This window comes from Actinokineospora sp. NBRC 105648 (genome assembly GCF_030269645.1).
GTDB lineage: Bacteria > Actinomycetota > Actinomycetes > Mycobacteriales > Pseudonocardiaceae > Actinokineospora.
This window is the reverse complement of record NZ_BSTR01000051.1, coordinates 1-56,745: the sequence shown is the minus strand read 5'-3', so window position 1 is coordinate 56,745 and position 56,745 is coordinate 1. Positions and strand designations below refer to the sequence as shown.

Sequence of the window (56,745 nt, the reverse complement as noted above, 5' to 3'; positions counted from 1 at the left end):
CGTCGTCGAGGTTGAGCTCGCGCAGCGGGCGGTCGACCTTCTCCACCGGGACGGCGTCGCCGGTGGGGACCATGCGCTCGGGGTCCAGCGGCAGGTGGGTGGTGGCGGCGAGGGTCAGCACGCAGTCGTCCACGTCGATGCCCGCCGGGCGCGGGTACGGGTGCGCGCCGACGCCGAAGGGCATTCGGCGTTCGCCGAGGTTCTCGACACCGTGGGTGACCGTCAGGCCGGTCTCGTCGAGCGCGTAGGTCATGGTGGCGCGAAACGGGAACGGCCACCCGGGGCGACCGTCGACGACCACCGCGAGCGTCACCGAGGACTCGGCGTGCTCGACGACCTCCCAGGTCTCGCGGCGGACCAGGCCGTGGCTGGCGTTGCCGCGCGCGGCCTCGGTGACCTCGAGGTGCAGCTGCTCGCCCTCGTGGGTCCACACCGCGCCCGCGACCCGGTTCGGCCAGGGCACCAGGACCGCGCCCGCGCCCATCGGGGCCTTCTCCCCCGGCGGGAAGGTCTCCAGGTAGGGCACACCGCCGACCTCGAACAGGCGCAGGGTGGCCCCGGTGGTGGTCACGACGGCTCGGGCACCGGCGCGGCGGATCTCGGTCTCGTCCATCTGACCGAGGGTAATACCGCTGGCATTTACTAGACCGGTCTGTATATTAGCCGTCGTGGCACGTCGAAGCGATACCCGGGACCGCACGCTGCGCACGGCGGCCGAGCTGTTCAGCAGGCAGGGCTACCACGGCACCGGGCTCAACCAGGTGCTCGCCGAGGGCGGCCTCCCCAAGGGCTCGCTCTACTTCCACTTCCCCGGCGGCAAGGAGCAACTGGCCGCCGAGGCGATCGAGCTGTCGAGCGCGGAGCTGTGCGCCTGGATCGCCGACGCACTGGCCGAGGCCGAAGACGGCGCGAGCGCGCTCACCGCGATCGTCGAGGGGCTCGCCGCCCAGCTGGTCGCCTCCGACTACCGCACCGGCTGTCCTATTGGGACAGTGGCGCAGGACATCGGCGACACCGAGTCGGTGCGGGCCGCGTGCGCGGAAGCCTTCGCCCGCTGGCACGCCCTGCTCAGCGATTACCTAGTCCGGCAAGGGTTCTCCAGCCAAGCCGACACCTTGGCCAGCACCCTCCTCGCCGCCATCCAGGGCGCCCAGCTGCTCGCCCGGAACTGCCGTGACACCGCGCCGCTGCTCGCGGTGGGTAAGACCCTCGCCCCGCTGTTGAGAGGACACTGATGCGCGTACGACACCTGGACTGCGGCAGCATGCACCCGTTGGGCGGCAAGCTCGTCGACGGCGCGCCCGGCCTGTTCCGGACGGCCCACCTGGTCTGCCACGTGCTCCTCGTGGAGGGCGACGACGGCCTGGTCCTGGTCGACACCGGCTTCGGCGTGGCCGACCTGGCCAACCCGCGCGACACCCTGCCCGGTCCGTTCGTCGCCCTGGTCCGGCCGGTGCGCGACCCGGCCCAGGCGGCGCTGCGCCAGCTGGAAGCCTTAGGCTACAACCGTTCCGATGTCCGGCACATCGTGCTCACCCACCTCGACCTCGACCACGCGGGCGGCATCGCCGACTTCCCCGACGCCCGCGTGCACGTCTTCGGCCCCGAGCACCGCGCGGCGATGACCCCGGCGACGGCGAGCGAGAAGGCCCGCTACCGGCGCGCGCACTGGGCGCACAACCCGAAGTGGGAGATCCACGAACCCTCGGCGGGCGAACGGTGGATGGGTCTGGAAGCCGTCCGCCCGCTGCCCGGCCTGTCCGACGACTTCCTCCTGGTGCCGCTGCAGGGCCACACCCGAGGGCACTGCGGCGTCGCGGTCAACTCCGACACCGGCTGGCTGCTGCACGCGGGCGACACGTACTTCAACCGGGCCGAGATGGACCCGGTGCCGTCCTGCCCGCCGGGGCTGCGCGTGTTCCAGAGCGTGGCGCAGATCGATGGGAAAGCACGGCACGCCAACCAGAAGCGGCTGCACGAGATGGTGCAGGGGCATCGGGGTGAGGTGACGGTGTTCTCGGCGCATGACGCTGCCGAGCTTCAGCGGCTGTCGGGTTGACGCGTCTCCGCGTCCGGCTCGGGGGGCGTGGGTGATCAGTCAATCGCAACGTGCCCCGCGATGCCCACCGCAACGGAACCGACCTCGATGGACGGTGCTCGATGGAGTGGATTGGCTTTGTTTGGGGAGAAAAGAGGCGCTAGCCTGACCCAGGCGTGGGTGATCCCTTCCCCACCCGCTTCACCCCGGCGCCTCTTTTCTTAGGGGCCCCGAACAAAGCCAATTCACCCCATTGAGCACCACGACGTCACCCAAGCCGCGTGTCATCGCTCCTACTTCACACTTCGTCGTCTCAGGGTAACTAGTCATGGGCTTACACTGGTTAGCATGACCCTTGCCCTGTTGGACGCGCCCACCAACCTCGGTCTTCGGCCGCCGGTGCCGGGTACGGTGCCCGGCGCCGCCAAGGCGCCCGGTGCGTTGCGTGATCGTGGTTTGCTGAGCCGTCTTGGGGCCCGTGACCTGGGGCATCTTGTCGCGCCGCGCTATGACCGGGGTGGGTGGAGCGAGGGCGGTGGTGTCTTCCACGCCCGCGAGATCGACGCGTACGCGCGTGCTCTTGCCGACCGGTTGGCTCCGGCGATTGCCGCAGGTGACTTCCCGGTGGTGCTCGGCGGTGATTGCAGCCTGCTCCTCGGTCCCGGGCTGGTCGCGCACGAGAGCGATCGTCGGATTGGGCTCGTCTACCTCGACGGCAGTTCCGACCTGCGCCATCCCGGCAACTCGGACACCGTCGGTGCTGCCGCGGGTGAGGTGTTGGCCCACGTCACCGGTCGTGGGCAGATCGGTGGCCGGTACTTCGCGGACTCTGACGTCACCGTCCTGGGGATCCGCGACTACGACGACTACCTCGCCGAGATGACCGAGGCGGGCATCGCTTTCCGGACCGCGCCGGACATCCGGGGGCACGGGGCCGCCGAGACCGCGGCGTGGGTGCTCGGCCGGCACGGCGCGTTCTGGTTGCACCTCGACGTGGACGTGCTCGACCCGTCGGTTCTGTCCGCTGTGGACTCACCCGATCCGGGCGGCTTGTCGGCGCGGGAGTTCGTGGAGCTGGTCACCCCGCTGGCGGGGCACCCGTCGTGCGTTGGGCTGGACCTGGCCATCTACGACCCGGATCTCGACCAGGACGGCAGCCAGGGCGACCTCGTGGCCGAGCTGCTGGTACAGGTGCTCGCGGGCCGCACGACCGGGTGACTCTTGGTTCTGCCTGCCGCGGTTGTGAAATTCTCCCTGTGTCCAAACGCAACCGCACGGAATGGATGCAGCCATGCGATTCCCCAGGGGACTGGCCGGTGCGGCCGTCCTGGCAGCGACAGCACTCGCGCTCTCGGCGGCGCCGGCCTTCGCCGCCGACGGCGTCTTCAGCTACGGCGAGGGCCAGCAGCTGGAGAACCCGGCCGACGGCGAGTGCCTCGAGCTCGCGGAACCGGCCTTCACCTACTCGAACAACACCTCGTCAGGGGCGGTGCTGTTCGAGAACTTGAGCTGTGAGGGGGCTACGGAGTTCGTCCCGCCGGGCAGCTCCGGCAACTCCAGCGAGAGCTCCGCCTCGTCGGTGCTGTTCATCGCACCCGACAACGGCAACTGACAGCTCAGGTGGTGTGGGCCCGGGGCGTGACCCGGGCCCATACCGACGTCACTTGACCGGCTCGGGTTCCGGGGTGAAGCGGAAGCGCCAGAAGGACGGGACGGCGGCGACGGTCACCGCGGTCAGCACGATCACCAGCACGCCGCCCACCGTCGCGGCGACCGCCGTGCCCACGGCCGCGGCGCCCCAACCGTGCACCAGGTCCGCGATCCGGGGACCACCCGCGACAACCACGGTGAACACGCCCTGCATCCGGCCGCGCATCTCGTCGGTGGCCTCGGTTTGCAGCATCGAACTGCGGTGCACCGCGCTCACCAGGTCGGCGCCGCCGCCGAGGGCGAGGAACGCCGCGGCCAGCCAGATCGAGGTCGACAGGCCGAAGCCCACCATCGCCACGCCCCACACCCCGATGGAGATCGCGATCACCGCGCCCTGCCTGGTGATCCGGGCGAACGCCCCGGAGAACAGGCCGAACAGCGCCGAGCCGATCGGGATCGCCGCGTACAGCCAGCCCAGCGCGGGGCCGCCGCCGGGCGGGTCGCCGAAGGTGCGCTCGGCCATCTCCGGGAACAGCGCCCGGGGCATGCCGAAGACCATCGCGATGATGTCGACCAGGAACGACACCAGCAGCAGCTTCTTGACCGACAGGTACCTGAAGCCGTCCGCGATGTCGCGCAGCCCGGCGGTGCGCGAGGAGCCCTCCCCCGGCGGCATCGCGGGCAGCAGCGACACCAGCCCCAGCGCGACCACCAGGGCCACCGTGTCGATCAGGTACAGGGTGGACAGACCGAGCAGCGGGATCAGCGCGCCCGCGGCCAGCGGGCCGAACACCATGCCGAAGGTGAACGTGGTGAAGTTGAGCGCGTTCGCCGGGGCCAGCAGCTCCGGCGGCACCAGCCGGGGGATCGCGGCGCTGCGGGCGGGCATGTTCACCGCCACGAACGCCTGTTGCAGGCCCAGCAGGACGAGCACGACGGCCACCGAGTCCAACCCGGTGAACGCCTGCAGCCACAGCAGGCCCGAGGTGGTGGCCACGCCCAGGTTGCTGATGAACATGACCTTGCGCCGGTCGATCGCGTCGGCGATCGCACCGCCCCACAGGCCGAAGACGAGCAGCGGCACGAGACCGACCGCCCCGGTCAGGCCGACCCAGCCGGACGAGCCGGTCAGGTCGTAGACCTGCTTGGGCACGGCGACGGCGGTGAGCTGGCTGCCGACCGCGGTGACCACGGTGGACAGCCACATGCGGCGGTAGTCGCGGATGCGCAACGGCCGGGTGTCGATGACGACCTTGCCCAGGATCCCCCGGGCTCGGCTAGCGCGTGCGCGGCGCTCCGTTGGGGTACTCACAACTCGTTAGCTTAGGCATACTAACGAGTTGTGAGCCTGTGATTTAGCCCGGTCCTACGGGCCGAGCCGCTCGACCTTCCACCCGTCGCGGGCCAGCTTGAAGCGCAGCCGGTCGTGCATCCGGTCGCGGCGTCCCTGCCAGAACTCCACCAGCTCGGGCTGGATCCGCCAGCCACCCCAGTGCGGCGGCACCGGCACGGTCTCCGAGTCGGCGAACCGGCGCTCCACATTGGCCAGCGCGGTCTCCAGCGTCCCGCGCCCGCTCACCACGATCGACTGCGGCGAGGCCCACGCGCCCAGCTGCGACCCGCGCGGGCGCTTTGCCCAGTAGGCGGCGGTCTCGGCCTGGCTCACCTTCTCGACGGTCCCCCGCACGGTGGCCTGCCGGTGCAGGCCGTACCAGGGGAAGGTCGCCGAGGCGTAGCGGGTGGCGCTCAGGTCGTGGCTCTTGGCGGAGGTGTAGTTGGTGAAGAAGACCAGACCGCGCGCGTCGAGCCCCTTGGCCAGCACGGTCCGCGAGGACGGCATGCCGTCGGCGCCCGCGGTGGCCAGCACCATGGCGTTCGGCTCGGACAGACCGGCCTGCTTGGCCTCGTCCAGCCAGGCCTGCAGCTGCTGGTGCCAGGTCTCGGCGAGGTCGCTCAGCTGCAGGTCGCCCTTTTCGTAGGACACGCGCATGGTGGGAAGGTCCAGGGCGATCTCGCCGTCAGCCATACCGCATCTCTCCTCGCAGCCCGAGCGGGGGTCAACCGCAGGACTTGGACGGTACGGGGAATCGAGGTGAACGGGAACCGCCCGCACGGTGACAGCGGACACGGGAACAGCCGTACTGGAGACCATCGACAATCTGGATCGTTTCACTGGATCGTGACCGAAGACACCAGAGTGAACGATTGCTAACCGCCCGCACCAGGAGCATGGTTGCTGGACAGCCGTGCAGTGGTGCCCGGCGTGGGCGATCTGCCTCGAAGTGCCGCTGCCGATACGCGTAACCCGTCGTGGACATGGCGTGTGAAAGGCGAGGCGAATGCACAACGCGGTGCGGGACATCCAGCAGACACCCTCCGCTGCCACCGCGGCGGCAGAACCCGACGACGGCTTCCGACCGGGTCTGGAAGGGGTCGTCGCCTTCCGCACGGAGATCGCCGAACCCGACCGCGACGGCGGTGCCCTGCGCTACCGCGGCGTCGACATCGAGGACCTCGTCGGCAAGACGACCTTCGGCAACGTGTGGGCCCTGCTGGTCGACGGCCGCTTCGGCCCCGGCCTGCCGCCCGCCGAACCGTTCCCGCTCCCGGTGCACTCCGGTGACGTCCGGGTGGACGTGCAGGCGGGCCTGGCCATGCTCGCCCCGATCTGGGGCTACCGCCCGCTGCTCGACATCTCCGACGACGAGGCCCGCGAACAGCTGGCCCGCGCCTCGGTCATGGCGCTGTCCTATGTGGCCCAGTCCGCCCGCGGCATCCACCAGCCCGCCATCCCGCAGCGCCGCATCGACGAGTGCGACACCATCACCGAACGCTTCATGACCCGCTGGCGCGGCGACCCGGACCCGGCCCACGTCGCCGCCATCGACGCCTACTGGGTCTCGGCGGCCGAGCACGGCCTGAACGCCTCCACCTTCACCGCCCGCGTCATCGCCTCCACCGGCGCCGACGTCGCCGCCTCCCTCTCCGGCGCCATCGGCGCCATGTCCGGCCCCCTGCACGGCGGCGCCCCCGCCCGAGTACTCCCGATGATCGCCGAGGTAGAGCGCACCGGAGACGCACGCGGCTTCGTCAAGGGCTTGCTGGACCGCAAGGAACGACTCATGGGCTTCGGCCACCGGGTCTACCGAGCGGAAGACCCACGCGCCCGCGTCCTACGCCGCACCTGCAAGGAACTCGGCGCAGAGCGGTACGAGGTAGCAGCGGCACTGGAACAGGCCGCACTGGCCGAACTCCGCGAACGCCGCCCCGACCGCGCCATCGAGACCAACGTCGAATTCTGGGCAGCGGTAATCCTCGACTTCGCCCAGGTGCCCCCGCACATGATGCCCGCCATGTTCACCTGCGCCCGGACAGCGGGCTGGTGCGCACACATCATGGAGCAGAAGCGCACCGGCAGGCTGGTACGCCCCGCGGCCAAGTACATCGGCCCGGACCCCCGCCGCCCCGAGGACGTCGAAGGCTGGGACGCGATCGCCCACTAGCCCAGCGGCACAAGAACGAACAGCAGCACCAGCACCACCAAGCAGCCCACCCCCACAGGTGGGCTGCTTCTTTTCTTACCCAGCCCCCTCCCTTCTTCAATCCCGCTCTTCGCTTTTACTCTTCGCTCTCAATCCCTAATTCCCAAGCCCTACGGAACGCAACACCCGTTACGGATGTGCTCGATTCAGTGGACTCGCTTCGTGTGGGGGGAGAGTACCGCTAAACTTGCCGTGTGGTGGGGATGCCCTTCACCCGCCCTTTTTTCACCACCGCGGTGCTCTAGGGGCCCCGCACGAAGTGAGTTCACTGAATCGAGCCCGCTCTTAAGTCGGGCAACCCGTATGGGCTACGTTTCGTGAACTGGGCGTAGCTCATACAGGTTGCCCGACTAAGACGCAGGCTCGATCTGGCGAACTCCCTTTGCGCGGGGCCCCTAGAGCACCGCTGTGGGGAAAAAGCGTGGGGTGAAGGGCATCCCCACCACCAGGTCAAGGTTAGCGGCACTCTCCCCCCACACAAAGGGAGTCCGCCAGATCGAGCACATCCGTACCGGGTGTTGCGTGGCGTGGGGCTTAGGTTTTAGAGATGGAAAGGACAGAGATAGGCATAGGGATTGTGTCGGCCTGAGCCGGGTGGGGCTTGGGCCTGGAGGGTCAGGGGTCTGGGGGTGTGGGGCTTACGTCGGTGTCCACCGATCGGTTGACAGCCAGGTTCAACCGCTCGCTCGTCCCCCCGCCCCCTCCCAACGACCAGCATTAGTCCCATGAACGCGATCGAAGTGCGAGATCTCCACAAGCACTACGGGTCCCACCGGGCAGTGGCCGGGATCGACCTCCAGGTGCGGGAGGGCGAGGTCTTCGCCCTCCTCGGTCCCAACGGGGCGGGCAAGACCACCACCACCGAGATACTTGAGGGCTACCGGCAACGCGACAACGGCACGGTGCGGGTGCTGGGGCAGGACCCCGGCACCGCCGGTCGGGACTGGCGGGCGACCATCGGCATTGTCTTGCAGACCGCTACTGATGCCGCCGAGTTGACCGTGCGCGAGACCATCAAGCATTTCCGTGGTTACTACCCGAATCCGCGTGCCGTCGAGGATGTCATCGACCTGTGTGGGCTCCGGGAGAAGGTCAATGCCCGGGTCCGGTCGCTTTCCGGTGGTCAGCGGCGGCGCGTGGATGTGGCGCTCGGGATCATCGGGCGGCCCCGGCTCCTCTTCCTGGACGAGCCCACCACCGGGTTCGACCCCGAGGCCCGCAGGCAGTTCTGGGACCTGGTTCGGACACTTTCCGGTGAAGGCACCACGATCCTGCTCACCACGCACTACCTCGACGAGGCCGAGGCTCTCGCCGACCGGCTGGCCGTGATCGCGGCGGGGCGGATCGTGGCCGAGGGGACGCCGCGGACCGTCGGGGGGCGGGATCGGGCGCCCGCGACGGTCAGCTGGGTCGACGGTGCCGGGCCGCACGAGGTGCGCACCACCGACCCGATCGGCACCGTCGTCCAGTTGGACGGGCGCGGCGGTATCAGCGGGCTGCAGGTGCGCCAACCCAGCCTGGAGGACATCTACCTGGACCTGATCGGGGCAAGCGCATGACCACGGCACTGGCACTACCGAGCAGCACCACCGCACTCCCGTCCACGTTGCGCACCGGCCTCTCGAGGGGTGGGGTCGAGCTGCGCATGTTCTTCCGGGACAAGGGCGCGGTGATCTTCACCTTCAGCTTCCCAGCGATCGTGCTGGCGCTGCTGGGGTCGATCAACGACGAGCCGGGTCCGGGCAGCCCGATGAGCCAGGTGCTGGCCGCGAGCATGATCGCCTACGGGATCCTGTCGACCGCCTTCATCAGCATCGGTACCGGGATCGCGAACGACCGGGAGGACGGGACGCTCAAGCGGCTGCGGGGGACGCCGGTGAACGCCGGTGCCTACTTCATCGGCAAGACCGTGCTGGTGGCCGTCGCGAGCCTGGCCGAGGTGGCCCTGCTGCTGGCCGTCGGTGTGCTGATGTTCGACCTGGAGCTGCCCACCGACCCGGGCCGCTGGCTGACCTTCGGCTGGCTGCTGGCGCTGTCCATCGTGGCCTGCACGCTGCTCGGCATCGCCGCCAGCGGTCTGGCCCGCACGGCGCGCAGTGCCGCGGCCGTGCTCAACCTGCCGGTCCTGGTGCTGCAGTTCACCTCGGGGGTCTTCGTGCACATAAGCTCGCTCCCCGAGGCGATGGTGCGGGTGGCGGCGTTCTTCCCGGTCCGCTGGATGGGCCAGGGCTTCCGCTCGGTGTTCTTGCCGGACAGCATGGCCGCGGGAGAGGTGGCGGGCTCGTGGGAACACCCGGTGACCGCGCTCGTGCTGGGCGCGTGGTGCCTGATCGGGCTGGTGCTGTGCCTGACGACCTTCCGCTGGACCGACAAGCGGGCGGGGTGAACCCGGTGGCGGAGATCAGGGCGTGGAACCGGGCGTTCTGGCTGTGGGACCTGTACTTCGCCCTCGGCTACGCGTTCGTCACGATCCTGGTCGTCGCCAGTTCGGGCAGGCCGGGCGACCGGCTGGTGGCGATCGCGGCGACCGCCGCGATCGCCGTGCTCTACGTGGTCCACGGCAGGCGGCACGCGGTGCTGGGCGACCACCCGGGGCACACGGCGGCGTTCGTGGCCGCGGCGTCGCTGCTGTTCCTCACCGCCACCTGGTTCGTGCCGATGAGCACCTACCTGCTGTTCGTGATGTGCCCGCTGGTGTTCATGTCCCTGCCGATGCCCGCGGCGGCGCCGGTGGTGGTCCTGCTCAACACGGTCCCGCCGGTGCTCAACGGGCTGCGGCTGGGCTCGCTGGACGGGTGGCGCGACCAGCTGCCGACCTCGTTCCTCGGGCTGGGGCTGGCACTGCTGATCGGCACCTACATCCACCGCATCGTCGCCGAGAGCGACGAGCGGGCCGCGCTGATCACCGAGTTGGAAGCCACCCGGGCCCAGGTCGCGCAGCTCTCGCACCAGGCCGGGGTGGCCGCCGAGCGGGGCAGGCTGGCGGGCGAGATCCACGACACGCTGGCCCAGGGGTTCACCAGCATCGTCACCCTGGTGCAGGCCGCGGAGTCCGAAGTGGACCGGGACAGCGCCAAGGTGCGGCACTCGCTCGACCTGGCGCTGCGCACCGCCCGGGAGAACCTGGCCGAGGCGCGGGCGCTGGTCGCCGCGCTCTCGCCGACCGCGCTCGACGACGGCACGCTGACCGAGGCGCTGCAGCGGCAGGTGGAGCGGCTGGCCGCGGAGACCGGTGTGCAGGCCGACTTCCACACCGAGGGCGACCCGGGCGGGCTGCCCACCGGGGTGGAGGTCGTCCTGCTGCGCGCCGCGCAGGAGGCGCTGGCCAACATCCGCAAGCACGCCGAGGCCGGGGCGGTCACCGTCGACCTGTGCCACTCGCCGACCGGGGTCACGCTCACCGTCAGCGACGACGGCCGCGGCTTCGACCCCGACGCCCCCGCCACCGGGTACGGGCTGCGCGGGATGCGCGCGCGGGCCGAGCAGGTGGCGGGCACCGTGGTCCTCACCAGCGCCCCGGGCGCGGGAACGACCCTGACCGTGGAGGTACCGACGTGATCACCATCGTCCTGGTCGACGACCACCCCGTCGTGCGGGAAGGCCTGCGCGGCATGCTCGAGGCCGAGCCGGACCTGACCGTCGTCGGCGAGGCGGGCTCCGGCGACGAGGCCGTCGCGGTGGCCAGGGTGCTGCTGCCCGACGTGATCCTGATGGACCTGCGGATGCCCGGCCTGGACGGCGTCGGCGCCACTGAACGGATCACCGCCGAGCGCATTCGGAGCAAAGTGGTGGTTTTGACCACCTACGAGACCGACTCCGACATCTTGCGCGCGGTCGAAGCGGGGGCGGCCGGATATCTGCTGAAAGACGCCTCCCGGGCGGAATTGGCGGGTGCGGTCCGCGCGGCCAACCGGGGCGAGACGGTGTTGGCACCCTCCGTAGCCGGGCGATTGGTCCGGCAGGTCCGTCAACCCCCCAAACAGGGGCTTTCCGGTCGGGAGGTCGAGGTACTGGCGCTGGTCGCCAAGGGCTTGACCAACGCCGACATCGGCCGGGCGCTGCACATCAGCGAGGCGACGGTGAAAACCCACCTGTTGCGCGCATTCGGGAAACTCGATGTCTCCGACCGCACCGCCGCGGTCACCACAGCCATGGCCCGTGGCTTATTGGGTTGATTTATGACGCACAATTCCAAGCATGCTGCAGACACTTGAGTTCGCGTTGCTGCGCCGGCTCGCGGTCGAACAGGCCGAGACCCGCGCACCGTCCATCGTGGCGGGTGTCGTCCGGGGCGACCAGCTCGTCTGGACCGGCGCGCGCGGAAAGGTCGACGGGAAGACCCCCACGGCCGACACCCAGTACCGGATCGGCTCGATCACCAAGTCGTTCGTCGCCGTGCTCGTGCTGCGGCTGCGCGACGAGGGCAAGCTGGACCTCAACGACCCGCTCGACAAGCACGTCCCGGGCACGTCGTTCGGCGACGTCACCGTCGCCCAGCTCCTCGCGCACACCGGTGGCCTGACCTCCGAGTCCCCCGGCCTGTGGTGGGAGCGGGCCGCGGGCGCCGACTGGTCGGCGCTGGACAAGAGCCTCACCGAGGAGGCCGTCAAGCACCGCCCCGGCCAGCGCTTCCACTACACCAACGTCGGCTACGGCGTGCTCGGCGAGCTGGTCGCCCGGCTGCGCGGCACCTCCTGGCTCGACGCGCTGCGCACCGAGGTGCTCGGCCCGCTGGGCATGACCCGCACCAGCCCGCACCCGGAGTCCCCCGCCGCGACCGGCTGGGCCGTGCACCCCTACGCCGACCTGCTGCTGCACGAGCCCACCCCGGACGCGGGCGCGATGGCCCCGGCCGGGCAGCTGTGGTGCAGCCTCGACGACCTGGCCCGCTGGACCCGGTTCGTCGGCGGCGACACCGGCGAGGTGCTGCACCCGGACACCGTGGCCGAGATGCGCGCCCCCGCGCACATCGACGACGACGCCACCTGGGGCGCGGGCTACGGCCTGGGCCTGCAGGTGCTGCGGGTCAACGGCCGCAAGCTGGCCGGCCACGGCGGCTCGATGCCCGGCTTCCTGGCGATGAACCTGGTCGACCCGAAGACCGGCACCGGCGCGCTGCTGATGACCAACTCCACCTCCGGGGTGCCGATCGGGGCCATCTGCGCCGACCTGATCGAGCTGGTCGAGCAGCACGAGCCCGCGCTGCCCGCCGAGTGGGAGCCGATGACCGAGGCCGACCCCGAGCTGCTGGCGCTGACCGGCCAGTGGCACTGGGGCCCGACCCCGCACGTGCTGCGGCTGCTGCCCGACGGCTGGCTCAACCTGGCGCCGGTCACCGGCCGCGGCCGCCAGTCCCGGTTCCGTCCCGAGGGCCGGGACACCTGGACCGGCCTGGACGGCTACTACGCGGGCGAGACGCTGCGCCTGTGCCGGGCGGCCGACGGCACCCCCACCCACCTGGACCTGGCGACCTTCGTCTTCACCCGGGAACCGTACGGCACACCGGCGGCCATCCCCGGCGGCGTCGACGACCGGGGCTGGCGGACCCGCGAGAGCTGAGGAGTGCCAGACTGGGGACGCCGCTCCGCCAACGTAGCCGGGGTCGTCCCCAGTCGTTCCTTTCCCTGAAAGGCGCTCCCGATGACGCAGACCGCCGATCCGAGCACGCTGGAGCTCCCCGCGGAGCTCAAGCCCTCCGACGGCCGATTCGGGTGCGGGCCGTCCAAGGTCCGTCCCGAGCAGGTGGCCGCGCTCGCGGCCGAGGGTGCCGAGCTGCTGGGCACCTCGCACCGGCAGAAGCCGGTGAAGTCGCTGGTCGGGCGCGTGCGCTCCGGTCTGCGCGACCTGTTCTCGCTGCCCGAGGGCTACGAGGTCGTGCTCGGCAACGGCGGCACCACCGCGTTCTGGGACGCGGCCGCGTTCGGCCTGGTCCGCGAGCGGGCCCAGCTGTTCACCTACGGCGAGTTCTCCGCGAAGTTCGCCACGGTGAACAAGAAGGCCCCGTTCCTGGCCGACCCGATCGTGGTCACCGCCGAGCCGGGCAGCGCGCCGGAGATCAGCTACGCCGAGGGCGCCGACCTGGTCGGCTGGGCGCACAACGAGACCTCCACCGGCGTGGCCGTCCCGGTCGTGCGGCCCGCGGGTTCCGAGGGTGCCCTTGTCGCCATCGACGCCACCTCCGGCGCGGGCGGTCTGCCGGTCAAGGCCGAGGACTTCGACGCCTACTACTTCGCCCCGCAGAAGTCCTTCGCCTCCGACGGCGGCCTGTGGCTGGCGCTGCTGAGCCCCGCCGCCCTGGAGCGGGTCGCCGAGATCGGCGCCTCGGACCGCTGGGTGCCGGAGTTCCTGTCGCTGCCGACCGCGCTGGACAACTCGATCAAGGACCAGACCTACAACACCCCCTCGGTCGCCACGCTGTTCCTGCTGGCCGAGCAGCTGGACTGGATGAACGGCAACGGCGGTCTCGACTGGACGGTCGCGCGCACCAAGGACTCCTCCGACCGCCTCTACACCTGGGCGGAGCAGAGCTCCTACGCCACGCCGTTCGTCACCGACCCGGCGCACCGCTCCCAGGTGGTCGTCACCATCGACTTCGCCGAGCAGGTCGACGCCGCCGCGGTGGCCAAGGCGCTGCGCGCCAACGGCATCGTCGACGTCGAGCCCTACCGCAAGCTGGGCCGCAACCAGCTGCGGGTCGCGACCTTCCCGGCCGTGGACCCCGAGGACGTCAGCACCCTGACCCGGGCGATCGACTGGGTCGTCGACCGGCTGGCCTGAGCCCGGCACCGGGCGTGTCGGAGCAGTACCGACACGCCCGGCGAACGGGTGAACGCTGGACTAACCAGGATGCGGTCGCCCGGTCGGATACGGCAAGATCACGACAGGATGTCACGGAGATCGCGGCGCGCCTAGCGCGTGTTCGAAGTTCGCCGATCTACCGTGGGACGCTGGCGAGTGAAGTCTGCTCAGGTCGCAGGGAGGTTCGCGATGCGTGCGCTGCGGGTCGTCGGGCTCTCGGATGACGGCAAGACCATCATCTGCGAGGACCCGGCGCGTGGCGAGCGCTTCACCCTCCCCGCCGACGAGCGACTGCGTGCCGCGGCACGTGGCGACGTCACCCGACTCGGCCAGATCGAGATCGAGCTGGAGAGCCAGATGCGTCCTCGGGAGATCCAGACCCGCATCCGCGCGGGAGAGTCCGTCGAGCAGGTGAGCGAGGCGGCGGGCATCCCGGCGCACAAGGTCGAGCGCTTCGCCTACCCGGTCCTGCTAGAGCGATCGCGCACGGCCGACCTGGCCCAGCGCGCGCACCCCGTCCGCGAGGACGGTCCAGACCTGCAGACCCTCGGCGAGGTCGTGGCGCACTCCTTCGGGCTGCGCGGCCAGGACTACGCCGCGGCGGGCTGGGACTCCTGGCGCGGCGAGGACGGCAAGTGGGTCGTCCAGATCAGCTGGACCGCGGGCCGCTCGCTCAACCGCGCGCACTGGTCGTTCCACCCCGGCGCGCACGGCGGCACGGTGAGCCCGCTGGACGAGCACGCCCACGACCTGCTCGACCCCCAGCCCAACCGGCCGCTGCGCACGGTGCGGCCGGTGACCGAGCTGGCCCAGGCCGCGCTCAACCTGGACCCGGCCGAGCTGGACACCGACCCGGAGCTCGACGCGTTCGCGCCGCCGGTCGCCCCGGTGCCCGAGCCCGCGGTGCCGGTCGCGCACGAGCCGGAACCGAGCACCGAGCAGGACTTCGTCGAGGACTTCGAGCTGACCCCGTCCCCCACCGAGCCAGCCGAACCGATCGAGGAGGAAGCCGCCGCCGTGGTGGACCTGCACGAAGACCAGCCGGAAGCCGAACAGGACGCGCTGATCGAGGAACCGGCCCGCAAGACCGAGCCCGCCCGGAGGCCGAAGGCCAAGAAGGCGCGGCCGATCGTGCCGTCTTGGGAGGACGTGCTGCTGGGGACTCGGTCCAACCGGGGTTGAGTTCTAGGGCCTGATGGGTGTGGGGCCCCTGGGTCCCTGCTTCCCCTACGCCAAGTGTGACTACGGGCTGTATCCCCTTGTCAAGGCGGGAAAGATGCCTTGACAAGGGGATACAGCCCGTGTTTTTGGCTGCGTATGGGATGCAGGGGCGGGAGTGGTCAGCGGGGTGGGGTTGGGTTGCCGGGGGCAGCTTGGTTGTTGTCGGGAAGGGACGGTTGGGCCGCCGTCAGGTGGGCGAAGTTGCGGCGGGGTGGACAGGTCGCTGTCTAAGGGCTGGGGGCTCAGGTCAGGTCAGGTCAGGCTTTGGGGCGGGGTCACGGGGTTGGGACGGCGTCCAGTAGGTCGAGGTCCCAGCCTTCGCGTTCGCACCAGTCCTCTGCGGCCTCGCGGGTGAGCCAGGTGGCGTTGTCGGGGCGTGGGCGGCCCAGACGGTCCCAGCCGTCCGGGGCCAGGACGTAGAGGTCGGCCGCGCGCAGGGCGAGGAGTCTGCCCTCGGGGTACGCCATGCTCGGTTCGGTGCGCAGGAAGCGCACCGGCTCGGGGCGGGTCATGCCGCCATGATGCCCGAGGTCGGCTGACCGGCGCCTGCCGGCCGAATTCCGCCGAATACCCACAGTGGACACAAATGTCCAGTGTGGAACTAACCGGCGTCAGCCGGTCGTCAGGTGAACGTGAAACGCTCAGGTTGATCCCCACTTTCTCCGCAGGTCAACGACTATTCGTAATGGGGTACGACCATGTCCGTCTTCATCTCGGCGACCGCCACCTGGACTCCGCAGACCGTCTCGTTAGCCGACGCGATCGCCGACGGGCTCGTTCCGCCGACCCACCAGGGGCTCGGGTTCGACTCGATCGCGGTCGCCGACGCGCTGACCGGGCCGCAGATGGCGATCACCGCCGCCCGGCAGGCCATCGCGCGGGCCGGGGCCGATCCGGCCGGTATCGGGCTGGTGCTGCACGCCAGCCACTGGTTCCAGGGTCTGGACCTGTGGCCCGCCGCCGCGTACGTGGCGAACAACGCCGTCGGCGCGCACCCGAGCTCCTACGACATCCAGCAGCAGTCGATCGGTGGGCTCGGGTCGCTCCGGCTGGCGACGGCCTGGCTGACGGCCGGGTTCGCCGAGACCGCGCTGCTGACCACCGGTGACAACTACGCCGCGCCCGCCATCGACCGGTGGGGCAGCCTGCAGGACCTGATCTTCGGTGACGGCGGCACGGCCATGGTGCTCTCGGCGAACGGGGGCTTCGCCGAGGTCCTGGCCACCGCGGCCGGGGCCGACAACGGGCTGGAGATCGCCACCCGCGGCACCACGCCGTTCGGGTTCGCGCCGGGGCAGCACGCGCCGGTGCCGATGGCGCAGCGGTTCATGCAGTTCGCCGGGCTGCCCGAGGCGCCCGCGGCGTGGGGGCGGTACGAGGCCGCGCTGACCGCGGTGCACGACCAGGCGCTGCGGGCGGCGAACCTCGACATCAAGGACGTCACCCGCGCGGTGCTGCCGTTCCTGCACCGCGGTGGCGACCAGCGGGAGAACTACGACGTGCTCGGCTACCGCGCCGAGCAGACGGTGTGGGACTACGGCCGCGGTGTCGGCCACCTCGGCGCGGGCGACCACTGCGCGGGCCTCAACCACCTGGTGGAGACCGGGTCCCTGGTCGCCGGGGACATCGTCGTCCTGGTGGGCGCGGGGCTCGGGTTCAACTTCCACGCGGCCGTGCTGCAGATCGTGGGCGAGCCGCCCGCGTAGAAAACCGGATGCCCCGGGGCGCCGGGTTCGCCTACCGTCGTCGCTCGGACCTCAGGGGGCGAGATGGACCGGGCGACGACGCTGGGTGCGATACGACGGCTTTCGCCGTACCTGCGACCGGTGCGCGGGCGGCTGATCGGCTCGGCCGCGGCGGTGCTCGCCTCGATGGTGTGCGGGCTGGCGATCCCGGTGGTGATCCAGCAGATCCTGGACGGGCCGGTCGCCGCGCGCGACACCGGGCCGCTGCCGTGGCTGGTCCTGGCGGTGGCGGCGCTCGGCGCGGGTGAGGCGCTGATGTTCTACCTCCGCCGTCGGCTGATCGCCGGACCGAGCACGCTGGTCGAGGCCCGGATGCGGGCCGACCTGTACGCGCACCTGCAGCGCCTGCCGATCTCCTTCCACGACCGCTGGCAGTCGGGTCAGCTGCTGTCGCGGGCGATGTCGGACCTGACCACGGTGCGGCACTTCGTCGCGTTCAGCGGGATCTTCCTGGTGGTCAACTCGATCACGCTGGTGCTGGGCATGGGCCTGATGTTCGTGCTCTCGCCGGTGCTCGGGGTGGTCACGCTGGTGTGCGCGCTGCCGCTGGTCCTGATCTCCTCGCTCTACGAGTCGCAGTACGCGGTGCTGACCCGCCGGGCCCAGGACCAGGTGGGCGACCTGGCGACCACGGTCGAGGAGTCGGTGCTCGGCATCCGGGTGCTCAAGGCGTTCGGCCGCGGCGCGCACCTGGGCAAGCGCTTCGCCGCGCAGGCCCGCGAGCTGCGCGCGACCGAGCTGCAGAAGGTCCGGCGGCTGGCCGTGCTCTGGGCGGCGATCATCGTGCTGCCGGAGGCCGGGATCGCCGCGCAGCTGCTGTTCGGCACGTTCGGCATCGTCGACGGCTCGATGAGCGTGGGCACCGTGGTCGCGGGCATCACCGTCGCCAGCTACCTGCGCTGGCCGACCGACTCGATCGGCTGGCTGCTGGCCGAGGCCAACAAGGTGGCCACCGCGGTGACCCGGTACTGGGAGGTGCGCGACGCCCCGGTGACGATCACCGACCCGGCCGCGCCGCGCCCGCTGCCCGCCTCCGGTGTCGGGGCGGTGCTGTTCGACGGTGTGCGGTTCGCGCACCCCGGTTCGGACGACGAGGTGCTGCGCGGGGTCGACCTGGCCGTCCGTCCAGGTGAGACGGTCGCGCTGGTCGGGCCGACCGGGTCCGGCAAGTCGACGCTGACCGGGCTGGTGCCGCGGCTGGCCGATGTGACCGGCGGCCGGGTGAGCGTAGACGGGGTCGACGTGCGCGAGCTGGCGCTCGCGGACCTGCGCACGGTGGTGGCGATGGCGTTCGAGGAGCCGGTGCTGTTCTCGGCCAGCGTCCGGGAGAACGTGGCGCTGGGCGCGCCGGGCGTCTCCGACGAGCAGGTTCGGGTGGCGCTGCGGATCGCGCAGGCCGAGGACTTCGTCGACCGGCTGCCGTGGGGCCTGGACACCCGCATCGGCGAGGAAGGGCTCTCGCTCTCCGGCGGGCAGCGCCAGCGGTTGGCGCTCGCGCGGGCGGTGGTGGGCGCGCCGAAGGTGCTGGTGCTCGACGACCCACTGTCCGCTTTGGACGTTCACACCGAGGCGGAGGTGGAGCACGCGCTGCGCAGCGTGCTGGCGGGCGTGACCGCGATCGTGGTCGCGCACCGGCCGTCGACGGTGCAGCTCGCCGACCGGGTCGCCATGCTCGACGGTGGCCGGATCGTGGCGGTGGGCACGCACTCCCAGCTGCTGGCGGAGAACCCGGACTACCGCGCCCTGCTGTCCACTTCAGACGACGACCGAGCGGAGGTGGGCTCGTGACCACGCCCGCTGCCCCGGTGGCACCGGCTGCCGAGTCCGCGCCCGCGGAGTCCTGGCGCGGTGTCGCGGCGGAGGACACCGAGCAGCTCGACCACGCGGCCGGGTTGAAGGTCCAGGCCCGCTCGCGTGCCCTGCTGCGCTCACTGCTGCGGCCGCGCATGGCGCGGGTGTGGTTCGCGCTCGCGCTGGTGGTGCTGGAGAACCTGTCCCGGCTGTCCGGCCCGCTGATCATCGCGGTGGCCATCGACACCGGGATCCCGGCCGCGGTCAAGGGCGACCCGACCGTGCTGGCCTGGTGCGTCGCCGGGTACGCGTTCTCCGGCATCGCCTCGGCGGTGCTCTTCGCCGGGTTCACCCGCACGTCCGGGCGGATCGGCCAGGACGTGGTCCTCGACCTGCGGCAGCGGATCTTCCGGCACGCCCAGGGGTTGTCCCTGTCCTTCCACGAGTCCTACACCTCCGGCCGGGTGATCTCCCGGCAGACCAGCGACATCGACGCGCTCGCCGAGTTGCTGGAGTCCGGTGTGGACGACCTGCTGGCCTCGGTGCTCTCGATCGTCGGGATCACCGCGCTGCTGCTCTGGCTGGACCTGCCGCTGGCCGCGGTGATGCTGGTGATGGCGGTGCCGCTGGTGTTCGTGGCCCGCTGGTTCCTGCGCCGGTCCAACCAGACCTACCGGGCGACCAGCGGCCGGGTGGCCAAGGTGATCATGCAGTTCGTCGAGACGATGAACGGCATGCGCGCGGTCCAGGCGTTCCGCCGCGAGCCGCGCAACGAGTCCATCCTGGACGCGCTGAACTCGGGCTACCGGGAGGCGAACCGGGACGCGCTCAAGGTGGTCGCCCAGTTCACCATGGGCGTGCGCATGATCGGCAACATCTCACTTGCGGTCGTGCTCGCCGTCGGCGCGTACCGGGTGGCGGGCGGCACCCTGGAACTGGGCGTGCTGACCGCGTTCACGCTCTACCTGCGCCGCTTCTACGAGCCGTTGGACGACATCGCGATGTTCGCGAACTCGTACTCGTCGGCGACGGCCGCGTTGGAGAAGATCTCGGGGCTGCTGGAGGAGGAGCCGGACGTCCGCGAGCCCGAGCACCCGACGGCCCTGCCCCGGCAGTCGCGCGGCGGCCGGTCGGTCGAGTTCGTCCGGACGGAGTTCCGGTACCGGGCGGACACGCCGGTCGTACTGCCGACCTTCGACCTGACGGTGCCCGCGGGCCAGACGGTGGCCCTGGTCGGCCCCACCGGCGCCGGGAAGTCGACCATCGCGAAGCTGGTGGCCAGGTTCTACGACCCCACCACCGGAGCCGTCCTGCTCGACGGGATCGACCTGTCCGCCTTGTCCGATGTGGACTTGCGGCGCGCGGTCGTGATGGTGACCCAGGAGAACTTCCTGTTCAGCGGTTCGGTGGCGGAGAACATCGCCCTGGGCAAACCGTCGGCGACCCGAGCGGAGATCGAAGCCGCGACCCGCGCCGTCGGCGGCCACGACTTCGTGTGCGCGCTACCCGAGGGCTACGACACCGACGTCCGCAAGCGCGGCGGTCGGCTGTCAGCGGGCCAACGGCAGGTGATCGCGTTCGCGCGGGCGTTCCTGGCCGACCCGGCGGTGCTGGTGCTGGACGAGGCAACGTCCAGCTTGGACGTCCCGACCGAGCAGATCGTCCAGCGGGCCCTGGAGTCGGTACTGGCCGACCGCACGGCGTTGATCATCGCCCATCGGCTCTCCACGGTGCTGATCGCCGACCGGGTGCTGGTGGTCGACGACGGGCGGATCGTGGAGGACGGGGCGCCTGCGGACCTGATCGAGGACTCCGGCCGCTTTGCTGCGCTGCATGCTGCTTGGCGCGATTCCCTGGTGTGATTCCTTGGTGTGCGGCTGGGGTGGCCCTGTATCCCCTACGCACAATTGTGACTACGGGCTGGTGGTCGGTGTCAAGGCGGGAAAGATGCCTTGACACCGACCACCAGCCCGTGTTTTGGCTGCGTATGGGATGCAGGGGCGGGAGTGGTCTGCGGGTGGGGTGTGCGGGCGGGTGCGGTTCGCTGTGGGGATGTGCTGCGGGAGCGGTTTGCTGGGGATACCGGGCACCATCGAGGAACACGCGAGCGGAGTCGCACCGCGACACCAAAGGAGCGAAGCGAAACCTCAGGAAGGCAACCGGCATTAAGGAAGCACTAGCTGAAGACGATGAAGGGCAAGGCCAGCCAGCCCAGTGCGATACCGCCTGCCACGCCGACCGCCACCCAGCGCCAGGTCGGTACGCGGCGGGCCAGCCAGACCGAGGGCAGTAGGCCCGCGCTGACCACCAGGTTCGAGGCGACGGCCAGGAACGGGTTGGTCTCGTAGAGGGTCAGCGCCAGGGTGAGCACCGCGAAGAGCACCAGTGCCAACACGAATGCCGCCACCAGCAGGCCGGTCGCCCACGGCGTCGGTTCGGCTGGTTCGGCCCGCGCGGCCTCGGTGGCGGGCACGACCTGGGGCTCATCGACCTCGACGACTGGTGGTTCCACAACCGACACCTTTCCCGACAGGGGGTCCACGTAGCTGATCGGGGCGCCCATGACGCCCGCCACCCGTTCGGCCAGCCGGTGGCCGCGGCGGGAGACGACTTCGGTGGCCGGGTCGTCGGGGGCGCCGCGGCGGACCGCGCCGACCACCCGCGCCCACTCGTGCAGGGCCTCGGCGAGGTCGGCGCCCAGCGGCAGGGTGTGCGGGTCGACCTCCCGCACACCGGTGCCGTCGTCGCCGGTGAGGACGGCGTGGTCATCCTTGACGCGTAGTTCCACCGGTTTCCCTTTCCCCGACACCGAGGGCGTAGAAGGCGACCGCCGCGGCGGTGGCCACGTTGAGGGAGTCCACACCGCGCGCCATCGGGATCCGGACCGCGTGGTCGGCGGCGGCGATGGCGTCCGACGTCAGTCCTGGGCCCTCGGAGCCCAGCAGGACAGCCACCCGTTCGCACCCGCGAGCGGCCTCGGACAGCGGTACCGAATCGGCCCGCGGGGTGAGCGCCAGGATCGAGAACCCGCTGTCGCGCAACCACTTCAGCCCGTCCGGCCACGGCTCCAGCGGTGCGAACGGGACGGCGAGCACGTGTCCCATCGATACCCGGACGCTGCGCCGGTAGAGCGGGTCGCTGCAACCGGGTCCCAGGAGTACGCCGTCCACACCCAGGGCCGCCGCGTTGCGGAACAGCGCGCCCAGGTTCTCGTGGTCGCCGACGCCCTCGAGCACCGCGAGCGTGCGGGCGTGCGCGACGAAGTCGAGCGGGTCGGGCGCGGGGGCGCGGTCGGCACAGGCCAGCACACCACGGTTCAGATGGAACCCGACGGCCTCGGCCATCACCTCGGCGGTGGCCACATAGGCGGGGACGTCGTGCCGCTCCAGAAGTGGCGCCAGGGCTTCGACCCGACGGCGGACCCCGAGCAGCGCGCGCACTGGGTAGGGCGAGGCCAGCAATCTCTCGACCACCACGACACCCTCGGCGATCACCAGCCCCCGCCCACCCGGACGGTCCGGGCGGCGGTCAGCGGTCGACAGGTCGCGGAAGTCGTCCAGCCGCGGATCCGCCGGGTCACCCACCTCGATCACCTGCGCCACGGGGGCAGTCTCGCACGTCGGCGAACCAGAGGTACGCCCATCGTCCGCCGCTCGCTCTGTGTTACACAGGGATAACGGAGTGCACCAATTTGGCCGCTAGCCGGGGGGTGCCGGCTGTGCGAATGTTGGCTCCCCGCGCGTGTGCCGGACGCCGATCCGGCCGGACGGGAGGGCGGCATGGGGCAAGATGTTCGAACAGACGCTTTCAGCCGAGAAGACCGGCAACGCTATCGCCAGAAGGTACAGCGGTGCCTCGACGCGCTGGAGCGGATGCTGACCGACGGCGGTTTCGCCGAGGAGCCCCCGAGGATGGGCCTGGAGATCGAGCTCAACCTGGTCGACGGCGCGCTGCAGCCCGCCATGCTCAACCGGACGGTCCTGGAGAAGATAGACGACCCTTGCTACACAACCGAACTGGGCCAGCACAACCTCGAGCTCAACGTCCGCCCGCGCCCGCTGCGCGGTGCGGAGTCGACCGAGCTGGAGACCGAGCTGCGGCACTCCCTGGCCGAAGCCGGTCACAAGGCGCAGGACGCCGGGGCCCGGCTGGTCATGATCGGCGCCTTGCCGACGCTGCGCGGTGAGCACTTCGAGAGCAGGTGGCTGACCCCGCTTCCCCGCTACGGCAGGCTGAACGACCAGATCTTCGCCGCGCGCGGCGAGGAGATCCTGCTGCACATGGAGGGCGTGCCGATGCCCGGGCAGCGGGCCGAGCGGCTGCGCGCGCTGCAGGAGTCGATCATGCCGGAGTCGGCGTGCACGTCCGCGCAGCTGCACTTGCAAGTTGCACCGGACAAGTTCGCGGCCAACTGGAACGCCGCGCAGTGCCTGGCGGGGGTGCAGGTCGCCATCGCGGCGAACTCGCCTTTCCTGCTGCGCAAGGCACTCTGGCACGAGACCCGCATCCCGCTGTTCCTGCAGGCGACCGACACCCGCCCGCAGGAGCTGAAGAACCAGGGCGTCCGACCGCGGGTCTGGTTCGGCGAACGGTGGATCACCTCGATCTTCGACTTGTTCGAGGAGAACGTGCGCTACTTCCCCGGTCTGCTGCCCGAGGTCGACGACGAGGACCCGTTCGAGGCGCTGGACTCCGGCCGCGCGCCGCGGCTGGCGGAGCTGCGGCTGCACAACGGCACCATCTGGCGCTGGAACCGCCCGGTGTACGACGTGATGGACGACGTACCGCACCTGCGGGTGGAGAACCGGGTGCTGCCCGCGGGCCCGACCGTGCTCGACCTGATCGCCAACGCGGCGTTCTTCTTCGGCGCGCAGCGGGCGCTGACCACCGAGGAACGTCCACTGTGGACGCAGATGTCGTTCCAGGCAGCCGAGGAGAACCTGCACGCCGGCGCCCGGCACGCCTTCGGCGCCCAGCTGTACTGGCCGGGCATCGGCTGGGTGCCACCGGACGAGCTGGTGCTGCGCAAGCTGCTGCCGATGGCGCACGAGGGCCTCAAGGACTGCGGTGTCTCCGACGCCGCGCGCGAGCGGTACCTCGGGGTCATCGAGCGCCGCTGCCTGGCCCGGCGGACGGGGTCGACCTGGCAGCGCGAGACGGTCGCGTGCCTGGAGTCGCGCGGCCTGGACCGCGACGCCGCCCTGGCGTCGATGCTGCGCCGCTACATCGAGCTCAGCGACGCTGGTGAGCCCGTGCACACCTGGCCGGTGGCGGGCTGAGCCGTCCGCACTGTGGACCCCGGTCGGCGGCACCGGTCTATCGCCAGTATGTTGCAAGTAGTACCGACTGGCAGCAAAGGAATCGACTCGTGGCTCCCTACGTCCTGCCCGACCTCGACTACGACTACGGGCAACTCGAGCCGGTGATCATCGGCGAGATCAACGAACTCCACCACAGCAAGCACCACGCCGCTTACGTCAAGGGCACCAACGACACCCTGGAGAAGATCGCCGCCGCCCGGGACAAGGGCGACTTCAGCTCGATCGTCGGCCTGGAGACCACGCTGGCGTTCAACCTCGCGGGCCACACCCTGCACGCGCAGTGGTGGAAGAACCTGAGCCCGGACGGCGGCGACAAGCCCACCGGCGAACTCGCCGCCGCCGTCGACGAGCACTTCGGCTCGTTCGACGGGCTGCGGGCCCAGCTCAACGCCGTCGCCGGCACCATCCAGGGCTCCGGCTGGGGCATCCTCGCCTGGGACCCGGTCGGCGAGCGGCTGATCACCCAGCAGCTCAAGGACCACCACTCGAACCTGTCGATCGCCACCACGCCGCTGCTGGTGTTCGACACCTGGGAGCACGCGTACTACCTGCAGTACAAGAACGTGAAGACCGACTACATCGACCGCCTCTGGAACATCGTCGACTGGGCGGACGTGACGACCCGCTTCGAGGCGGCCCGCGCGGGCGTCAACGGCCTGCGCCCACCCGCTCCGGCTGAGTAAGGGCCCACGGATCCGGCAGGGATGCTCCGACAAGCCGCCTTGCCGCAGTAGCGAGACCCCCGTGCGCACGCGTGCGGGGGTCTCGTCATGCCCGATCCCGAATACGCGAGACCCCCCGCACCGGACGCTTGGTGCGGGGGGTCTCGCTGTTCCCGAACTGACTGCCGCTCCCACCACGAAGCGGACAAGACTTAGGTTAGCCTTACCTGCACAGCGGCGCAACCCCCAGTGCGCGATCGGGCGAGTCCGGGCTCCCCGAAGGTCTCCCCGGCACCCCGTCCCGGGCCTGACCTGGGCGGACATGCTCAACGGCATGGATGAAGACCACCTGGAGATCCCCGAGTCGACCGAGTTCGAGCTCGACGACCTGGCGGCGGAGGTCGCCTGGGGTGCCGACACCGTGGAGACCGACGACGCGGGCCTGGAGTGGCTGGCCCAGGCCGAGCTGCCCGGCGTGGAGGGCATCGACGACGGCGCCGGTGTCCACGACGAGACGAGGTATGCCTGATGACCACCCCCGCGAGCCCGGGCAGCATCAGCGTCGGGGTCAAGAACGACCTGCAGGGCGTCTACACCGGCACGATCAAGTTCACCCTCACCGACATCAAGCTCGGCGACGTGCCCGACCGGATCGGGCAGCTGTCGGTGTTCGGCGGCGACATCGAGCTCAAGTACCCGTTCGGCGTCGGCCCGCTGCAGGCCGCCGTCACGATGAACTACCTGCACTGGAAGCTGCCCGAGCTCGGCCCGGTGCTCGGCGAGGTGCTGCTCAAGGGCGCGGCGAACGTGGCCACCAACAACAACTGGGGCACCACCCAGGGCATCGAGCTGCGGCTGCGCGAGACGCACGTGCGCAACCTCGAGGTCCGGGTCGGCCTGGACTTCCAGATCCAGAACAAGGACAACGTGCAGACCCAGGGCTGGGTCACCAGCTTCGGCGCGACCTACCGGTTCTGACCCGCCGGGCGGCGCAGCAGCAACCTGCCCCAGCCGGTGACCGGCAGCTGCACGCCGCCGCGGCGCAGCAGGACCAGCCCGCAGGTGATGGCCGTGACCGCGGCGATCGCCCCGCCGATGATGAACGGCGAGCGCGCGCCCCACTGGTCGGCCATCCAGCCGACCATCGGGGCGCCCAGCGGGTTGCCGCCGACGAAGACCAGCATGTAGAGGCCCATCACCCGGCCGCGCATCTCCGGGGCGACCGCGAGCTGCACGGTCGAGTTCGCCACCGTCATGAAGGTCATCAGGCACAGCCCGACCGGGATCAGCGCGAGGGCGAAGCTGGTGTAGGTCGGCATCAGCCCCACCACCACCTCCAGCACACCGAAGGCGAACGCGGCGCCGAGCAGCAGCGACGTGCGCGGTTTGCCGCGCGAGCTGCGCTTGACCGCCCAGATGGCGCCCGCGAGGGTGCCGATGGCCAGCGTGGTCGAGAGCAGGCCGTACCCGGCGGCGTCGCGGTTGAACACGGTGGCGGCGACCACGGCGAGGGTGACGAAGAAGGTCATCCCGAAGGTGCTGACGAAGAACACCAGCACCATCACGGTCATGATGTCGGCGCGCTTGCGCACGTAGCGCAGGCCCTCGCGCAGCTGCCCCTTGCTGCGCGGCACCTTCGGCGTGCGCAGCAGCTTGGCCGGGTCCATCATCAGCAGCCCGGCGATCACCGCCACGGTGAAGAACGCGTTGCCGACGAAGAGCCAGCCGGTGCCGACCAGGGTGATCATCACCCCGGCGATGGCCGGGCCGACGATGCGGGCCAGGTTGAAGCTGGTGGAGTTGAGCGCGACCGCGTTGGCGACCTGCGCCCGGCCGACGATCTCGGCCACGAACGACTGGCGCACCGGCACTTCCACCGCCGAGAACGCGCCGAGCACGAAGCACAGCACGTAGACGTGCCACACCGTCACCAGGCCGGTGACGTCCAGCAGGCCGAGCACCAGGGCGCAGGACGCGAGTCCTATTTGGACACCGATGAGCAGCTTGCGCTTGTCCAGCCGGTCGGCCAGCACGCCCGCCCACAGCGAGAACATCAGGGTGGGCAGGAACTGCAGCGCCGCGGCGATGCCGAGGGCGACCGGGTTGTTCCCGGTGAGCACCAGGACCAGCCAGTCCTGGGCGATGCGCTGCATCCAGGTGCCCACATTGGACACGACCTGACCGGTGGCGAAGAGCCGGTAGTTGCGGATCCGCAGCGAGGAGAACACCCCGGCCTTGGCGTCCACTGTGGACTTCGGATCGGGGCTGTGCGGCGTCGGCGCGGGTGTCGGTGTGGCGCGTGCGGTCTGCTGTTCCTGGGTCTCACCCGCGTATGCCTGCACTAGTTCTGGTTCCCCGCCATCCTGTCGATGATCTCGGCGGCCTGGGCGAGGATCGCTCGCTCCTGGTCGTCCAGCTGGGCCAACTGCCGGTCCAGCCACGCCTCACGCGCCGAGATGTCCGCCTCGACGTACCCCAGACCCGCCTCGGTGAGGGCCACGATCGCCTGCCGCCCGTCACTCGGGTGCGGCTTGCGGCTGACCAGGCCCAACTCCTCCAGCGCGCCGATCACCCGGGTCATCGACGGCGGTTGCACGCCCTCTTTGGCGGCCAGTTCCCCCGGCGAGAGCGGCCCGCACTTGTGCAGGCAGGACAGCGCCGAGATCTGCGTGAGCGTGACCAAGGAGTTGGTGCGCTGCGCGCGCAGCCTGCGGTTGAGCCGCACCACGGCCAACCGCAGTCGGCTGGTCAGCGCCCGCTCCGACTCCTCTGACACGATGGTTAGCATACCTCACTAACCAATCGTCGAGCTACGAATTAACGAGGACATCACAGCCCGGCGGCCGCTACCGTTGCGGGGTGACCACCATCCGCCCAGCTCAAACCACTGACGCGGCAGCGATGGCCCGGGTGCACGTGGCCGCCTGGCGCGGCGCCTACGCCGGGCTCATGAGCGTCGAGCGGCTCGCGGACCTGGACGAGTCGCGGTTCACCGAGACCTGGATCACGAACCTGGCCGCCCCCGGAGAGGCACGGCCGTTCGTGGCGGAGGTGGCGGGCGAGGTGGCGGGTATCGCCACCGTCGGCCCATCCCGCAGCGCGGTGGAGGCAGTGACTGGGGAGCTGTGGATGCTCAACGTGCACCCGCAGCACTGGGGCACGGGCGTGGCGGGAGCACTGCACGACCACGTGATCGGCGACCTGTCGGACCTGGGCTACGCGCGGGCGATGCTGTGGGTGGCGGACGGGAACGACCGCGCCTGCGCCTTCTACTCCCGCAAGGGCTGGGCACCGGACGGCGAGGTCCTGTACGACGACCGGGAGACTCCCCCACTGCGCGAACTGCGCTACGTGCGTGAGCTGCGGCACGACAACGCGTAACCTGCTGGACGTGGCTGGATCTGAGGACACCGCGCGGCCGACCCCGCCGCTACCCGCTCGACTGTTGGCGCTGGCACCGATCGTCTACGTCGGCACCGGCGTGTGGGCACTGGCGGCGGTGGTACTGCTGATCGCGCGGTACGGGTTCGACTCGACGCCGCCGATCTGGCTGTGGACGGCGTTGGCGGGGGCTGGGCTTGGGGTGGTTGGGGCGGGGATCATGGGGTGGCAGCGACGCGCATCAGCTCGCGGGTCCCGGGCTGCTCAACGCGTGGACTAACGCTGGTTGGGTCCCCACCCACCACCCACCAAACCGCAGCGGCAAGGCCTCCCCGCTGGTGCACGACAAGATCCCGACCCGCTGGTAACGCAGCGGAAGGCCGACCCCGCTGGAACGTGACAGGATCCCGACCCCGCTGGTACCGCCGGCCCCGCTACGGATGCTCGATCTAGTGGACTCGCTTCGTGTGGGGGGAGAGCACCGCTAAACTTGACCTGTGGTGGGGATGCCCTTCACCCCACGCTTTTTCCCCACCGCGGTGCTCTAGGGGCCCCACACGAAGCGAGTTCACTAGATCGAGCCCCGCTTGTAAGCCGGGCAACCCAGGGCGCAAAACCCACCAGGCCGAGCCCCACACTCGCAACGCAGGAGCCAGATCAAGGTCCTGGCCCGGTATCTACCCCGCACTCAGGTGAGGTAGTGGGTGGGCTCTTCGATCAGTGCGGTGAAGGTGTGCCGGTCCGTCCAGCGGTCCGTGGTCCAGGCCAGTGCTCGGGCCAATGCCTCTGGGGTGTCCTCGCAGTGGACCACGCCGTCGGTGACCCACCAGGTGACGTTGTGGGTGCCGTCTGAGGTGTGGACGGTGAGCTTCTCGTGGACCAGCAGGCTGCCATAAGGGATCGCGACGTCGAGTAGTTCGCAGGCGGCCGCTACCGCGCCAAGGTCGTTCCACGGGACTGGTTCGGCGGCTGAGGTGATGTCGCCGCCCACTTCTTCGGTGGCCAGGGGAAGGTCCAGTAGCTCGGCCAGGGGTTCAGCGAGTGCGAAGTCTGGGCCTGCGGAGACCACCTGGTCCTCGTCGAGTACGGCGAGCAGCCACGGGGCGTCCAGGACGACGCAGTCCGTCGACACCGTGCCCGCGAGAGTGCGGGTGGCCTCGGGGAGGCGGATGTCGGTGGGGTCGAACAGGTCGTCGTCGACTGCCTCGGCGAGGGCCGCGTGGGTGCGCAGGACGGCACCGGGGGGTACCGACCTGTCTGCGTCGCCCAGGCGGATCAGGAGGTCTTCGGCGTCGTCGGCGTTGTCGACCTGCAGTGCCGCGCGGACGCCGATGGCGGCCAGCACTCTCGGGTCCACGCCGACATCCGGGATCACGTCGTAGAGGCCAACCAGGTCGTCCGCCTCGGGGAGGCGCCAGTCGGTGGGGGCGGCGCCCGCGAGCACCGCGTGCCGGGCTATCCACCAGCCGGTGTAGCCGTTGGGTTCGTGGAGGGCTCGCCAGGTTTCCGGGTCGGCGGCCAGCAGGCTCAGGGCCCGGGGCCAGGCGTCGTCGGTCACCAGGTCCAGGTCGCGGACGGCGAGGACGCGGGCGGGGGGTTCGGGCTGGGCTTCCCACCACTCGAGTTCGTCGGCCAGGCCGTGGTCGGGGGCGGTGGGATTTTCGTCTACCACCAAGGCAAATGCGTCCAGCACGCCGAGCGCGGTGAGGACGTTGGCGGACCACTCGGCCGCGAGGTCGGCTGACAGGACGCCGACCGGGGCGTCCTCGTCCAGGACGTCCAGCAGCACCGAACCGGGCAACGCCAGCTCGTCCGCGCGGCGCCAATCGCCGACAGAATCCTTCAGGGCCAACGCACCCAGCCAGGGGCGTTCGCCGGTGCGCACGCCCGCGTCGCGGACCAGGCGCAGTACCACCGAGACCAGGCCGTGGATGTCCACACCGGACTCGACGTCGTCCAGGCTGCGCTCGACCGCCTCCTGCAGGCCGCCCGCGTCGAGCAGGTCGACCGGGCCGCCGTGGTGGGCGCCGAGGCGTTCGAGGACCGGGTGGGCGGCCTCGGCGTGCACGACGCGCAGGGCGCCGACCTCGGCGTGGGTCAACAGGTCCAGCAGTTCGGCGTCGTCGACCAGGACCACACCACTCGGGCCGGGCAGGGTGCGGCCGTCGGCCAGCGGGACCGGCAGGCCACCCAGCTCCATCCGGGCGGTCGCGTCGGTCTCGATCACCGGGGCGAGCGCGGTGTAGAGCCGGTGCCACCACTCGGGTGGGCGGGCGGTGCCGGTGATCAGCTCGACGATGTCGGCCAGTCGCAACCTGGGCACGTCCAGCGCGGCGAGCGCGCCCGCGTGCCGGTGGGCCGACAGCGGGCCGTCGGCCAGGTTGGGCACGACCTGCGCCAGCAGCTCGGCGAGACCCTCGGCCTCGACGTCGACCACCTGCGCGCGGCCCGGCGCGAGATCGCTGCCCTCGGCGGCGGGGAGCCACTCTGCCTGGCGCAGCGCGGAAAGCAGCAGCTCGCGCAGCCGGTCGTCCACTTCGGACAGCGGGAACGCGATCAGCGGTACCAGCGCGGTCCGGTGCTCGGCGGGGGCCAGCCGGATCAGGTCGGGGTAGGCGCGGGCGGCCTCGGCGAGCACGGCGTCTGCCGCCGGGCCGGGGCGCAGCCTGCGGCGCGAGGGCTCGATCGGCAGCGTCGCCACCAGCCGCGCGGGGAGGGAGAGCCGCTCGTCGGTGGGGGTGGGCGCGTGCAGCACGTCCTCACCGAGTGGTTGCGGCACACCGTTGTCGTCCACGCGGGCGGCCCAGCAGACAGTCCACTGTGGTCGTTCCTGGGCCTCGACGCCGAGGTCGCGCACGACGTCGTCGGAGAGCACGCCCTCGACCCGGTGCACCAACCACGACACGACGCCGTCCGGCCCGTGCACCTCGGCGCGCGAAGGGTGGTCGACCCGCCACCACGCCTGGTCGCCGATCTCGACGCGGTTCAGCCGGGGCAGTGCGAGCAGCAGGTCCTCGGCCTGGCCCGCGAAGTCGGCGAGCAGCGCCGCCCCGTCAACGCCGGGACGCAGCGGCAGCCGGACCTCGGTGGCGAAGCCTTGCGGCGCAACACCTCCAGCGGGCCAGACCATGCGCAGCACCGGGACGCGGCCACCGCGCTCGGTGGCGCGGGCGGCCAGCTCGGGGTACTCGGCGATGGCGGCCCTGGTCTCCGCGGCCGAGAAGGTGACGCCACCGTCGGCGGACAACACGCTCGGCTCGTCGGACACGGCCAGCACAGCGGCGAAGCCGACGCCGAACTGCCCGACCCCCTGGCTCGACCGCTTCGCCGAGGCGCGCAGCGAGGCCAGGGCGGCGACACCGTCGGCGTCGAGCGGGCGGCCGGTGTTGGCCGCGCGCAGCTCACCGTCCACAAGGGACACCCGGAGCGTGCCGGTGCCCTCGGCGGCGTCGGCGGCGTTCTGCGCCAGCTCGACCAGCAGCCGGTCGCGGTAGCCGCCGAGGTAGAGGTCTTCCTCGGCGTTGGCGTCCTCCCGGAAGCGGGTGGGCGAGGTCGTCCACGCGCTCAGCACCGCGGCCCGGAGAGCGGCCGTGCCGAACGGGTCGGCTTGCGCGCTCACTCGGACTGGTGCGACTCGGACCGGCCTGCGGCCTCGTCGGCCTCGGGCTGACCGGACGGCTCGTCGGCCGCCTCGCCCTGCGCCACCGCGGCGACCGCGTCGACGACGGACTCCGCGCTTGGGCCGTCGGGCTCATCGGCAGTCGCGGTGAGGTCGTCGGCGGGGTCGTCGAAGACCTCCACCGCGATGACCGCGTCGTCATCAAGGGCGTCCGGCTCCGCGGGCGCGGCCTCGTCCACGGCGGGCACCTCGGCCACCTCGACCATGGCTTCCGCGGCCTCAACGGCCTCCGCAGCCTCAGGGTCCTCAGCCACAACGGGCGCGGTGACCGGGTTGGTCTCCACGTCGAGCTGGGCGTCGTCGTAGATCAGGTCGGCGACCAGGACCGGCGAGATCTGCTCGACCTCGGCCTCCGAGTGCGCGCCGCAGCCGTAGGCCGCGGCGACCGCACGCCCGTCGGCGGGCGAGATCTCGTTGCCGCACACCCCGAACGCCGCGCCCAGCGAACCCGCCACCGGCAGGTAGAAGCCGCACGAGCCGCACGGTGCGGGCGCGCCCTTGGCCATGTCCGAGCCGGGACCGAACTCGCCGGTCTGCCAGCGGTCGGCCGCGTCGACCCGGCCGAACCGGGACAGCACGCGCGCCCGGCCCAGGCCCACCTCGAGCGCGAGCGCCTCGACCGCGGGGTCGTCGGACTGCACGTAGGCGGGGGCCAGCCGCGGGTCGTCCGGGTCGGTCGGCAGCAGGTCGCCGACCCCCAGGTCGCCCGCCTGCACCCGGTCCTGCCACGGCACCCACGGCGGCGCGACCAGCGCGTCCGGCCCGGGCAGCAGCACGACCTCGCTCACGGTGACCGGCACGTCCGGGCCCGCGGCGGCCACGGTGACGGCCCACCGCCAGCCGCGGTAGCCGGGCTTGGCCGCGTCGAACAGGTGCGTGGCGGAGGCCGAGTCCTCGGTGCGCACGGACACGTGCGCGCCGACCTCGGCCCCGGCCTGCTCCCGCGCGGCGGCACGGGCGAACTCGACCGCCGCGCTGAGCGCGGGATCGGTCACGGCGTCTGGTGCAGGAGTCGAGGTCATCACGCCTGATTGTGCCCCACGCCCCAAGCGGGCCCCACAGCCGTGTCACGCTTGTGCGGTGTCCGCCCGCCTGATCGCCACCGCCGCCCTCCTCGCCTGCGCGCTGGCGGGCTGCACCGGCACCGCCGCGACGCAGGTCTCACCGCCCCCGACCACCACCGCGAGCGCCCCGGGAACCGCGCCGACGGTGCTCGGGGACATCCCGCACGACACCGCCGCGTTCACCGAGGGCCTGGAGATCGCCGACGGCGTCCTCTACGAGAGCACCGGCCTCTACGGCCAGTCCGAGATCCGCGCGGTCGACCCGGCCACCGGGGTCGTGCGGAACAAGACCGCCCTGCCCCAGGAGCTCTTCGGCGAGGGCCTCACCGTGGTCGGCGACCGGATCTGGCAGATCACCTGGCAGGAGGGCGTCGCCATCGAGCGCGACCGGGCCACCCTGGCCGAACGCCGCCGGGTGACCTACCAGGGCGAGGGCTGGGGCCTGTGCCACGACGCGACGCGACTGGTGATGAGCGACGGCTCCGACAAGCTCACCTTCCGCGACCCGGACACGTTCGAGGTGACCGGCGAGGTTCGGGTGCGCTCGGCGGCCGGGCCGGTGGCGAAGCTCAACGAGCTGGAGTGCGCGAACGGCTCGGTCTACGCGAACGTGTGGGAGACCGACACGATCGTGCGGATCGACCCGGCGTCCGGCCAGGTCACCGCCACCGCCGACCTCAGCGGACTGCTGCGTCCGGATGAACGTGGCGGCGTCGACGTGCTCAACGGTATCGCCGCCGTCCCCGGCACCGATGAGTTCCTGGTGACGGGCAAGCTCTGGCCGAAGACGTTCCGAATCAGGTTCGCCGCGGCGGGCTGAGCCCCGCCCGCGGCTTCATGCCTCGGATCGGCCCCCGGTACGGCAGGATGGGAACCGTGATTCGCAACTCCCCCGCTGATCAACCGCCTTCCGGCCGCCGCTCCGGCCGCAAGGGGAAGCGGGGCTGGGCGAGCGCACCCCAACCCACCTGGCGCGAGGCCGAACCAACGCCGCCACCACCGCCTGCGCGGCGCGACCCGGTAGAACCGCCGCGGCGCACCCGGCCGCTGGAGCGCCCGGACGAGCCCAGGTACGAGACCTACGGCGACCGCTACCCCGACGGCTACGGCGACGCCTACGACTGGGACGCCCCGCGCCGCGAGGAGCCCCGTTACCGGCCCGAGCCGCCGTACCGCGGCGACCGCGCGTACCGCGACGAGCCGCCCCGCCGGGAATCACAGCACCGGGAATCACAGCACCGGGAGTCCCAGTACCGCGACCAACCGCCGTACCGGGATGAGCCGCGCTACCGGGATGAGCCGCGCTACCGGGACGAGCCCCGGTACCGGGATGACCAGTACCGGGACGACCCGCGCTACCGCGACGCCCCGGAGACCCGCCACGTCGAGCCGAGCACCCGCCCGCGCTACGAGGAGTGGGAGCCGCGCGAGGACCGCCGCCGAGCCGAGGCGGAGCGCGGCGACCCGGAGGCCCCGACCGAGCCCCGCCGCCCCGGCGAGGCGTCGGCGCAGTACCCCAAGAAGCTCACCGTCACCCGGGTCGCCGCGCTGCGCAGCAGGCAGCTGACCTCGCAGGCGGTCACCGCGTTCCGCAAGGCCGCGAACGCCGACGGCGCGGACAAGTCCGGCCTGACCTCGCTCACCTACGCCACGATGCTCAACTACGCGGGCGACGCCGCGATGGCCGTGGCACTGGCCAACACCCTGTTCTTCTCCGCCGCCAGCGGCGAGAGCAAGGGCAAGGTCGCCCTCTACCTGTTGATCACCGTCGCGCCGTTCGCCCTGCTCGCGCCGGTGATCGGCCCGCTGCTCGACCGGCTGCAGCGCGGTCGCAGGCTGGCCATGTGCGCCGCCTCGGCAGGCCAGGCGCTGATGTGCGTGATCATGGCGATGCACTTCGACGACTGGATGCTCTACCCGGCGGCACTCGGGAAGATGGTGTTGTCCAAGTCGTTCACGGTCCTCAAGTCCTCGATCACGCCGAGAGTGCTGCCACCGGAGATCACCCTCGCCAAGACCAACGCGCGGCTGACGGTGTTCGGCCTGCTCGCGGGGGCCGGGGCGGGTGCGGTGGCGGCGCTGTTCGCCAACATCTTCGGCTCACCGGGCGCGCTGTGGTTCACCGTGCTGATCTGCGCCGTCGGCGCCGCCCAGGCCCTGCGCATCCCGGCGTGGGTCGAGGTCACCGAGGGCGAGGTGCCCGCCTCGATCAGCGCGCGGATGGCGGTGCCCACCACCGGGCGAACACCCATGGGCAGGCACGTCGTGGTGTCGCTGTGGGGCAACGGCACCATCCGGGTGCTCACCGGTTTCCTGATGATGTTCGCCGCGTTCGCCGTGCGGGCGCAGAACGAGGCCGAGCCGTTCCAGCAACTGCTGCTGCTCGGCCTGATCGCGGGCGCGGCGGGCCTGGGCAGCTTCGCGGGCAACGCGATCGGCGCGCGCACCCACATGGGCAACCCCGAGCAGCTCGTGCTCGCCTGCGTCGTCGGCGCGCTGGCCTCGACGGTGATCGCCACGCTCACCGCGGGGATCTTCGCCGCGGCCGTGGTCGGCCTGGTCGGCGCGATCGCCAGCGCGCTGGCCAAGAACAGCCTGGACGCGGTGATCCAGGACGACCTGCCCGAGGAGTCGCGCGCGTCGGCGTTCGGCCGCTCGGAGACCGTCCTGCAGCTGGGCTGGGTGTTCGGCGGCGCGGTCGGCGTGCTGCTGCCGCCGATCTGGTGGGTCGGCTTCCTGGTCGTATCGGCGATGCTGGGGCTCGGCCTGGCCCAGACCCTGCTCACCCGCTCCGGCGGCACGCTGATCCCCGGCTTCGGCGGCAAGCGCCCGGCCGAGTCGCCCAGCGCCGTCGGCCAGGCCTGGCGGCGGTTCGGCAGGCCGAGGGCGGCGGGCAGGCCCGGCGAGGACGCCCCGTAAGGTCGCAGCCGTGCGCCGATCCCCCATCGCCGTCCTGGCCTGCGCGGCGGCCGTGCTGGCGGGCTGCTCGACCCCGCCGCCGCCAGAGGTCACGTTCTACTCCGACGGCGCCGCGGTGAACGCGCGCCCGATGATCTACTGCGAGATCGCCAAGCAGGCGTGCGCCAAGGACGAGGGCGCGGGCGTGCGGCTGCGCACCCGCGACGGCAAAACGGTGCAGATCTCGGTGCCCAACGAACTGGCCGCCAGCGCGTGGGGCGTGACGTTCTCCTACCTGACCAGCGCCGGTGAGCAGGTCGACGGCAGCAGCCGGATCTTCACCGCCGAGAGCAGGCAGCACGCGTACACGCTGCAGCTGCCCTCGGCGACCGACCGGCTGCTGTACGCGACCGTGCAGAAGTTGGTGTTCGTCGAGGCCGAGAAGCCGGTGGCGATCGCCTTCTGGCAGCTGGAGACCGAGCGCTAGCCCGGGTCGAGCTCGCGGGCGACCGCGCGGACGACCTCGGCGATCCGCTTGATGGCCTTGCGGTCGGGGTAGCGGCCGCGCTGCAGGTCGGGCTGGACGGTGGACTCCAGCATCTTGATCATGTCCTCGACCAGGCCGTGCAGCTCCTCGGCGGGCCGCCTGCGGGCCTCGACCACCGACGGCGGCGCGTCGATCAGCCGGACCGAGAGCGCCTGCGGACCCCGCCGCCCATCGGCCACGCCGAACTCGATGCGCTGGCCCGCCTTGAGACCGTCGACCCCCGCGGGCAGCGCGGAGGAGCGGACGTAGACGTCCTCGCCACCGTCCTGCGTGACGAACCCGAAGCCCTTCTCCGAGTCGTACCACTTGACCTTGCCGGTCGGCACTGATCTCACCGTTCCCTCGTCGTATCGTCCGCCGCGCGGCACGGACCCTCGGCCGCGCAAGACGAACGCGCCCTGGGGCGTGCCCTGGACGCGTCCCGCCACCCTATGCCAAGCACGGGCACCGCGGTTAGGTCGCCCGGTTCCCACCCCGGTGTTACCGGGCGCCCTTCGCTGAGGGCGCAACGGACGGGGCGCCTATCCTGTTCCCATGACCGCACCCACTCACGGCGACAGGACCATGCGCGTCGCGTTCCTGCTGTTCGCCGTCGGCCTGCTGGCGGTGGTCGCGATCTTCGTGCTCGCCGCGCTGGGGCAGCACGCCCCCTGGCTGTGGGGGGTGTCGATGGCCCTGCCCGCTGGCTTGGTCGTCGGCGTCGTGCACGTGGTCCGGCAGCGCTAGTCCCAGGCAGTCGGACGACCAGCCCGACAAGCAGCCCGACGCGGCGTCTGCCCAGGTAGGCGGCACCTTCGTCCAGGCGGGTGCCATGAGCGGCCGACCGAGCGACATCTGTCCAGTCGATCGGCGCTCGCGGAGGTGGACGACGCCGAGCCCAGCGATCCGCGGTAACCCGGGTGGGCAACCCAGCCGATCAGTGGGCATCAGCGCGGCCAGGTCTCGACCGATCCCGCTGGCCGGGGTGGTCCGCGCTAGTCGAGGTAGTCGGCCAGCCAGGCCGGGAACTCCTCCAGGCTGCCCAGCACCACGTCGGCGCCCTCGTCGCGGAGGCGGTCGGCCGAGTGCGGTCCGGTCGTCACACCGACCGCGACCGCGCCCGCCGCCGCCGCGCCCGCCATGTCGCCGCCGTGGTCGCCGACGAAGACCGAGGCGCCGTGCTCGACCAGGGCCGCGCCCTTGGCCTCGGCCCAGCGCTCGCCGACGAGCACGTCCACCGACCAGCCGAACTGGGCCAGGTGCCGGGCCGCGTTCGGGCCGTACTTGCCGGTGATCACCAGGGTCCGCCCACCGGCGGCCCGCACCGCGGCCAACGCGGCCGCGGCGCCGGGCAGCGGGACCGTGGCGGGGACCACCACGTCGGGGTAGATCGCCCGGAACCGGTCGACCAGGCCCGGGATCCGCTCCTCCGGCGCCTCGAAGCCGCGGAAGATCATCTCCAGCGGCGGCCCGAGGTTGGCGGCGAAGTGCTCGCCGTCGAGGGCCAGCCCGGACTCCACGGCGAGGCTGTTCATCGCCAGCACCATCCCCGGTCGCGGGTCGATCAGGGTCATGTCCAGGTCGAAGCCGACCGCGAAGCTCATCCCTGCGCACCAAGGCTTTCCAAGTAGGGGCCGAAGACGGCCGAGACCGCCCGCGCGGTGTGCGCGGCGGTGCCCGAGGGCGAGGCGGCGTGGCTGACCGCGAGCCGCACCAGGTTCTCCGCGACGAACCGCAGGTCGGGCGCGGAGGCGGTGGGCCAACTGGTGATCAGGCAGTCGGCCAGCCGGGCAGTCGCCCCGGACAGCACCGGCCCCGCCCGGTTGGTCACCAGGCCGAGCAGGCCGTCGTCGTCCCCGGCCACGATCGCCTTGATCAACGGCTCTGCCGCGGCGGAGGTCAGGAAGACCTCCATGGCAGCCGCCAGTGCCCGCTCCGGCTCCGCCACGTGCGCGGCGATCGCCGCCTCGACGGCGGTGAGGAAGCGGTCGGTCTCCCGCAGGATGTACTCCTGCGCGAACCCCTGCCGGGAGCCGAATTCCTTGTAGAGGGTCTGCCTGCTCACCCCCGCCGCCGCGGCGACGTCGGCCATGGTCACCCCGGACCAGGCGCGCTCACGCAGCAGGTCGCCCGCGGCGTCGAGGAGGGTGGCGCGCAGCAGAGTTCGCGCGGCCTCGGCGAAGGGCACCCTGGAACGCGCGGCGGTCATGGTTCACACGCTGTCACTGGACCGACACAGTGTCAAAGACCTGCCGCTCAGCGGACACTTCGCAGCCGTGGCGTCCGCACTGCGGCCGGCCCGCGCACCCCGACACCGCCGACCACCGACCCGCCCCGGCGCACCACGGCGGCGAAATCGAGCTCCTCCGGTGCACCGTGGACGGTCACGTCGCCGTCCCCCGGCCACCCGAACACCCGCAGCGAGACACCGAACTGATCGGACCACGTCTGCGGCACGGTCCGGTACGGGACCCGCTCGCCCAACATCGCCCGCGCGACAGCGGCACCGTGGGCGCCCGCGTGCCGCCAGTGCTCGATCCGGTGCCGACCGCCGAGGACGAGGTTGGGCAGATTGGCGACATCCCCCGCGGCGAAGACGTCGGACGCGTTGGTCCGCCCGAACGCGTCGACCACGATTCCGTCGTCGACCCGGACCCCGGCAAAGTCGGCCAACGCGGTGTTCGGGGTCGTACCGGCGGCCACGAGGACGACATCGGCCACCCACCACCGGCCGTCGGTGCAGGAGACGACGAGCGCGTCCCCGGCCCGCTCGACCTGGTCGACGCGAACACCGGTGCAGAGGTCCACCCCACGCGACCGGTGCAGGTCGACGAAGACTTCACCGACGGAAGCCGGAACCGCGCGGGCGAGCGGGGTCCCCTCGGCTTCCAGGACGGCGACCGCACAACCGAGCGACCGCGCCGTCGCGGCGACCTCGAGGCCGACCAGACCGGCGCCGATGATCACCAGCCGAGCGTCCGGGACGAGGGTGGCCCTCAGCCGCTCGGCGTCGGCCATGGTCCGGAGGGTGTGGACCCCGTCGACGTCTTGCCACAGCTGCCTGGGCCTACTGCCGGTGGCGAGGAGGAGCTGGTCGTAACCGATCTCGGTACCGTCGTCGAGGCCGAGCGTGTGCTGCCCGGGGTCGACGCCGACGACCATGCAGCCACGCCGCAGCTCGATCCGACTCCCCCACCAGACCTCGTGCGGCTGAAGGCGGACTTTGGCGGGCGAGACGGTGCCACGCAGGAGGTCTTTGGACAGAGCGGGACGGCGGTAGGGGGCAACGGGCTCGTCGCCGATGAGGATGACCCGCCCGTCGAACCCCTCGGCGCGCAAGGTCAGGGCGGCGGTCGCCCCGGCAACACCGGTCCCCACGATCGCGACTGTGCGCATACCCGCACCTCCTCTCCCGGTTCTGGTCCTGGTCCTGGTCTTAACGACACCGCCGCGCACCGGGTTATCCGACCCGCCAAATCTCACCAACGAACGTTGTCAACGTTGACGTGGAAACCACCTGACGCCAACCCTGCGACAGCAGCCTGGCAGATGTAAACCGCTAACCGTTGCCACCTGCGCCTTTGCGTTCTTCTGTAGATCTACAGGAGGGCGAAAAGTGGGATCTTAGGAAAAAGTAAGTGAGTGTAGAAAGCTATTTCCTGTGAATTAGCACCGACTTTCGAATGGACGGCCGGGATGAGGCGGGGGCGGGGGCGCCCGAGCCAGCCCAGCCGGGTGGCGGGCTAGCGGGCCAAAACCGGGCAGGCCGGACTGGGCAGGCCGGACTTGGGGGGGGCAAGGCGGGGCAGGGCAGGGCAGGCGGGGCAGACCGATGGCCGAGTCGAAGCGGGCGGTGGGGCGGCGGGCTGACTGAGTAGGGCGCCAAGCAGGGCGGTCAAGCCAGGCAGGCCAGGCCAGGCGAGCAGGCAGGGGCGTGGCTACGCCTGGGTTTGGGGTGGGGTGGGCTTCCTGTCGCCGCGATCGTCTAACGCTGGGTGGGTGCTATCAAGGGCGCCTTCGGCGTCGCTGCGCGATTCCGCTGCGCTCCACCCTTGACAGCACCCACCCAGCGCTAGAGGCGGCCTGTATCAGGGAGCGGGGGCGACTAAGCCACTGCTGGGTCCGGTGGCGTTGTCGGGTGGCGGTGGTGGTGGGGGACGCGACTGGTGATAGTGGCTGGGTGACGGCGGGCGACTGGCGGTGGGACCGGCGGGTCGGGCAGGCCAGGCGGGGACAGGCAGAGCGGGCCGGGCCGGGCGGGCACCGAGAGCGCCAAAGCCGAGATCAACCACAAGCACAGCCAGACCCAGACCCAACCCAAGGAGCACTGAAGGCGAGAATCCTCCCACTGAACCTCTCATCGCAACTGCTCGATGGGGTGGAGTGGCTTTGTTTGGGGAGAAAAGAGGCGCTAGCCTGACCCAGGCGGTGGGTATCCCTTTCCCACCCGCTCTACCCACGGCGCCTCTTTTCTTAGGGGCCCCAAACAAAGCCACTCCACCCCATCGAGCACACCCACCCAAGCAAGCACCGAGCCGGACCACTCACCCCAACCCAGGACGCGATCAGTCCAGGGGCGAGCAAAGAAAGACCAGCAGCGAGCTAGAGTCCGAGCAGTTCCACGGCCGCTGCCCGCATCTCCACCTTCCGCACCTTCCCAGTCACCGTCATCGGGAACTCCTCCACCACGTGCACATACCGCGGAATCTTGTAGTGCGCCAACTTCCCCACGCAAAACGCGCGCATGCTATCCGCATCCAATGGTGTGGCTCCCTCGCGCATCCGCACCCACGCCATCAGCTCTTCCCCGTATCGCGCGTCCGGTACGCCGATCACCTGGGCGTCCAGGACGTCCGGGTGCGTGTACAGGAACTCTTCGATTTCCCTCGGGTACACGTTCTCCCCGCCCCTGATCACCATGTCCTTGATCCGCCCGGTGATGTTCAGGTACCCCGACTCGTCCATCACCGCCAGGTCTCCCGTGTGCATCCACCGCGCGTTGTCAATCGCCTCTGCCGTCTTGTCCGGCTGGTCCCAGTAGCCCAGCATCACCGAGTACCCGCGCGTGCAGAACTCGCCGGGCTCGCCGCGTGGGACGGTCAGGCCTGTGTCCGGGTCGACGACCTTGACCTCCAGGTGCGGGTGCACCCGGCCGACCGTGGACACGCGGCGGTCCACCGAGTCGTCGGCGCGGGTTTGGGTGGACACCGGGGAGGTCTCCGTCATCCCGTAACAAATCGACACCTCGGTCATGCCCAGTCGGTCGATGACCTGTTTCATCACCTCGACCGGGCACGGCGACCCGGCCATGATCCCGGTGCGCAGCGCACCGAAGTCCAGGCTATCCACAGTGGACTCCGCCAGCATGGCGATGAACATCGTGGGCACCCCGTACAGCGCGGTGCACTTCTCCTCCGAAACCGCCAACAGCGTCGCCGCGGGGTCGAAGCCGGGAGCCGGGATCACCATGCAGGCCCCGTGCGAGGTGGCCGCGAGGTTTCCCATCACCATTCCGAAGCAGTGGTAGAAGGGCACCGGAATGCATATCCGGTCTTCCTCGGAATACCCGCACAGCTCTCCCACAAAGAACCCGTTGTTCAAGATGTTGTGGTGCGACAACGTCGCGCCCTTGGGGAAGCCCGTGGTGCCCGAGGTGTACTGGATGTTGATCGGGTCGTCCGCCGACAGCGCCGGGAAGTCGTGCACCTGTTCCGCGCCGAGCAGCGCGTCCCACGATTCCCGGCCGATGAGCACCACGTCCAGCAGCGCCGGGCACTCCGGGCGCACCTGCTCGATCATCCCCGCGTAGTCCGAGCTCTTGAACCCCGGCGCCGCCACCAGTGTCCGGACACCCGCCTGGTTGAGCACGTACCGCAGTTCGTGCACGCGGTACGCCGGGTTGATGTTGACCAGGATCGCCCCGATCTTCGCCGTCGCGTACTGGGTCAGCGTCCACTCCGCGCAGTTCGGCGCCCAGATGCCCACCCGGTCGCCCTTCACCACGCCCAGCGCCAGCAGCCCGTGCGCCACCCGGTCGACCTCGGCGGACAGCTCGCGGTAGGTCCACCGCCTGCCGGTCGCGCGCTCGACCAGCGCCTCGCGATCACCGAAGGCCGCCACGGTGCGGTCGAAGTCGCCGCCGATGGTGTCGCCGAGCAGCGGCACCGTCGAGGTCCCGGAGGTGTAGCTGGGCAGTGGCATGGCGGTCTCCTCGTCCCGGGGCTGTGTCCCCGGTCACCATCCTCACCCCGTTCACCCGATGGGGACACTTCGACTGCGCTGGGTAGGCCACAATCAACCCTGTGCGACTGCTGCTGAACGTGATCTGGCTGGTGCTGTCGGGCTTCTGGATGGCGGTCGGCTACGCCGTGGCCGGGGTGATCTGCTGCGTCCTGGTGATCACCATCCCGTTCGGGCTGGCCTCGTTCCGGATCGCCAACTACGCGCTGTGGCCATTCGGGCGCACGATCGAGCGACGGGACAGCGCCGGGGTCGGGTCCGCGCTGGGCAACCTGATCTGGATCGTCGTCGCGGGCTGGTGGCTGGCCGTGGTGCACCTCGTCACCGGCGCGCTGCTCTGCCTGACGATCATCGGCATTCCGCTGGGCGTCGCGAACTTCAAGCTGATCCCGGTCTCGCTGGTGCCGCTGGGCTCCCGGATCGTGCCGACCGACTGATCCCCAGGACCGACTAGCCGACCTCGGGCTCGTGCGCGTCCGGCTGGTCGGCGCCCGGCTCGGCCGCGGTCCGCTGGTCCTCGTCCCACGGCAGCCGCACCACCAGGCACGGCCCGCCGACGAACAGGCCCGCGTCGATCCCCAGCGCCTTGCCGCCCGCGTACTCGTACGGGCCGTCGACCTGGGTGGGCAGGATGCCGAGCTGGTCGGCGATCACGCTGTGCCCGTGCACGACCTGCGCGCCGCCCAGCGCGGCCAGCAGCTCGTCGGCCACCTGCTCGCCGTGCGGGCCGCGGAAGGCGTAGCGGGTGGTCATCCGGCGCCAGACCTCCCACCACTCGGGCAGGTCGTCGGAGCGCAGCACCGCGCGGACGGCCTCGTTGATCGCCTCGATGTCGGAGCCCCAGGCCAGGTACTCGGTGGTGTCGGAGTGCATCAGCAGGTGCTCGCCGACCAGCGCGAGCACCGGCCGCCCGGTGAGCCACTCGACGTGCTCGGGGGTGAGCGCCTCCTGGTCGCTGACCATGCCGCCGTTCATCTGCCAGCTGCGGCCGAAGCTGCGCGGGCCGAAGTCCGACGGGATTTCCTCGTCGCCGAAGCGGTGCATGCCCAGCAGCAGGATCTCGTGGTTGCCCAGCAGCGTCTCGACCCGCCCACCCGCCGCTTCGGCGCCGCGCGCGAGGTCGATGACCAGGTCGATCACGCCGATCCCGTCCGGACCGCGGTCGACGAAGTCGCCGAGGAACCACAGGTGGTCGGTCCCCCCGGCCCAGGTCCCGTCCGAGCAGGCCAGGCCTGCCTGCTCCAGGGCGTCGAGGAGTTCCGCGCGGTGACCGTGCACGTCACCCACGACATAGGTCGTCGGTGCCGTCACCCCGGTCCCCGTTGAGCTGTCGGGCTGCACAACCACGACGATAGGCGAGCCGCATTCCGACCGCGCAGTGATCGCCCAGAAGCCGCCGCGGCTCAGGTGGTAGCGGGCACCTCGTCCGGTGCGAACGCCTCGGGTGGGTGGGCCGCGGTCCGCACGACCCGGCCGAAGGCGATCAGGACCGCGCCCAGCACGACCGCGACCACCGGCACGGTGACCAGGTCGAACCAGAGCGCGCTGGTCACCGGCTCGAGCACCACCGAGTGCACGAACCCACTCGCCGCCGAGGTCTCCGCGAGCGCGGCCAACAGGCTCCCGACCGCGACGACCCAGCCGAGCCTGGTCAGCCGCACCGCCACCGCCTCGGTGAACAGGCCGACGCGGTCGACCGCGCGGAACGCGCCGACGGCCAGCACCAGCGCGGTGATCAGCACGAGGACCGTCGGGATCCCGGTGAACGCCCGCAGCAGGTACTCACCGGTCGTCGGGTCGGCCGTGCACAGGACCGCGGTCTTGGCGGTGACGGTGACCGGGTCGGCTGCCGGGGGCCACCCGCCGGGCAGGGATCCCGTGGGGGCGACGCCCGCGGGCACGTCGAGGCAGATCACCTCGGCACCGAGGCCGAACACCGACCCGCGGCCGTCCACCACCGCGGCGGCCCCGACCGCCAGGCCGGCGCCCACCAGCACCCAGGCCATCCGCACCAGGCCGCGCACCGGGTCCAACACTCGATCGGTCTCCACCGGCGGTTCCCCCTCCGCAGCGACGAGGAACCCACTCCAGGGCCGCGGTCGGGCGGGTCTCAGGGTTCCCGGAAAGGATCAGCCGTATGCCCCACCAGGTCGGCGATGGAGTCGATCACCCTCGTGGGCCGGTAGGGGTAGCGCTCGGCGGTGTCGCGGCCGGAGATGCCGGTGAGCACCAGGATCGTGTTCAGCCCGGCCTCCAGGCCGCTGCGCACGTCGGTGTCCATCCGGTCGCCGATCATCAGCGTGCTCTCCGAGTGCGCGCCCAGCGCCCGCAGCGCCGAGCGCATCATCAGCGGGTTGGGCTTGCCCACGTAGTACGGGGCGCGGCCGGTGGCCCGCTCGATCAGCGCGGCGACCGAACCGGTGGCGGGCAGCGAGCCCTCGCGGCTGGGGCCGGTGGCGTCGGGGTTGGTGGCGATGAACCGGGCGCCCTCCTCGACCAGCCGGATGGCCCGGGTGATCGCGGTGAAGCTGTAGGTCCTGGTCTCGCCGAGGACCACGTAGTCCGGGTCGCGGTCGGTGAGCACGTAGCCGATCTCGTGCAGCGCGGTGGTCAGGCCCGCCTCGCCGATCACGAACGCCGAGCCGCCGGGGCGCTGGCTGTCCAGGAACCGCGCGGTGGCCAGCGCCGAGGTCCAGATCGCCTGCTCGGGCACGTCCAGGCCGGTGCGCAGCAGCCTGGCCCGCAGGTCGCGCGGGGTGTAGATGGAGTTGTTGGTGAGCACGAGGAACGGCGTGCCCGCCGCGGTGAGCTCGGCGATCAGCTCGTCGGCGCCGGGGATCGGGTGCTCCTCGTGCACCAGGACCCCGTCCATGTCCATCAGGTAAGTCCAACCGCTCATGGCTGGAGGCTACCCAGCCCTCGCCCGTCCGCCCTGGTCACGGCGTCTCGACGATGACCTGGGTGGCCTTGACCAGCCCCACCGCGAGCACCCCGGGGGCCAGGCCGAGCTCGCGCACCGCCTCGGCGCTCATCAGCGAGACCACCCGGTGCGGGCCGCACTGCAGCTCCACCTGGGCCATCACCTGGTCGGACACCACGTCGGTGACCAGCCCGACGAACCGGTTGCGCGCGGAGCGGCCCGAGCTGATCGGGTCCGGGATCGCCGCGGCCTGCTCGCGGGCGAACGCGGCGAGCACGGCCCCCTCGACGACCTTGCGGCCCGCGCCGTCGAGCTCGGCGGTGAGGTGGCCCGCGTCGACCCACCGCCGCACGGTGTCGTCGCTGACGCCGAGGAGTTTGGCGGCCTCGGAGAACCTGAAGTACGGCATGCGCGCGACATTATCCCCGCACCTGCGCCGGTGTCGCGCTATAGTCGGCGCACCCGGCCCGGTCACCGCTCGTGGACAGTTCAACGACAGTGAGCGATACCGCTGCGCCGAACGGCTCACCCGGCGTGGACAGCGGCTAGCCTAGATCGGGTGACGGCGGTTCATCTCGGACTCCCTGTCGTTCCGGGAGCGCTCTCCCCCTCCCCCAGACCGGACACCCCGGCGCTGGTGGACAGTTTCGGCCGCGTGGCCACCGACCTGCGGGTTTCGCTCACCGACCGGTGCAACCTGCGGTGCACCTACTGCATGCCCGCCGAGGGCCTGGAGTGGATGCCGCGCGCGGACATGCTCACCGACGGCGAGCTGAACCGGCTCATCCGGGTGGCCGTGTGCGACCTGGGGGTGACGAACCTGCGCTTCACCGGCGGCGAGCCGACCTTGCGCAAGGGCATCGAGGGGATAATCGCCGCGGCCGCCGCGCTGACCCCGCGGCCGCGGATCTCGATGACCACCAACGCGATCGGGCTGTCCCGCCGAGCCGCCGCGCTCAAGGCCGCGGGCCTGGACCGGATCAACGTCTCGCTCGACACCCTGCGCCCGGACCGGTTCACCGAGCTGACCCGGCGCGACCGGCTGGCCGACGTGCTCGACGGGCTGGCCGCCGCGCGCACCGCCGGGCTCGACCCGGTGAAGGTCAACACCGTGCTGCTGCGCGGGGTCAACGACGACGAGGCGGTGCCGCTGCTGCGGTTCTGCGTGGCCAACGGCTACCACCTGCGGTTCATCGAGCAGATGCCGCTCGACGCCCAGCACGGTTGGAGCCGGGCCGAGATGGTCACCGCCGAGCAGATCCTCACCGCGCTGCGCACCGGGTTCGAGCTCACCCCGCGCCCGGGCGCGCGCGGGGCCGCGCCCGCCGAGCGCTGGCTGGTCGACGGCGGGCCCGCGGACGTTGGTGTGATCGCCTCGGTGACCCGCCCGTTCTGCGGCGACTGCGACCGCACCCGGCTCACCGCCGACGGGCAGCTGCGGTCGTGCCTGTTCAGCCAGACCGAGACCGACCTGCGCGAACCGCTGCGGGCGGGGGCGAGCGACGCAGAGATCGCCGGGCTGTGGCGGGGCACGATGTGGGCGAAACTGGCCGGGCACGCGATCAACGAGGCCGGGTTCGCCCAGCCCGCGCGGCCCATGAGCGCGATCGGGGGGTGAGCGGCGTGACGAGTGTGACGGTGCGGTATTTCGCGGGCGCGCGCGCGGCCGCGGGCGTGCACGAGGAGAAGGTGGCGCTGCCCGCCGAGGCAACCGTCCAGGACGCCCTCGCGGAGCTGTCGGCCCGACACGGCGCCGCGCTCGACCGGGTCCTGCGCGCGGCGAGCTTCCTCGTCGACGGGGTGGCCGTCCGAGACCGGGCCGCACGGCTGCCCGATGGGACCGGTTTGGACGTTTTGCCACCGTTCGCCGGCGGCTGAGCCCGCTTTCCCAGATGGCCTAACGCCTGGGAATCGACGTGAGGCAGGACTCACCGACGGTGAAATATCTCGGAGAGGACACGGCCGAGTAACAGCCCGGTGCGCGCGCCTGACCAGGGAAAAGGCCCGAATCGCAGCAAGTTGCAGGCCGTTACTGTGACGACGGTCACGCTTCGAATAATTTCCGTATCGCCCGGCGGTTACGTACCGTCGCTTCCGGCTGGCCCCGACCAGCCGAGATCGACCCGGGAGTACGCAGCGCCAAACCCTGTCCGGCGTGCTCTCGGGAACCAACCCCGAGCGAAAGCGAACTCTCGGACAGGGGCGAGGGACCACGACGAGCGCCACCCGGCGAGCGACGTGGCGGCCGGAGCAGTCGACCGGCCCCAGCCCACAGCGCGAGCAGCGCAGGCGCGGGAGGAGAGACCCACATGTCCTACCGAGGCAAGCACCGCAAGCAGACCGCCACCCAGCGCACCATCGCCCGCGTCGTCGTCGCAGGCGTCGCGATCGGTGCGCCGATGGCGATCGCCGCGACACCCGCCTCCGCCGACACCGTCAACTGGGACGCTGTCGCCCAGTGCGAGAGTGGCGGCAACTGGAACATCAACACCGGCAACGGGTACTACGGCGGCCTGCAGTTCACCCCGAGCACCTGGCGGGCCAACGGCGGCACGGGCAGCGCCCACAACGCCTCCCGCTCGGAGCAGATCCGGGTCGCGGAGAACGTGCTGCGCACCCAGGGCATCGGCGCCTGGCCGGTCTGCGGCAAGAAGTCCGGCTCGTCGGCCGGTGCCGCCAAGAAGGTGACCACCCCGAAGAAGGTCACCACCAAGGCCACCCCGAAGCAGGCCACCAAGCCCGCCGCCGTCAAGCCCGCGGCGAAGCCGGCCACCAAGGCCGCCCCGGTCGCGACCGCCCCGGTCACCACCACCGTGGCCCTGTCGAAGTCCAACCCGAACGGCGACTACACCGTCGTCGCGGGCGACACCCTGTCCAAGATCGCCGCCAAGGCGAACGTGGCGGGCGGCTGGAAGGCGCTGCACGCGAAGAACAAGGACTTCATCGGCGACCCCGACCTGATCCTCGTGGGTCAGAAGATCGCCACCAAGTAAGTCCAGCAAGTCCCACCTGCGCGCTCGAAGCAGGCAAAGAGTCGGACCCCGCCGCATCCCCCGCGGCGGGGTCCGACTCTTTCTCGTAAGCGGACGAACCAAGACCGGCTTAGCCTGGACCCATGGGTTCCAGACCGTGGATGACCTTGACCGCCGCCGTGCTCGACGCCCCCGACGCCCAAGAACTAGCCGGCTTCTACCAGCGCCTCCTGGGCTGGCCCAAGGGCGCGGACGAACCAGACTGGGTAACCCTCCGCCCACCCGGCGGCGGCACTGGTATCTCGTTCCAGACCGAGTCCGAGTATGTCCCCCCGACCTGGCCCACCGCCGAGGGCAGGCAGCAGATGATGTCCCACCTCGACATCGAGGTAGCGGACCTGGCCGCCGCAGGAGCCCGAGCCCTCGCCGCCGGAGCAGTACTGGCCGACTTCCAACCCCAAGAAGACGTACGGGTCTACCTCGACCCCGCAGGCCACCCGTTCTGCCTCTGGGTGCGAACCTGACCAGTCAGGACTAAAGACGAGCAGGGCAAAAAAGGGAATAGATTGAGAAACAGGTGGACGAAGATGGAACGGGAAAGAAGAGCGGAGTAAAATCGAGAAGTGAGTGGGGGAAGTGAGTGGGGGAAGTGAGTGGGGGAAGTGAGCGGGGGAAGTGAGCGGGGAAAGTGAGCGGGGAAAGTGAGTCAGGGAGTCATTGAGGTGAGGGCCAGCGAACAGGACAGGATCCCAGCCTCGCTGGTACCGGCGGCCCCGCTACGGATGCTCGATCTAGTGGACTCGCTTCGTGTGGGGGGAGAGCACCGCTAAACTCGCCGTGTGGTGGGAATGCCCTTCACCCGCCCTTCTTTCCCACCGTGGTGCTCTAGGGGCCCCACACGAAGCGAGTTCACTAGATCGAGCCCACGCTTGTAACCCGGGCAACGAAGACGGCAACCGAACAACGCACGCCCTAAACCGAGCCCCTGCTCGAAACCTGGGCAACGAAGACGGCAACGCTAAAGCGGTCCAACACCCAATCCGAGCTCAAGGGCAGTTGACCCACTCATCCGTCCCATCGACAAACCGCTGGTGCTTCCAGATCGGCAGTCGGGCCTTCACCTCATCCACCAACAAAGCGCAGGCCGCGAAAGCCTGCCCCCGATGCTCCGCCGACACCGCACAAGCCAGTGCCACATCCCCGACCACCAGTGTCCCCACCCGATGGCTCACCGCGACTGCCCGGACCCCATCGCCTCTGGCGATCTCAGCCGCCACCTCAGCGATGACGTCCTTCGCGCTCGGGTGCCCCTCATAAGTCAGCCCCACCACCGACCGCCCATGGTCGTGATCGCGCACCACACCCGCGAAAGTCACCACCGCCCCCGCCGCGGCGTGTTCCACAGTCTCCGCGTGCGACTCGACCGAAATCGCGGACTCACTAATCTCCGCCCGCAAGACCGGCGCACTCAACGCAGACGCACTCGAAACCGGCGCGCTCAACACAGGCGCATGAACAGCAGCAGGACCCTCATGTGAGCCCCCACGCAGCTGGTCCACGGCATGGTCGAGCACCGGCTCCAAAACCGACAACCCATCCCGCACACCACCACTGGACCCCGGCAGGTTCACCACCAGCGTCCGCCCCGCCACCCCCGCCACCCCGCGCGAGAGCACCGCTGTCGGCACGGCCGGCAGCCCTGCCGCGCGGATGGCGTCCGCGAGCCCGGGCACCTCGTAGTCCACGACCGCGCGGGTGGCCTCCGGTGTGCGGTCGGTCGGGTTGATCCCGGTGCCACCGGTCGTGATGACCACGTCCACCGCCGCGGCGACCGCGTCGCGCAGGGCCTTCTCCACCGGTGGGCCGTCGGGCACCACCGCCGGGTCGGGCACCGAGTAGCCCCTGCCGCGCAGCCAGGCGACGATCACCGGGCCGGTCTTGTCCTGGTAGACCCCGCTCGATGCCCGGTTGGAGGCCGTCACGACGCGGGCGGTGCGGGCGGTCATGGCGCTCCTCGGGTCCAGGTGCCGCTCTTGCCGCCCTCTTTGTGCTCCAGCCGGACGGCGTCGAGCACCGCGGCCGGGTCCACGGCCTTGATCATGTCGTGCAGCGCCAGCCCGGAGACCGCGACGGCGGTGAGCGCCTCCATCTCCACCCCGGTCTTGCCGGTGGTGCGCACGGTGGCGGTGATCCGGACCTCGGACTCGCCCAGGTCGAGCACCACCAGCACACCCGAGATCGGCAGCGGGTGGCACAGCGGGATCAGCTCCGGGGTGCGCTTGGCGCCCATGATGCCCGCGATCCTGGCCGTGGCCAGCGCGTCGCCCTTGGGCAGGCCGTCGCGGCGGAGCAGCTCGACCACCTCGGCCGTGGTGCGGACCACCCCGCTGGCCACGGCCGTGCGGGCGGTCACGTCCTTGGCGGAGACGTCCACCATCCGCGCGGAACCCGCGCCGTCCACATGGCTCAGTTCACCCACCTGGCCGATGCTACGACCTCAGCCCGCGGGCGGGGCGGTCGCGGCCTTGCGCACCGCGTCGGCCACGGCCGGGGCCACCGCCGCGTCGAACACGCTGGGCACGATGAACGAGGCGTTGAGCCGGTCGCCGTCGACGATGTCTGCGAGCGCGTCGGCCGCGGCCAGCAGCATCGCGTCGGTGATGCCGCGGGCCTGGGCGTCGAGCAGGCCGCGGAACACCCCGGGGAAGGCCAGCACGTTGTTGATTTGGTTCGGGTAGTCCGAGCGGCCGGTGGCGACCACGGCGGCGTGCCGCTGCGCCTCCAGCGGGTCGATCTCCGGGTCCGGGTTGGCCAGCGCGAACACCACCGCGCCCGGGGCCATGGTGGCGACCTGCTCGGCGCCGAACAGGTTGGGCGCCGACACGCCGATGAACACGTCCGCGCCGACCAGCGCGTCGTGCAGCCTGCCGGACAGGTCGGCCTTGTTCGTGTTCGCCGAGACCCAGGTCAGGTTGGGGTCCATGCCCGGGCGGTCCGCGCGGACGATGCCGTCCACGTCGACCGCGATCACGTCGGCCGGGCCGCGCTGCAGCAGCAGCCGGATGATCGCCGAGCCCGCCGCGCCCACCCCGCAGACCACGATCTTGCAGTCGGCCATCGACTTGCCGACCACCCGCAGGGCGTTGCGCAGCGCGGCGACCACGCAGATCGCGGTGCCGTGCTGGTCGTCGTGGAACACCGGGATGTCGAGCAGGTCGCGCAGCCGGGCCTCGATCTCGAAGCAGCGCGGCGCGGCGATGTCCTCCAGGTTGATCCCGCCGTAGACCGGCGCGATCAGCTGCACGGTGCGGATGATCTCCTCGGTGTCCTGGGTGTCCAGGCACACCGGCCAGGCGTCCACCCCGGCGAACTTCTTGAACAGCGCCGCCTTGCCCTCCATCACCGGCAGCGCGGCGGCGGGCCCGAGGTTGCCCAGGCCGAGCACGGCGGAGCCGTCGGTGACCACGGCGACGGTGTTGCGCTTGATCGTCAGGCGGCGGGCGTCGTCGGGGTTCTCCGCGATCGCCTGGCAGATCCGGGCCACGCCGGGGGTGTAAGCGCGGGAGAGGTCGTCGCGGTTGCGCAGGGCGACCTTGGCGGTGACCTCGATCTTGCCGCCGAGGTGCATCAGGAAGGTCCGGTCGGACACCTTGCGCACCGCGACCCCGGGCAGCGCCTCGAGCGCCTCGGTGATGTCGCGGGCGTGGTTGGCCGAGACCGCGTTGCAGGTGATGTCGACGACGACCCGGTCGCTGTGCGACTCGACCACGTCGAAGGCGGTGATCACCCCGCCGACCCGGCCGACCGCGCTGGTCAGGTCACCGGCGGCGCTGGCCGACGGTGGCGCCTCGACCCGGACGGTGATCGAGTAGCCGGGACCGGGGACGGGCATGCGTTCACTCCCGAGTGGAGGGTATTCACAGAATCGGGAGCGAGCCTAGACCTAGCGGTTGATCTCGGTCACCGGGTGTACGTAGGGGACCGCGTCCAGCGGGAACGTGGTGTCGCCGAACGGGGACAGCGCGCCCTGCCGGTCCGAGGTGAGCTCGCTGACCGGGTGCGCCCCGTTCTCGTCGTCGCCCTTCCAGGTCGGGTCGACGCGGTGGGCCTTGGTCTTCGCCACTGGATGCTCCTCACAAGATCACCGACACCGTCTTCGCGACTCCTGAGGCTACCGGAGTGCTCGGCCGTATACCGTGGTCAGGGTGTCCGGCACCACGCTCACCGACTGGCTCCGCGCGCGGGAGGACGAGACGCTGGCCGCGGTGCTGCGCGCTCGGCCCGACCTCGCCACCCCGCGTCCCGCCGACACCTCGGTGCTCGCGACCCGGGCGGCCACCCGCGCCTCGGTCGCGCGGGTCGCGGAGGGCCTGGACACCTTCACCCTGGCTGTCCTCGACGCCCTCTTGGCGGCTGACGCCGACCGGGGCCAGGTGGACGTGGCGACCATCGACCTCGGCGTCGGCCCGGACCGGGTGCGCGCGGGCGTGGACCGGCTGCGCGACCTCGCGGTGGCGTGGGGTCCGGACGACGCGGTGCGGCTCGTGCCCGCGGCGCGCGAAGCAGGCGGGCTGTTCCCGAGCGGGTTGGGCAGGCCGTCCGCGGTGTTGGACGTCGTGGACGTGCCCGCGTTGCTGACCGCGCTGTCCGACGAGGAGCGCGGCATCTTGACGCGGCTCGCGCACGGCAGCCCGGTCGGTAGGACTAAGGACGCGGCAACGGTTCCGCGACTGGAAAACGCCAAGACCCCGATCCAGCGGCTCTTGGCACAAGGGCTCTTAACGCGGGTAGACGCCGAGACGGTAGAGCTACCGCGACAGGTAGGCGTCGCGATCCGCGGCGCCGGGCCGGTGGGCACGCTCGCGGTCGACGAGCCGGTCCTGCGCACGAAGGCGTACAAGGCGGTCGACTCGACGGCGGCCGGGGCGACGCTGGAGTTCTTGCGGCACGCCGAGACCCTGCTGCGGCTGTGGTCGGCCGAGCCGCCGCAGGTGCTCAAGTCCGGCGGTCTCGGCGTGCGCGACCTGCGGCGCCTGACCAAGGCCACCGAGATCAGCGAACGCGAGGTGGTCGTCCTGGTCGAGGTGGTCGTCGGCGCGTCGCTGGTGGCCGACAACGAGGCGGCGACGCCGGAGTACGTGCCGACCACGCACTGCGACACCTGGCTCGCCGCGACCCCGGCGCAGCGCTGGGCCACGCTGGCCGCGGCCTGGCTCGACCTGCCCCGACTACCCGGCATCGGCGGCCTCCGCGACGCGAAGGAGCGACTCCTCGCCCCGCTCTCGGAGGACCTGCGGCGGCCGGTGGCCCCGCTGGAGCGCACCCGGGTGCTGCGGGTGCTGGCCGATCTCAAACCCGGCACCGGCGTGGCCGACCCGGACGAACTGGCCGCGCTACTGGCCTGGCGCGCCCCCCGACGCGGCGGACGACTGCGCGACGACATCGTGCGCTGCACCCTCACCGAAGCGACAGCCCTGGGCCTGGTGGCACTGGGCGCGCTCAGCGGGCCCGGACGAGCCCTGCTCGACGAAGGCACCGCCCCCGCCGCCAAACGAATGGCCGAGGCGATGCCCGACCCCATCGACCACGTCCTGGTCCAAGCCGACCTCACCGTGGTCGCACCGGGACCGCTGGAAGCACACCTGGCAGCGCAGATCAACGAAGTGGCCGACGTCGAATCCGCGGGCAGCGCCACCGTCTACCGCGTGAGCGAGACGTCCCTACGACGAGCACTCGACGCCGGCCGCACCGCCGGTGACCTGCACGAACTGTTCCGCACCCGGTCGCGCACCCCGGTACCGCAGGCGCTGGAGTACATGATCGACGACGTCGCCCGCAGGCACGGCAGGCTGCGCGGCGGGGCCGCCGCGTCGTTCCTGCGCTGCGACGACCCGGCGCTGATCGCCGAGGTGGCCGCCAGCCCGGTCGCCGCCCTGCTGCGGCTGCGCCGGATCGCGCCCACGGTGCTGGTCAGCCCGCTGCCGCTGCTGGAGGTCCTGGACGACCTGCGCGCCGCGGGCTTCGCCCCCGCCGCCGAGGGCACCGACGGCCAGGTCGTCGACCTGCGCCCCACCGGCCGCCGCATCCAGGCACCGCTGCGCGCGGTCCGGCGGGTCGCCCCCCGACCGCCGGACGACGAGCAGATCGCGGACATGGTCCTGGCCATGCGCGCGGGCGACCGGGCCGCGGACAGCAAACGCGGCCGATCGGTCTCGGCGGCCGCGGGCTCCGGCGCGAACACGGCGGAGACGATGGCCCTGCTGCAGGAGGCGACCCGCACCCAGCAGTCGGTGTGGGTCGGCCTGGTCGACGCGCACGGCGTGGCCAGCCAACGCGTGATCGAACCCCTGCGGGTGGGCGGCGGGATCCTGGAAGGCCGCGACCCGAGCACCGCGGAGATCCGCCGCCTACCCCTACACCGAATCACCAGCGCGGCGTTGGTGGAGCCCTAGGTCAGTCGACGTGGGAGCCGTCGAGCAGGTGCTTGGGCAGGTAGTCGGACTCGACGGTCAGGCCGAGGTCCAGGTCGTGGGCGACACAGGCCAACCCGAGCAGCGCGAGGGCGATCAGGCCGTCCGGGTCGTTGGCGCGGTTCTTCGGCTTCCAGAACTGCTTGTGCGACTTGAGCCCCTCGGCGAGGCTCGCGTTGAATCCCTCGCCGTCGTGCTGCACCAGGTAGTGGAACAGCTTCAGCACCGGGTAGTGGCGCAACAGGACGATCTGCTTGCCCACGGTCAACCGGGACGGATCAGTGGCGGCCAGGGCGTCGTTGAGCTTGCTCAACACGCCTTCTTCACGCCGCCAGTAGGTCTGCAGGGCGTCGATCCACAGGTAGGCGTACTCGCCCATCTTGCCGTCGGCGTCGCGCAACACCGCCATCGGGACGGCGCAAAGGTAGTGCAGCAGGCGCATGTCCCGGCGGACCAGGGCGAGGTGGTGGGCGGCCAGCCAAGTCTCGGCGTCGGTGTAGGAACGACTTCCGGTGCCCGTGACCTCCAGCGGTGTCCCCAAGATCACCTCGAACTGCTCGCCCTCCGGAGCGCCGACGGCGAAGACGGCGGCGCCCGCCTGGCCCGCCAGCACGACGCTGTTCCAGATCTCCGGGCCCGCCGCCGTCGGGTCGAGCGCGGAGCGGTACCCGGCGTGCGAGAGCGCGACGGCGTGCAGATCGTGGGTCCAGATGGGTTTGCGCAGTGCGCGCTCCAGGCTCACCCGCTCGATTTCGCGGAACGCACCGACTTTCTCGGCGACGAAGTCGTGGTCGAAGTCGTGCCTGCCGATTGTGACCATTCAGCTCTCCTAGAACTTGCCCATGTCGAGCGGGCGAATCGAGTAGCCGCCGAACTCCGGCCCATTGTCGCCGTTGACGACCTTGGCTCTAACCACGACGTAGTCTAGCTTGCCCGCGTCAAGCTTCGCCTGCAACAGCTCGGCGAGCTCGATATCTTTGTCGCTCCCCTTACGCATATCGGCGATGGTCGCGGCGAAGTAGGCGGGGGTCCCCTGCTCCGCGACCTGGCCGCCGCGGGTGACCCTGGTGCCCAGCGGCCCATCGCCACCCTTGCACTCGACCACCACGACCCGGTCGTCGGCGACGGCCCAGACTTGGTCGAAGCGGCCGCGCCCCGGCTTTCCACCGTAGTCGTCGAGCGGCTCGGGCAGGGAACTGTCGGTGCCATAGGTCTTCGCGACAGCCAACTCGCCGGCTCGGTGGCCTACGTCCTCCCCGATGTCGGTGACGTCGCGGTACGCCTGGCGCAGATCGTCCTTGGCCTCGGGGTTCTCCTTGGCGGCGGCCAACCTGTCCACCGCATCGGCGCGGCGGTCGACGAGGTCCTGGAACTTCTCCTTCTCCGCTTGATCGGCCTTCACCTTGACGGCCTCAGTCGCAAAAGAAGCGCGAGCGACATCGGCGCCGACTGGGATATAGGTACCGTCACCGACCGCCCGCATTTGCGGAATGGGTTTACCCTCCGAGTCTCGCGCCGTGGCGTCGAACCTGCGCGGTTCACCCTGACTGAAATAGTAGTGCTCGGGGTTCAACGACGTGACCGGCTTCGTCGAATCGTCGGCCGCAGGTTTGGCATTGTCGGTTTCGTCGCCGCCCCCCGCTTCCCCCTGGTCGTCCGCCTGCCCCGGTTCCGCCTTCCGGGCGTCAATAGGCTCGGTCGGCTCGGTCGGCTCGGTCGGCTCGGTCGGCTCGGTCGGCTCGGTCGGCTCGGTCGGCTCGGTCGGCTCGGTCGGCTCGGTCGGCTCGGTCGGCTCGGTCGGCTCGGTCGGCTCGGTCGGCTCGGTCG

General features: G+C 71.1%; 56 protein-coding genes (1 of these 56 only partly in view). 31 read left to right on the top strand and 25 right to left on the bottom strand.

Annotated features, from left to right (window positions below):
• Positions 1-613: the 5' portion of an aldose 1-epimerase family protein gene (locus QSK30_RS30635; protein ID WP_285508209.1), read on the bottom strand. It extends 278 nt beyond the left edge of the window; the window shows 613 of its 891 coding nt (coding positions 1-613); it begins with the start codon at positions 611-613; its stop codon lies off the left edge, out of view.
• Positions 614-668: 55 nt separating this feature from the next.
• Here QSK30_RS30635 and QSK30_RS30630 point away from each other — a divergent pair, with 55 nt between their 5' ends.
• From QSK30_RS30630 to QSK30_RS30615, 4 genes are all read left to right on the top strand, one after another.
• Entirely contained in the window at positions 669-1,235 is a 567-nt protein-coding gene (locus tag QSK30_RS30630) for a TetR/AcrR family transcriptional regulator (RefSeq protein ID WP_285508207.1), read from the top strand.
• Positions 1,235-2,059 (top strand): MBL fold metallo-hydrolase, encoded by an 825-nt coding sequence (locus QSK30_RS30625; protein WP_285508205.1) that lies wholly within the window; start codon positions 1,235-1,237, stop codon positions 2,057-2,059. The genes QSK30_RS30630 and QSK30_RS30625 overlap by 1 nt, the downstream gene beginning before the upstream one ends.
• Positions 2,060-2,386: 327 nt before the next feature.
• Complete coding sequence (locus QSK30_RS30620; protein ID WP_285508203.1) at positions 2,387-3,256, top strand: arginase family protein; 870 nt, start codon at positions 2,387-2,389, stop codon at positions 3,254-3,256.
• 73 nt (positions 3,257-3,329) lie between these two features.
• Complete coding sequence (locus QSK30_RS30615; RefSeq protein ID WP_285508201.1) at positions 3,330-3,650, top strand: hypothetical protein; 321 nt, start codon at positions 3,330-3,332, stop codon at positions 3,648-3,650.
• Between the two features lie 48 nt (positions 3,651-3,698).
• Here the strand turns inward: QSK30_RS30615 and QSK30_RS30610 are convergent, their stop codons facing one another.
• Both QSK30_RS30610 and pdxH read right to left on the bottom strand, forming a co-directional pair.
• Positions 3,699-5,000, bottom strand: a complete 1,302-nt coding sequence (locus QSK30_RS30610; RefSeq protein WP_285508200.1) for an MFS transporter — start codon at positions 4,998-5,000, stop codon at positions 3,699-3,701.
• Positions 5,001-5,054: 54 nt separating this feature from the next.
• Positions 5,055-5,714 (bottom strand): pyridoxamine 5'-phosphate oxidase, encoded by a 660-nt coding sequence (pdxH, locus tag QSK30_RS30605; RefSeq protein ID WP_285508198.1) that lies wholly within the window; start codon positions 5,712-5,714, stop codon positions 5,055-5,057.
• A gap of 313 nt (positions 5,715-6,027) precedes the next feature.
• On the opposite strand from pdxH, the gene QSK30_RS30600 reads away from it, so the two are divergent.
• From QSK30_RS30600 to sepH, 8 genes are all read left to right on the top strand, one after another.
• The gene (locus QSK30_RS30600; RefSeq protein ID WP_285508196.1) at positions 6,028-7,191 is read left to right on the top strand and encodes a citrate synthase 2; all 1,164 of its coding nucleotides are present in this window, start codon (positions 6,028-6,030) and stop codon (positions 7,189-7,191) included.
• Positions 7,192-7,955: 764 nt separating this feature from the next.
• A complete protein-coding gene (locus QSK30_RS30595) occupies positions 7,956-8,789 on the top strand; it encodes an ABC transporter ATP-binding protein (RefSeq protein WP_285508193.1) in 834 nt (277 codons plus the stop codon).
• Positions 8,786-9,616, top strand: a complete 831-nt coding sequence (locus QSK30_RS30590) for an ABC transporter permease (protein ID WP_285508192.1) — start codon at positions 8,786-8,788, stop codon at positions 9,614-9,616. The genes QSK30_RS30595 and QSK30_RS30590 overlap by 4 nt, the downstream gene beginning before the upstream one ends.
• 5 nt (positions 9,617-9,621) lie before the next feature.
• A complete protein-coding gene (locus tag QSK30_RS30585; protein ID WP_285508191.1) occupies positions 9,622-10,788 on the top strand; it encodes a sensor histidine kinase in 1,167 nt (388 codons plus the stop codon).
• On the top strand, positions 10,785-11,405 hold the full coding sequence (locus QSK30_RS30580; protein ID WP_285508190.1) for a response regulator: 621 nt from the start codon (positions 10,785-10,787) through the stop codon (positions 11,403-11,405). The genes QSK30_RS30585 and QSK30_RS30580 overlap by 4 nt, the downstream gene beginning before the upstream one ends.
• A 22-nt stretch (positions 11,406-11,427) precedes the next feature.
• Positions 11,428-12,789, top strand: coding sequence for a serine hydrolase domain-containing protein (locus QSK30_RS30575; protein WP_285508189.1), 1,362 nt, complete (start codon positions 11,428-11,430; stop codon positions 12,787-12,789).
• Positions 12,790-12,870: 81 nt separating this feature from the next.
• Entirely contained in the window at positions 12,871-14,007 is a 1,137-nt protein-coding gene (gene serC, locus QSK30_RS30570) for a phosphoserine transaminase (RefSeq protein ID WP_285508187.1), read from the top strand.
• A 210-nt stretch (positions 14,008-14,217) separates the two neighbouring features.
• Entirely contained in the window at positions 14,218-15,210 is a 993-nt protein-coding gene (gene sepH, locus QSK30_RS30565; protein ID WP_285508186.1) for a septation protein SepH, read from the top strand.
• Positions 15,211-15,524: 314 nt separating this feature from the next.
• Here sepH and QSK30_RS30560 read toward each other — a convergent pair whose 3' ends face one another.
• A complete protein-coding gene (locus tag QSK30_RS30560) occupies positions 15,525-15,761 on the bottom strand; it encodes a hypothetical protein (protein WP_285508184.1) in 237 nt (78 codons plus the stop codon).
• 186 nt (positions 15,762-15,947) lie between these two features.
• On the opposite strand from QSK30_RS30560, the gene QSK30_RS30555 reads away from it, so the two are divergent.
• From QSK30_RS30555 to QSK30_RS30545, 3 genes are all read left to right on the top strand, one after another.
• Positions 15,948-16,955 carry a ketoacyl-ACP synthase III family protein gene (locus QSK30_RS30555; RefSeq protein WP_285508182.1) on the top strand — a complete coding sequence of 336 codons (1,008 nt, stop codon included), beginning with the start codon at positions 15,948-15,950 and terminating at the stop codon, positions 16,953-16,955.
• Positions 16,956-17,018: 63 nt separating this feature from the next.
• A complete protein-coding gene (locus QSK30_RS30550; protein WP_285508180.1) occupies positions 17,019-18,782 on the top strand; it encodes an ABC transporter ATP-binding protein in 1,764 nt (587 codons plus the stop codon).
• Entirely contained in the window at positions 18,779-20,647 is a 1,869-nt protein-coding gene (locus QSK30_RS30545) for an ABC transporter ATP-binding protein (protein WP_285508178.1), read from the top strand. The genes QSK30_RS30550 and QSK30_RS30545 overlap by 4 nt, the downstream gene beginning before the upstream one ends.
• A 314-nt stretch (positions 20,648-20,961) precedes the next feature.
• Here QSK30_RS30545 and QSK30_RS30540 read toward each other — a convergent pair whose 3' ends face one another.
• Together QSK30_RS30540 and QSK30_RS30535 are read right to left on the bottom strand one after the other, a co-directional pair.
• Positions 20,962-21,573 (bottom strand): DUF2537 domain-containing protein, encoded by a 612-nt coding sequence (locus tag QSK30_RS30540; RefSeq protein WP_285508176.1) that lies wholly within the window; start codon positions 21,571-21,573, stop codon positions 20,962-20,964.
• Positions 21,551-22,387 (bottom strand): TrmH family RNA methyltransferase, encoded by an 837-nt coding sequence (locus QSK30_RS30535; protein WP_285508175.1) that lies wholly within the window; start codon positions 22,385-22,387, stop codon positions 21,551-21,553. Before QSK30_RS30535 ends, QSK30_RS30540 begins: the two co-directional genes overlap by 23 nt.
• 177 nt (positions 22,388-22,564) lie before the next feature.
• On the opposite strand from QSK30_RS30535, the gene QSK30_RS30530 reads away from it, so the two are divergent.
• From QSK30_RS30530 to QSK30_RS30515, 4 genes are all read left to right on the top strand, one after another.
• Entirely contained in the window at positions 22,565-24,064 is a 1,500-nt protein-coding gene (locus tag QSK30_RS30530) for a glutamate-cysteine ligase family protein (RefSeq protein ID WP_285508155.1), read from the top strand.
• A gap of 89 nt (positions 24,065-24,153) precedes the next feature.
• The gene (locus QSK30_RS30525; protein ID WP_285508154.1) at positions 24,154-24,789 is read left to right on the top strand and encodes a superoxide dismutase; all 636 of its coding nucleotides are present in this window, start codon (positions 24,154-24,156) and stop codon (positions 24,787-24,789) included.
• Positions 24,790-25,102: 313 nt separating this feature from the next.
• The gene (locus tag QSK30_RS30520) at positions 25,103-25,297 is read left to right on the top strand and encodes a hypothetical protein (RefSeq protein ID WP_285508153.1); all 195 of its coding nucleotides are present in this window, start codon (positions 25,103-25,105) and stop codon (positions 25,295-25,297) included.
• Positions 25,297-25,746, top strand: coding sequence for a hypothetical protein (locus QSK30_RS30515; RefSeq protein ID WP_285508151.1), 450 nt, complete (start codon positions 25,297-25,299; stop codon positions 25,744-25,746). Before QSK30_RS30520 ends, QSK30_RS30515 begins: the two co-directional genes overlap by 1 nt.
• Here QSK30_RS30515 and QSK30_RS30510 read toward each other — a convergent pair.
• Entirely contained in the window at positions 25,734-26,996 is a 1,263-nt protein-coding gene (locus QSK30_RS30510) for an MFS transporter (RefSeq protein ID WP_352231644.1), read from the bottom strand. The two genes, QSK30_RS30515 and QSK30_RS30510, sit on opposite strands and share 13 nt — an antisense overlap.
• Positions 26,997-27,109: 113 nt before the next feature.
• Positions 27,110-27,556 (bottom strand): MarR family winged helix-turn-helix transcriptional regulator, encoded by a 447-nt coding sequence (locus QSK30_RS30505; RefSeq protein ID WP_502871911.1) that lies wholly within the window; start codon positions 27,554-27,556, stop codon positions 27,110-27,112.
• Positions 27,557-27,627: 71 nt separating this feature from the next.
• Here QSK30_RS30505 and QSK30_RS30500 point away from each other — a divergent pair, with 71 nt between their 5' ends.
• A complete protein-coding gene (locus tag QSK30_RS30500) occupies positions 27,628-28,149 on the top strand; it encodes a GNAT family N-acetyltransferase (RefSeq protein ID WP_285508148.1) in 522 nt (173 codons plus the stop codon).
• Positions 28,150-28,159: 10 nt separating this feature from the next.
• Positions 28,160-28,429 carry a DUF2530 domain-containing protein gene (locus QSK30_RS30495; protein WP_285508146.1) on the top strand — a complete coding sequence of 90 codons (270 nt, stop codon included), beginning with the start codon at positions 28,160-28,162 and terminating at the stop codon, positions 28,427-28,429.
• Positions 28,430-28,837: 408 nt separating this feature from the next.
• On the opposite strand, the gene QSK30_RS30490 is transcribed toward QSK30_RS30495, so the two are convergent.
• Together QSK30_RS30490 and QSK30_RS30485 are read right to left on the bottom strand one after the other, a co-directional pair.
• Positions 28,838-31,768, bottom strand: a complete 2,931-nt coding sequence (locus QSK30_RS30490) for an ATP-binding protein (protein ID WP_285508145.1) — start codon at positions 31,766-31,768, stop codon at positions 28,838-28,840.
• Positions 31,765-32,850, bottom strand: a complete 1,086-nt coding sequence (locus QSK30_RS30485) for a DUF3027 domain-containing protein (protein ID WP_285508143.1) — start codon at positions 32,848-32,850, stop codon at positions 31,765-31,767. Before QSK30_RS30485 ends, QSK30_RS30490 begins: the two co-directional genes overlap by 4 nt.
• A gap of 58 nt (positions 32,851-32,908) precedes the next feature.
• On the opposite strand from QSK30_RS30485, the gene QSK30_RS30480 reads away from it, so the two are divergent.
• Genes QSK30_RS30480 through QSK30_RS30470 form a run of 3 tightly spaced genes read left to right on the top strand, consistent with a single transcriptional unit; the run spans position 32,909 to position 36,277 of the window.
• On the top strand, positions 32,909-33,712 hold the full coding sequence (locus QSK30_RS30480; protein ID WP_285508142.1) for a glutaminyl-peptide cyclotransferase: 804 nt from the start codon (positions 32,909-32,911) through the stop codon (positions 33,710-33,712).
• 47 nt (positions 33,713-33,759) lie between these two features.
• Positions 33,760-35,811 carry an MFS transporter gene (locus tag QSK30_RS30475; protein WP_502871910.1) on the top strand — a complete coding sequence of 684 codons (2,052 nt, stop codon included), beginning with the start codon at positions 33,760-33,762 and terminating at the stop codon, positions 35,809-35,811.
• A gap of 10 nt (positions 35,812-35,821) precedes the next feature.
• A complete protein-coding gene (locus QSK30_RS30470) occupies positions 35,822-36,277 on the top strand; it encodes a DUF2771 family protein (protein ID WP_285508138.1) in 456 nt (151 codons plus the stop codon).
• Here QSK30_RS30470 and QSK30_RS30465 read toward each other — a convergent pair.
• A complete protein-coding gene (locus tag QSK30_RS30465; protein WP_285508215.1) occupies positions 36,274-36,663 on the bottom strand; it encodes a cold-shock protein in 390 nt (129 codons plus the stop codon). The two genes, QSK30_RS30470 and QSK30_RS30465, sit on opposite strands and share 4 nt — an antisense overlap.
• A gap of 208 nt (positions 36,664-36,871) precedes the next feature.
• Between QSK30_RS30465 and QSK30_RS30460 the strand changes: the two genes are divergently transcribed.
• Positions 36,872-37,063, top strand: coding sequence for a hypothetical protein (locus QSK30_RS30460; protein WP_285508136.1), 192 nt, complete (start codon positions 36,872-36,874; stop codon positions 37,061-37,063).
• A 248-nt stretch (positions 37,064-37,311) separates the two neighbouring features.
• On the opposite strand, the gene QSK30_RS30455 is transcribed toward QSK30_RS30460, so the two are convergent.
• The 4 genes from QSK30_RS30455 to QSK30_RS30440 all read right to left on the bottom strand — a co-directional run bounded on the left by QSK30_RS30455 (position 37,312) and on the right by QSK30_RS30440 (position 42,517).
• Complete coding sequence (locus QSK30_RS30455) at positions 37,312-37,920, bottom strand: HAD family hydrolase (RefSeq protein WP_285508135.1); 609 nt, start codon at positions 37,918-37,920, stop codon at positions 37,312-37,314.
• Positions 37,917-38,525: a TetR/AcrR family transcriptional regulator gene (locus QSK30_RS30450; protein WP_285508134.1), complete on the bottom strand. Its 609-nt coding sequence runs from the start codon at positions 38,523-38,525 to the stop codon at positions 37,917-37,919. The genes QSK30_RS30455 and QSK30_RS30450 overlap by 4 nt, the downstream gene beginning before the upstream one ends.
• Before the next feature lie 47 nt (positions 38,526-38,572).
• Entirely contained in the window at positions 38,573-39,712 is a 1,140-nt protein-coding gene (locus tag QSK30_RS30445) for an NAD(P)/FAD-dependent oxidoreductase (protein WP_285508132.1), read from the bottom strand.
• A gap of 1,206 nt (positions 39,713-40,918) precedes the next feature.
• Positions 40,919-42,517, bottom strand: a complete 1,599-nt coding sequence (locus QSK30_RS30440; protein ID WP_285508130.1) for an AMP-binding protein — start codon at positions 42,515-42,517, stop codon at positions 40,919-40,921.
• 101 nt (positions 42,518-42,618) lie between these two features.
• On the opposite strand from QSK30_RS30440, the gene QSK30_RS30435 reads away from it, so the two are divergent.
• Positions 42,619-42,993 carry a YccF domain-containing protein gene (locus QSK30_RS30435; RefSeq protein WP_285508128.1) on the top strand — a complete coding sequence of 125 codons (375 nt, stop codon included), beginning with the start codon at positions 42,619-42,621 and terminating at the stop codon, positions 42,991-42,993.
• A 13-nt stretch (positions 42,994-43,006) separates the two neighbouring features.
• On the opposite strand, the gene QSK30_RS30430 is transcribed toward QSK30_RS30435, so the two are convergent.
• From QSK30_RS30430 to QSK30_RS30415, 4 genes are all read right to left on the bottom strand, one after another.
• A complete protein-coding gene (locus tag QSK30_RS30430; protein ID WP_285508126.1) occupies positions 43,007-43,867 on the bottom strand; it encodes a metallophosphoesterase family protein in 861 nt (286 codons plus the stop codon).
• Between the two features lie 92 nt (positions 43,868-43,959).
• A complete protein-coding gene (locus QSK30_RS30425; RefSeq protein ID WP_285508124.1) occupies positions 43,960-44,607 on the bottom strand; it encodes a hypothetical protein in 648 nt (215 codons plus the stop codon).
• Positions 44,608-44,666: 59 nt separating this feature from the next.
• Positions 44,667-45,455, bottom strand: coding sequence for an HAD-IIA family hydrolase (locus QSK30_RS30420; RefSeq protein ID WP_285508123.1), 789 nt, complete (start codon positions 45,453-45,455; stop codon positions 44,667-44,669).
• Positions 45,456-45,492: 37 nt separating this feature from the next.
• Positions 45,493-45,885 carry a TOBE domain-containing protein gene (locus tag QSK30_RS30415; RefSeq protein ID WP_285508121.1) on the bottom strand — a complete coding sequence of 131 codons (393 nt, stop codon included), beginning with the start codon at positions 45,883-45,885 and terminating at the stop codon, positions 45,493-45,495.
• Positions 45,886-46,035: 150 nt separating this feature from the next.
• Here QSK30_RS30415 and moaA point away from each other — a divergent pair, with 150 nt between their 5' ends.
• From moaA to QSK30_RS30395, 4 genes are all read left to right on the top strand, one after another.
• A complete protein-coding gene (moaA, locus tag QSK30_RS30410) occupies positions 46,036-47,094 on the top strand; it encodes a GTP 3',8-cyclase MoaA (protein WP_285508119.1) in 1,059 nt (352 codons plus the stop codon).
• 5 nt (positions 47,095-47,099) lie between these two features.
• The gene (locus tag QSK30_RS30405; protein ID WP_285508118.1) at positions 47,100-47,354 is read left to right on the top strand and encodes a MoaD/ThiS family protein; all 255 of its coding nucleotides are present in this window, start codon (positions 47,100-47,102) and stop codon (positions 47,352-47,354) included.
• Positions 47,355-47,785: 431 nt separating this feature from the next.
• Positions 47,786-48,469: a LysM peptidoglycan-binding domain-containing protein gene (locus QSK30_RS30400; RefSeq protein WP_285508116.1), complete on the top strand. Its 684-nt coding sequence runs from the start codon at positions 47,786-47,788 to the stop codon at positions 48,467-48,469.
• Between the two features lie 140 nt (positions 48,470-48,609).
• Positions 48,610-48,972 carry a VOC family protein gene (locus tag QSK30_RS30395; RefSeq protein ID WP_285508213.1) on the top strand — a complete coding sequence of 121 codons (363 nt, stop codon included), beginning with the start codon at positions 48,610-48,612 and terminating at the stop codon, positions 48,970-48,972.
• Positions 48,973-49,494: 522 nt separating this feature from the next.
• Here QSK30_RS30395 and QSK30_RS30390 read toward each other — a convergent pair.
• From QSK30_RS30390 to QSK30_RS30375, 4 genes are read right to left on the bottom strand one after another with little or no spacing between them, the layout of a single operon-like run.
• Positions 49,495-50,454 (bottom strand): molybdenum cofactor biosynthesis protein MoaE, encoded by a 960-nt coding sequence (locus tag QSK30_RS30390; protein ID WP_285508115.1) that lies wholly within the window; start codon positions 50,452-50,454, stop codon positions 49,495-49,497.
• A complete protein-coding gene (moaC, locus tag QSK30_RS30385) occupies positions 50,451-50,927 on the bottom strand; it encodes a cyclic pyranopterin monophosphate synthase MoaC (RefSeq protein WP_285508114.1) in 477 nt (158 codons plus the stop codon). Before moaC ends, QSK30_RS30390 begins: the two co-directional genes overlap by 4 nt.
• An 18-nt stretch (positions 50,928-50,945) precedes the next feature.
• A complete protein-coding gene (locus QSK30_RS30380; protein WP_285508113.1) occupies positions 50,946-52,340 on the bottom strand; it encodes an NAD-dependent malic enzyme in 1,395 nt (464 codons plus the stop codon).
• Positions 52,341-52,391: 51 nt separating this feature from the next.
• Positions 52,392-52,571, bottom strand: a complete 180-nt coding sequence (locus tag QSK30_RS30375; protein ID WP_285508111.1) for a hypothetical protein — start codon at positions 52,569-52,571, stop codon at positions 52,392-52,394.
• A gap of 82 nt (positions 52,572-52,653) precedes the next feature.
• Here QSK30_RS30375 and QSK30_RS30370 point away from each other — a divergent pair, with 82 nt between their 5' ends.
• Positions 52,654-54,900, top strand: coding sequence for a helicase-associated domain-containing protein (locus tag QSK30_RS30370; RefSeq protein ID WP_285508110.1), 2,247 nt, complete (start codon positions 52,654-52,656; stop codon positions 54,898-54,900).
• A 1-nt stretch (position 54,901) separates the two neighbouring features.
• Here the strand turns inward: QSK30_RS30370 and QSK30_RS30365 are convergent, their stop codons facing one another.
• Both QSK30_RS30365 and QSK30_RS30360 read right to left on the bottom strand, forming a co-directional pair.
• The gene (locus tag QSK30_RS30365; RefSeq protein WP_285508108.1) at positions 54,902-55,738 is read right to left on the bottom strand and encodes an immunity 49 family protein; all 837 of its coding nucleotides are present in this window, start codon (positions 55,736-55,738) and stop codon (positions 54,902-54,904) included.
• Between the two features lie 9 nt (positions 55,739-55,747).
• On the bottom strand, positions 55,748-56,745 hold a 998-nt coding region (locus QSK30_RS30360), incomplete at its 5' end, for a hypothetical protein (RefSeq protein ID WP_285508106.1).

Coding starts and splice junctions, on each gene's coding strand:
- QSK30_RS30625 (WP_285508205.1), top strand. CDS start 1,235: ATGCGCGTACGACACCTGGACTGCGGCAGCATGCACCCGTTGGGCGGC.
- QSK30_RS30620 (WP_285508203.1), top strand. CDS start 2,387: ATGACCCTTGCCCTGTTGGACGCGCCCACCAACCTCGGTCTTCGGCCG.
- QSK30_RS30615 (WP_285508201.1), top strand. CDS start 3,330: ATGCGATTCCCCAGGGGACTGGCCGGTGCGGCCGTCCTGGCAGCGACA.
- pdxH (WP_285508198.1), bottom strand. CDS start 5,714: ATGGCTGACGGCGAGATCGCCCTGGACCTTCCCACCATGCGCGTGTCC.
- QSK30_RS30600 (WP_285508196.1), top strand. CDS start 6,028: ATGCACAACGCGGTGCGGGACATCCAGCAGACACCCTCCGCTGCCACC.
- QSK30_RS30595 (WP_285508193.1), top strand. CDS start 7,956: ATGAACGCGATCGAAGTGCGAGATCTCCACAAGCACTACGGGTCCCAC.
- QSK30_RS30590 (WP_285508192.1), top strand. CDS start 8,786: ATGACCACGGCACTGGCACTACCGAGCAGCACCACCGCACTCCCGTCC.
- QSK30_RS30575 (WP_285508189.1), top strand. CDS start 11,428: ATGCTGCAGACACTTGAGTTCGCGTTGCTGCGCCGGCTCGCGGTCGAA.
- serC (WP_285508187.1), top strand. CDS start 12,871: ATGACGCAGACCGCCGATCCGAGCACGCTGGAGCTCCCCGCGGAGCTC.
- sepH (WP_285508186.1), top strand. CDS start 14,218: ATGCGTGCGCTGCGGGTCGTCGGGCTCTCGGATGACGGCAAGACCATC.
- QSK30_RS30560 (WP_285508184.1), bottom strand. CDS start 15,761: ATGACCCGCCCCGAGCCGGTGCGCTTCCTGCGCACCGAACCGAGCATG.
- QSK30_RS30555 (WP_285508182.1), top strand. CDS start 15,948: ATGTCCGTCTTCATCTCGGCGACCGCCACCTGGACTCCGCAGACCGTC.
- QSK30_RS30550 (WP_285508180.1), top strand. CDS start 17,019: ATGGACCGGGCGACGACGCTGGGTGCGATACGACGGCTTTCGCCGTAC.
- QSK30_RS30530 (WP_285508155.1), top strand. CDS start 22,565: ATGGGGCAAGATGTTCGAACAGACGCTTTCAGCCGAGAAGACCGGCAA.
- QSK30_RS30520 (WP_285508153.1), top strand. CDS start 25,103: ATGGATGAAGACCACCTGGAGATCCCCGAGTCGACCGAGTTCGAGCTC.
- QSK30_RS30515 (WP_285508151.1), top strand. CDS start 25,297: ATGACCACCCCCGCGAGCCCGGGCAGCATCAGCGTCGGGGTCAAGAAC.
- QSK30_RS30505 (WP_502871911.1), bottom strand. CDS start 27,556: ATGCTAACCATCGTGTCAGAGGAGTCGGAGCGGGCGCTGACCAGCCGA.
- QSK30_RS30485 (WP_285508143.1), bottom strand. CDS start 32,850: ATGACCTCGACTCCTGCACCAGACGCCGTGACCGATCCCGCGCTCAGC.
- QSK30_RS30475 (WP_502871910.1), top strand. CDS start 33,760: ATGGGAACCGTGATTCGCAACTCCCCCGCTGATCAACCGCCTTCCGGC.
- QSK30_RS30460 (WP_285508136.1), top strand. CDS start 36,872: ATGACCGCACCCACTCACGGCGACAGGACCATGCGCGTCGCGTTCCTG.
- QSK30_RS30455 (WP_285508135.1), bottom strand. CDS start 37,920: ATGAGCTTCGCGGTCGGCTTCGACCTGGACATGACCCTGATCGACCCG.
- QSK30_RS30450 (WP_285508134.1), bottom strand. CDS start 38,525: ATGACCGCCGCGCGTTCCAGGGTGCCCTTCGCCGAGGCCGCGCGAACT.
- QSK30_RS30445 (WP_285508132.1), bottom strand. CDS start 39,712: ATGCGCACAGTCGCGATCGTGGGGACCGGTGTTGCCGGGGCGACCGCC.
- QSK30_RS30440 (WP_285508130.1), bottom strand. CDS start 42,517: ATGCCACTGCCCAGCTACACCTCCGGGACCTCGACGGTGCCGCTGCTC.
- QSK30_RS30420 (WP_285508123.1), bottom strand. CDS start 45,455: ATGAGCGGTTGGACTTACCTGATGGACATGGACGGGGTCCTGGTGCAC.
- QSK30_RS30415 (WP_285508121.1), bottom strand. CDS start 45,885: ATGCCGTACTTCAGGTTCTCCGAGGCCGCCAAACTCCTCGGCGTCAGC.
- QSK30_RS30400 (WP_285508116.1), top strand. CDS start 47,786: ATGTCCTACCGAGGCAAGCACCGCAAGCAGACCGCCACCCAGCGCACC.
- QSK30_RS30395 (WP_285508213.1), top strand. CDS start 48,610: ATGACCTTGACCGCCGCCGTGCTCGACGCCCCCGACGCCCAAGAACTA.
- QSK30_RS30390 (WP_285508115.1), bottom strand. CDS start 50,454: ATGACCGCCCGCACCGCCCGCGTCGTGACGGCCTCCAACCGGGCATCG.
- QSK30_RS30380 (WP_285508113.1), bottom strand. CDS start 52,340: ATGCCCGTCCCCGGTCCCGGCTACTCGATCACCGTCCGGGTCGAGGCG.
- QSK30_RS30365 (WP_285508108.1), bottom strand. CDS start 55,738: ATGGTCACAATCGGCAGGCACGACTTCGACCACGACTTCGTCGCCGAG.